The 57,671-nt window shown below is 73.7% G+C and carries 25 protein-coding genes and 2 pseudogenes (2 of these 27 cut by a window edge); 15 read left to right on the plus strand and 12 right to left on the minus strand.

The genetic code is table 11. The features are described 5' to 3' along the window. From ACFVQ0_RS34680 to ACFVQ0_RS34740, 13 genes are all read left to right on the plus strand, one after another. Positions 1-207, plus strand: the 3' portion of a protein-coding gene (locus ACFVQ0_RS34680; RefSeq protein WP_390093156.1) for a hypothetical protein. 1,062 nt of this gene lie to the left of the window's left edge; the window shows 207 of its 1,269 coding nt (coding positions 1,063-1,269); its start codon lies beyond the left edge, outside the window; it ends in the stop codon at positions 205-207. Between the two features lie 59 nt (positions 208-266). Next, positions 267-1,337: an SAM-dependent methyltransferase gene (locus ACFVQ0_RS34685; RefSeq protein ID WP_390093157.1), complete on the plus strand. Its 1,071-nt coding sequence runs from the start codon at positions 267-269 to the stop codon at positions 1,335-1,337. Continuing rightward, on the plus strand, positions 1,337-2,692 hold the full coding sequence (locus ACFVQ0_RS34690; RefSeq protein ID WP_390093158.1) for an MFS transporter: 1,356 nt from the start codon (positions 1,337-1,339) through the stop codon (positions 2,690-2,692). The genes ACFVQ0_RS34685 and ACFVQ0_RS34690 overlap by 1 nt, the downstream gene beginning before the upstream one ends. Positions 2,693-2,744: 52 nt before the next feature. Further along, entirely contained in the window at positions 2,745-3,485 is a 741-nt protein-coding gene (locus ACFVQ0_RS34695; RefSeq protein WP_390093159.1) for a GNAT family N-acetyltransferase, read from the plus strand. Between the two features lie 28 nt (positions 3,486-3,513). Beyond that, positions 3,514-4,803, plus strand: coding sequence for a hypothetical protein (locus ACFVQ0_RS34700; RefSeq protein ID WP_390093160.1), 1,290 nt, complete (start codon positions 3,514-3,516; stop codon positions 4,801-4,803). A gap of 103 nt (positions 4,804-4,906) precedes the next feature. After that, positions 4,907-5,278, plus strand: a complete 372-nt coding sequence (locus tag ACFVQ0_RS34705; protein ID WP_390093161.1) for a cupin domain-containing protein — start codon at positions 4,907-4,909, stop codon at positions 5,276-5,278. Then, complete coding sequence (locus ACFVQ0_RS34710; RefSeq protein ID WP_390093162.1) at positions 5,275-6,303, plus strand: pyridoxal phosphate-dependent aminotransferase; 1,029 nt, start codon at positions 5,275-5,277, stop codon at positions 6,301-6,303. The genes ACFVQ0_RS34705 and ACFVQ0_RS34710 overlap by 4 nt, the downstream gene beginning before the upstream one ends. Positions 6,304-6,331: 28 nt before the next feature. Then, positions 6,332-7,021, plus strand: a complete 690-nt coding sequence (locus tag ACFVQ0_RS34715; protein ID WP_390093164.1) for a GNAT family N-acetyltransferase — start codon at positions 6,332-6,334, stop codon at positions 7,019-7,021. Between the two features lie 39 nt (positions 7,022-7,060). Further along, positions 7,061-8,473 carry a KamA family radical SAM protein gene (locus ACFVQ0_RS34720; RefSeq protein ID WP_390093165.1) on the plus strand — a complete coding sequence of 471 codons (1,413 nt, stop codon included), beginning with the start codon at positions 7,061-7,063 and terminating at the stop codon, positions 8,471-8,473. Further along, on the plus strand, positions 8,470-9,549 hold the full coding sequence (locus ACFVQ0_RS34725; protein WP_390093166.1) for an L-erythro-3,5-diaminohexanoate dehydrogenase: 1,080 nt from the start codon (positions 8,470-8,472) through the stop codon (positions 9,547-9,549). The genes ACFVQ0_RS34720 and ACFVQ0_RS34725 overlap by 4 nt, the downstream gene beginning before the upstream one ends. Beyond that, positions 9,546-11,129, plus strand: coding sequence for a lysine 5,6-aminomutase subunit alpha (locus tag ACFVQ0_RS34730; protein WP_390093167.1), 1,584 nt, complete (start codon positions 9,546-9,548; stop codon positions 11,127-11,129). Before ACFVQ0_RS34725 ends, ACFVQ0_RS34730 begins: the two co-directional genes overlap by 4 nt. Then, positions 11,126-11,944 carry an OAM dimerization domain-containing protein gene (locus ACFVQ0_RS34735; RefSeq protein ID WP_390093168.1) on the plus strand — a complete coding sequence of 273 codons (819 nt, stop codon included), beginning with the start codon at positions 11,126-11,128 and terminating at the stop codon, positions 11,942-11,944. The genes ACFVQ0_RS34730 and ACFVQ0_RS34735 overlap by 4 nt, the downstream gene beginning before the upstream one ends. Then, positions 11,941-13,458, plus strand: a complete 1,518-nt coding sequence (locus tag ACFVQ0_RS34740) for an amino acid adenylation domain-containing protein (RefSeq protein ID WP_390093169.1) — start codon at positions 11,941-11,943, stop codon at positions 13,456-13,458. Before ACFVQ0_RS34735 ends, ACFVQ0_RS34740 begins: the two co-directional genes overlap by 4 nt. 173 nt (positions 13,459-13,631) lie before the next feature. Here ACFVQ0_RS34740 and ACFVQ0_RS34745 read toward each other — a convergent pair whose 3' ends face one another. Beyond that, complete coding sequence (locus ACFVQ0_RS34745; protein ID WP_390093170.1) at positions 13,632-13,889, minus strand: DUF5302 domain-containing protein; 258 nt, start codon at positions 13,887-13,889, stop codon at positions 13,632-13,634. Positions 13,890-14,100: 211 nt separating this feature from the next. On the opposite strand from ACFVQ0_RS34745, the gene rfbH reads away from it, so the two are divergent. Then, complete coding sequence (rfbH, locus tag ACFVQ0_RS34750; RefSeq protein ID WP_390093171.1) at positions 14,101-15,402, plus strand: lipopolysaccharide biosynthesis protein RfbH; 1,302 nt, start codon at positions 14,101-14,103, stop codon at positions 15,400-15,402. A 72-nt stretch (positions 15,403-15,474) separates the two neighbouring features. Here the strand turns inward: rfbH and hflX are convergent, their stop codons facing one another. Beyond that, positions 15,475-16,887 carry a GTPase HflX gene (gene hflX / locus ACFVQ0_RS34755; protein WP_390093172.1) on the minus strand — a complete coding sequence of 471 codons (1,413 nt, stop codon included), beginning with the start codon at positions 16,885-16,887 and terminating at the stop codon, positions 15,475-15,477. 478 nt (positions 16,888-17,365) lie between these two features. Here hflX and ACFVQ0_RS34760 point away from each other — a divergent pair. Continuing rightward, a pseudogene (locus ACFVQ0_RS34760) lies at positions 17,366-18,067 on the plus strand (IS701 family transposase); the annotation flags it as partial. 499 nt (positions 18,068-18,566) lie between these two features. Here ACFVQ0_RS34760 and ACFVQ0_RS34765 read toward each other — a convergent pair. The 10 genes and pseudogenes from ACFVQ0_RS34765 to ACFVQ0_RS34810 all read right to left on the minus strand — a co-directional run. Continuing rightward, positions 18,567-20,513, minus strand: coding sequence for a helix-turn-helix domain-containing protein (locus ACFVQ0_RS34765; protein ID WP_390093173.1), 1,947 nt, complete (start codon positions 20,511-20,513; stop codon positions 18,567-18,569). A 276-nt stretch (positions 20,514-20,789) separates the two neighbouring features. Then, the gene (locus ACFVQ0_RS34770; protein ID WP_390093174.1) at positions 20,790-21,509 is read right to left on the minus strand and encodes a 4'-phosphopantetheinyl transferase; all 720 of its coding nucleotides are present in this window, start codon (positions 21,507-21,509) and stop codon (positions 20,790-20,792) included. Between the two features lie 7 nt (positions 21,510-21,516). Then, positions 21,517-22,263, minus strand: coding sequence for a class I SAM-dependent methyltransferase (locus ACFVQ0_RS34775; RefSeq protein WP_390093175.1), 747 nt, complete (start codon positions 22,261-22,263; stop codon positions 21,517-21,519). Beyond that, positions 22,260-23,567 carry an activator-dependent family glycosyltransferase gene (locus ACFVQ0_RS34780; protein WP_390093176.1) on the minus strand — a complete coding sequence of 436 codons (1,308 nt, stop codon included), beginning with the start codon at positions 23,565-23,567 and terminating at the stop codon, positions 22,260-22,262. The genes ACFVQ0_RS34775 and ACFVQ0_RS34780 overlap by 4 nt, the downstream gene beginning before the upstream one ends. 85 nt (positions 23,568-23,652) lie before the next feature. Next, positions 23,653-24,855, minus strand: a complete 1,203-nt coding sequence (locus ACFVQ0_RS34785; RefSeq protein WP_390093177.1) for a cytochrome P450 — start codon at positions 24,853-24,855, stop codon at positions 23,653-23,655. A gap of 13 nt (positions 24,856-24,868) precedes the next feature. Continuing rightward, positions 24,869-30,310: an SDR family NAD(P)-dependent oxidoreductase gene (locus ACFVQ0_RS34790; protein ID WP_390093178.1), complete on the minus strand. Its 5,442-nt coding sequence runs from the start codon at positions 30,308-30,310 to the stop codon at positions 24,869-24,871. Between the two features lie 101 nt (positions 30,311-30,411). After that, the gene (locus ACFVQ0_RS34795) at positions 30,412-35,127 is read right to left on the minus strand and encodes an SDR family NAD(P)-dependent oxidoreductase (protein ID WP_390093192.1); all 4,716 of its coding nucleotides are present in this window, start codon (positions 35,125-35,127) and stop codon (positions 30,412-30,414) included. Positions 35,128-35,186: 59 nt separating this feature from the next. Continuing rightward, positions 35,187-46,331 carry an SDR family NAD(P)-dependent oxidoreductase gene (locus tag ACFVQ0_RS34800; RefSeq protein ID WP_390093179.1) on the minus strand — a complete coding sequence of 3,715 codons (11,145 nt, stop codon included), beginning with the start codon at positions 46,329-46,331 and terminating at the stop codon, positions 35,187-35,189. Beyond that, a pseudogene (locus ACFVQ0_RS34805) lies at positions 46,312-52,047 on the minus strand (SDR family NAD(P)-dependent oxidoreductase); the annotation flags it as partial. The gene ACFVQ0_RS34800 and the pseudogene ACFVQ0_RS34805, both read right to left, overlap by 20 nt. 92 nt (positions 52,048-52,139) lie before the next feature. Beyond that, on the minus strand, positions 52,140-57,671 hold the final stretch of the coding sequence (locus tag ACFVQ0_RS34810) for an SDR family NAD(P)-dependent oxidoreductase (RefSeq protein ID WP_390093180.1). 7,434 nt of this gene lie beyond the right edge of the window; the window shows 5,532 of its 12,966 coding nt (coding positions 7,435-12,966); its start codon lies off the right edge, out of view — the gene reads right to left on this strand; the stop codon is at positions 52,140-52,142.

Genomic DNA, 57,671 nt, shown 5'->3' on the forward strand with positions numbered 1-57,671 from the left:
CGGGTGCGGGCCGCCACCGCGGAGAGCACGTTCGCCGCGGCGGACGTTCCGCTGATCCGCTGTGCCCTGGCCCCGGCGGGTGACGGCTGGGCGGTGGCGCTGGCCGTCTACGCGCCGGTCGCCGGTTCCTCGACCGCCGAAGAACTGCTCACCGAATGGTGCGAGCTCGCCGGAACACCGCTCCGGCCGGCCGCCGCGCACGCCTGACCCCTGATCGCTGAACCCCCGTCCCCTTTCCCGTACTCGTACTTCCGAAAGGAACCGCTATGACCACCGCCCAGGACCTCACCGCCGCGGTGCCCGTTCCAGCCGACTGGGCCGGGGCCGCGCCCGCGCCGATCGGCGTGGACCAGGCCTTCAACGGCTATGTCGCCGGCACCGTCATCAACGCCCTCGACCGGCTCGGGATCTGGGAGCGGCTGGCCGCCGATCCGCTGCTCGACCTGCGCGTCCTCGCCGCCGAGATCGGCCCCGCCGTCCGTGAGCGGGAGCTGCGCGAGATCGTAAGGGCCGCGGCGACCTGTGGCTGGGTCCGGCTCCAGAACGACGGCCACACCGCGCTGCTGACCACCGCCGGCCAGGAGGTCATCCGCATGCGCGGGTACTTCACCTGGGGCGTCGGCGGTTACAACGAGGTGCTCGCGCAGGCCCACCGCATCGTGGCCGGCGAGGCCGAGTTCGGCACGGACGTGCTGCGCGACGAGGCGATGGTGGCGCTCGGCTCCGGTCAGAACGACCGCTCCTTCATGGCCGGCACCCTCGACTCGGTCCTGGCCGATGTGGACTTCTCCGTCCTCGCCGACCTCGGCAGCGGCATCTCCGCGCGGGTCTCGCGGGTGGTCGGCGAGCGCCCCGGCACCCGGGGGCTGGGGCTGGACATCAGCGGTCCGGCCACGGAGCTCGGCCACCGCACGATCGCGGAGGCGGGCCTGGCCGACCGGGTCCGGGCGATCCGGACAGACGTGCTGGACGTGTGCCACCGGGCCGCGCACCGCGAGACCCTCGCCGAGGTCGACACGGTGATGAGCTTCTTCCTGCTGCACGACCTGCTGGCGGATCCCGAGACCCGGCCGCACACCTTCACCCGGTTGCGTGAGGCGTTCCCGGCGGCCCGCACGTTCGTCTTCGCGGACACGATGCTGCGGCCGGACTCCGAGAACTCGTCGGCACTGCCCGTCTTCTCCCTCGGCTTCGAACTGGCCCACGCGCTCATGGGTGTTCCGCTGCACACCAAGGAGACGTACGAGGAGCTGTTCGCCGGAGCCGGTCTGGTGCCGCGCCGCGTCGTGCCGTTCGGCACCCCGCACTCGTGGCTGTACGTGCTGGAGGCCCAGTGATGGCCAGTCCCCTCGCGACCCTGCGGGAGTTCTCCCCGCGCACCCGTGTCGTCCTCTCCGTCAACGCCCTCAACTCGTTCGGCGGCGGCCTGGTCCTGCCGTTCCTGTGGATCTACCTCAGCGAGGTGCGCGGTCTGCCCGCCTGGGTGCCCGCCGTGACGCTCGCGGTGCAGGCGGCCACGGCCGTCGTCGGTGGGCTGTTGTGGGGCTCGCTGCTCGACCGGTTCCCGCCGCGCACCACGGTGCCCGTGGTGATGGCCGTCGCGGGCGTCGGCACGGCGCTGTACGCGCAGGCGACCGGTGTGTACACCGCGCTGGCCGCGGCCCTGGTGTACGGCTTCGGGATCAGCGGCGTCGGCACGGTGCTGCGCTACCTGTACGCGGGGGCCGCCTCCGCGCGGGAGCGGGGCCTGGCCTACTCCGCCGACTACGCGGTGTTCAACGCCATGACCGGGCTCGGGGTGCTCGTCGGCGGGCTGGTGGCGTCCATGGACGTCGGCTCGCGCGCGGTCCGGTTCACCGTGCTCTACCTGGCGGACGGGGCGACGTTCCTGCTGGCCGGCACGGCGCTGTTCTGGCTGCTGCCGAAGGTGGTCGAGGCGGCCGGGAAGAGGGCCGCGGAGAGCGCCGCCGGCAAGCGCCGGGCCGGCTACCGCGAGGTGCTGACCCAGCGTCATATCGGCTTGCTGCTGGCCGCGCTGGCGGTCTGCTCGCTGGTCTCGTACGGACAGTTCCGCTCGGGTCTGCCGGGCTATCTGACGCAGGGCGGGGCGCTCGGTCCCGAAGGCATCTCCGGTGCCTTCGCGGTCAACATCCTGGTCGCGGTGGGTGCCCAGGTGCTGCTGGCCGACCGGATTCAGCGGATCCGCCGCAGCACGGTGTTCGCCGTCTCCGGCGCGGTGTGGGCCGTGGCCTGGGCGCTGGTCCTGGCCGCCGGGCTGCGGGACGGCGGCAGCGCGCTGGTCCTGGCCATGGCCGGGGTGGTGCTGCTCTCGGTGGGCGAGGCGCTGGTCTTCCCGGTAGTGACGTCGCTGCTGAACGACCTGGCGGCCGAACACATCAGGGGCCGGGTCAACGCCCTGCTCTCGGTCGCCGTCTCGACCGGCTCCGTGGCCGGACCTGCGCTCGCCGGTGCCCTGCTGCCCTGGGCGGACGGCCTCGGCCTGATGGCGGCACTGCTGGCCGGCTGCCTGGCGGTCGTCGCCGTGGCCGTACGGCTGCGCACGGTGCTGGGCCTGCGGGTGGACCTGCCGGCGCCGGAGGAGAAGGCGGCCGAAGAGGCGGACGTTCCCGCGGCCGCCGCGCCGTCCGCGCCGGATCCCGTCGCCGCCGGATCGGCCACGGCGTCCGTATGACGGTCCGGGCCGCCCGGACCCCCGATACGAAGCAAACGAGGTACTGCCCATCATGAACAACTGGCCGCTTACCGGGATCAGTGTGCGCACATCGCGCGTCGAGCTGCGCTGGCCCACGCCCGAGGATCTCGACGCGCTCGCGGACCGGGCGACCGAGGGCGTCCACGCCCCCGGCTTCATGCCGTTCTTCTCGCAGTGGACGGACGGCACCCCCGAGGTGGTCGCCCGCCGCGTCCTCCAGCGCCACTGGCACGCCATGGCCACCTGGACCCCCGAGGACTGGACGCTCTTCCTGGTCGTGGTCGCCGACGGTGAGGTCGTCGGTTCGCAGAGCCTGGGTGCCCGGGACTTCGGCGTCACCCGGGAAGTCCTGCTGACGTCGTGGCTGACGCTCGGCCGGCAGGGCGAGGGCCTCGGCGGACACGCCAGGGCGGCCGCACTGGAGCTGGCCTTCACCGGGCTCGGCGCCGACCAGGCGTTCTCCGTCGTGCGGCGCGGCAACGACGCCTCCCAGGGCGTGTGCGCCAAATTCGGCTTCGAGCCCGACGGCAGCCAGATCAACGCGGTCCGTGGCGAACAGGTGGTCAGTGACCGCTTCCGGCTCTCCCGGCAGCGCTGGTCGGCCCACCGTTCCATCGAGGCGGAGGTGGGCGGAACCGCCGCCGCGCTGCCGCTGTTCGGGGTGGCGGGCCCGGTCACCGTCCGGAGTGCGGCCACCGTCCCCGGTGCCCCCGTGGCGAGCGTGCTCTCCGGAGTGCGGTACGCCGAAGAGTCCGACCAGTCCGCCGCCTGACCGCACCCCGCCCCCAAGGACGTGACCCATGTCTGAGCATCCCGTCATCGCCGTCGTCTACGACCGGGGCTCCGCCTTCCTCCTCGACATCGTGGAGGGCCTGGCCGCCCTGGGCGATCCCGTCCTGGCCCTGTGGCCCGGCGACCACGCCGACGAGGTGGCGCCGCTGGCCGAGGAGCTGGCCCCGGTCGTCCGGCTGGACGCCACGGATCACGACGTGTCGGCCCGGCGGCTCGCCGCCCATGCCCCGGACGCCATCCTGACCTTCAGCGAGTCCAGGCTGTCGGTCACCGCCGAGATCGCCGAACGCCTCGGCCTTCCGTACCACTCACCGGCCACGGTGGAGCTGCTGCGCGACAAGTACGCGCAGCGCCGCCGGCTGCGGGAGCGGGGCGCCGACTCCGTACGCTCGTTCGCGGTGCGCCGTCCGGGCGACTGGGCGGAGGCGCTGGCGGCCGTCGGGCTGCCCGCCGTGCTCAAGCCGATGTGCGGTGAGAGCAGCCGCAGCACCCATCTGGTCGAGGACGCGGACCGGGGCGCCGCCCTGGTCGCGGAGCTCCTGTCCGGGGCGGGCGGGGAGGACGCGCTGGTGCTGGAGGAGTATCTGCGGGGCCGGGACTGCGGGCCGCTGGGTGACCACATCTCCGTGGAGTCGGCGGTGACCGGGGGCCGGGTCTCGCACTGGGCGGTGACCGGGAAGTTCCCGCTGGAGCCGCCGTTCCGCGAGGTGGGGCATCTGCGCCCGGCGCCGCTGGCGGCGGCGGAGCGTGCGGCGGCGCTGGATGTGGTGACCGCGGCCCTGCACGCGCTGGACATCACCACCGGCATCACCCACACCGAGCTGAAGCTGACCGCCGAGGGCCCGAGGATCATCGAGGTCAACGGAAGGCTCGGCGGATTCCAGCCCCAACTCGCCCATCTTGCAGGCGACTTCGACGCGGTCACGCTCGCCGGACGGGTGGCACTGGGCGAGGACGTCTCAGCGGTGCGGGCCGATGAGCGGCGGGTGGTGTTCGCCCGGGTGGTGCCCGTACCGCCCGGCGGCGGCACCTATGTCGGCGTGCACGGGATGCGCGACGCGCTCGCCGTGGACGGTGTGGAGAAGATCGTCATCCCTCGCCTGCCGGGGGCCCGGCTGCCCGTCGGCGTACAGACCGGCGAACTCGCCTGGGTGGAGGGCACGGCCACGGACCACGAGACCATGCAGCAGGTGATCCAGCGCGCGTTCTCGCTCCTCTCGTTCACGATCGCGGGCCCGGACGGCGAACACCGCACCGTGACCCCGGAAGGTCTCGCCGCTCCGGTGCCCGTGGGGTGAGCCTCCCGGGGGCTGCCGTACGTGGTGCTCCAGCACCGCTCAAGCGGCGTCGTCCACTCTGGTCACCGTCCACGGACCGGAGCCGGAAGAGGGAGTGGCCTGCGTGGCAACCGCTGAGATCCGCACTGACATCCCACAGTTCCTGCCGGTGGCCGGCCACCACCAGCCGGCCCCCTTCTACCTCACCGCGGACATGTTCGGCGGTGTGCCGGTCCAGGTCGCGGGCGGGCCCGTCGACCATCTGGTGGGCAAGCCCGTCGCCGATCCGCACCGGCACGAGGTGGCCGAGATCTACTTCCTCGTCTCACCCAACCCGGGCGGCGCCCGCATCGAGGTGACCGTCGAGGACGAGACACACGAGTTGTCCTCCCCGGCGCTGCTGCGTGTGCCGGCCGGCGCCGAGCACCGCTTCGTCACGCTGGAGGCGGAGCCCGGAAGTTACTGCTTCGGCATCCTGCTGGGAGACGCGGCATGACGGTCGCCGCCGTGCGTACCGGTCCGGCCCGGCTGCATCTGAGCGAGAACGCCCACGGCGCCAGCCCGCTGGCGCTGCTGGCCGCGCACGACGCCCTCGACCCGACCGCCGTCTACCCCGATCCGGCCCGCTCGGCGCCCGTACGGGCCATCGCGGAGCGGCTCGGCGTCGGGGAGCACCAGGTGGCCGTCGCCAACGGCAGCGACGAACTGGTGCTGCTGTCCGCGCTGGCGCTCGGCGACCGGAGCCGTCCCGGGGTCACCACGGCGGGGACCTTCCCCGGCTACCGCGTCTGTCTGGAGGCAGTGGGGCGCGGCTGCGAGGAGATCCCGCTCGACGGTGTCCACGTGGACGCCGGAGCCGTCGCCGCCGCGATGGAGCGGGCGGGCATCGTCTACATCTGTCACCCGCACAACCCGACCGGTGCCGTGCTGGACCGCGACCGCATGGAGCTGCTGGTCGAGCGGGCCGCCGTCACCGGCACTCCGCTGGTGGTCGACGAGGCGTACCTGGAGTTCGCCCCGGCGGGCACTCCCCGGCTGCGCGACTACCTGGGCAGCGGTGCCCCGCTGCTGTCGCTGCGGACGTTCTCCAAGGCGTACGGGCTGGCCGCCCTGCGGATCGGTTACGCCGTGGGCAGCCCGGAGCTCGTCGCCCGGCTGCGCGAGGTCCAGGGCACGATGCCGTTCAGCGCGAACGCCGTCGCCCAGGCCGCCGCCGTGGCCGCGCTCGCGGACCGCGACCACCTGGACGAGGTGCGACGGCAGAACGCCCTGCAACGGGCCTGGTTCCGCGGCGAACTGGAGCGCAGGGGGCGGCGGTCGCTGCCCTCCGCGACGAACTTCGTGGCCATTTCGGTCTCCGACTCGGCCGAGGCCGAACGGCTGCTGGAGCGGGACCATGACATTCTCGTCCGCGACGCCGGGCGTTTCGGATGTGCCGGATATCTGCGGGTCTCCCTCGGATCCGCCAAGGATCTGGTGCGGCTGATGGACGCCCTCGACCTGATCGACCCTGTCGGCTGACGGGCCGTACACCCCCATGGAGAACTCTGTGACGCACGCAGTCATCGTCAACGACCGGCAGCAGTACGCCCTGTGGCCGACCGGTACCGGTCTGCCCGACGGCTGGCTCGCCACCGGCTGGACCGGCGGCGAGCAGGCCTGTCTCGACCGGATCTCCGAGCTGTGGAAGGACGGCCGCCCCGCCGCGGTGCGCCGCGCGGTCGCAGAGGACGCCGCGCGCCCCGCCGTGCAGCTGCTGGTGACCCCGCGGCTGTGGCTGCGCGAGGTGCTGCCGGAGGAGGCCGGGCAGCTCACCGAGGGCGGCACGGCCGGGCTCGAATGGCTGGGCGGCACGCCCAGCGCGGAGACCCGGATCGCGGCGAAGATGCTCACCCGTGCCGCCGCCGCCGGGGCGCATGTGCCCGGCTGGGGCATGTATCTGCTGCTCCGGGCGGAGGACGTCGTGGTGGTCGGCGCGATGGGCTTCCACGGTCCGCCCACCGACGGCTCCGCTGAGATCGGCTTCGACCTCACCGAGCAGGCCAGGGGCCAGGGTTACGCCACCGAGGCGCTGGGCGAGCTCGCCGCCTGGACGCTGCGGCAGAGCGGGCTCAGCACGGTCGTCGCCACGACCACGGAGGACAACGTCACATCGCAGCGCGTCATGGAACGCGCGGGCTTCGAACTTCAGCCCGAGCGCGACCAAGAAGGGCTGCTCGTCTACCGGCTCACCCGCTGACCGGTTGTCCGCCAGTCCGCCCGAGGAATTCCGAGGAGCATGGTGTCCCGTTCACTCCGTGCCGAGGCCGCCCTTGCGGACAGCCCCGCCGAGACTCTCCCGCAGCCCTACGCCTATCGCCGTCATGAGGCGGTGGAACCCGACTGGCGCCGCTTCCCCGGCTGGCGCGATGTCACCGAGCAGGAATGGCGCGACCCCCAGTGGCAGCGCTCGCACTGCGTCAAGGGGGTCCGCCAGCTGCGTACGGTGGCGGGCCCCGGTCTCGACGACGCGTTCTACGACGACGTCGAGGCGGACCAGCGCCACCACGCGACGATGTCGATCCTGCTGCCGCCGCATGTCCTGAACACCATCGCCCCGCACACCGAGGTGGAGACCGCCGCCTGGTACGAGGACCCGGTGCGCCGCTACATGCTGCCGGTCGCCTCCGACCGCCATCCGCTGTGGCCGAGCCACCCGCTCGCCTCCCGCGACTCCCTGCACGAGGCGGAGATGTGGGCGGTGGAGGGGCTGACCCACCGGTATCCGACGAAGGTGCTCGCCGAACTGGTGAGCACGTGCCCGCAGTACTGCGGGCACTGCACCCGGATGGATCTCGTCGGCACCTCCACGCCGCAGATCACCAAGTACCGCTTCGTGATGCGCCCCGCCGACCGACTGGACCGCATGATCGACTACCTGCGGGCCACCCCGACGGTGCGGGACGTCGTCGTCTCCGGCGGCGACGTGGCCAACGTGCCCTGGCCCAGGCTCGCGTCGTTCGTCGGCCGGCTCCTGGAGATCGATTCGATCCGGGACATCCGGCTGGCCAGCAAGGGCCTGATCGGGCTGCCGCAGCACTGGCTCGCCCCGCAGGTCCTCGACGGGGTCGCGAAACTGTCCGCCGACGCCCGCGCGCGGGGGGTGTCGCTGGCCCTGCACACCCATGCCAACGCCGCCCAGCAGGTCACCCCGCTGGTCGCGGAGGCGTCCCGGTCCCTGCTCGACGCGGGCCTGCGCGACATACGCAACCAGGGCGTACTGCTCGACGGGGTCAACGGCACGACGGAGGGGCTGCTCGACCTCTGCTTCGCCCTGCTGGACTCCGCCGGGGTCATGCCCTACTACTTCTACCTCTGCGACATGATCCCCGGCGCCGAGCACTGGCGGCTGCCGCTGGCGCGCGCCCAGGAACTGCAGCGCTCGCTGATGGGCTACCTGCCCGGGTTCGCGACCCCGCGGCTGGTCTGCGACGTGCCGTACGTCGGGAAGCGCTGGGTGGACCAGGTGGACGGCTACGACCGGGAGCGCGGCATATCGTCCTGGACGAAGAACTACCGCACGACCGTCGACCACGACGACCCGGCGGCGCTCGACCGGGTGCACCACTACTACGATCCGGTGCACACGCTGCCCCAGCAGGGCCGGGAGTGGTGGACGAGCGCACAGGCACTGATCGGCGGGGCGTCGTGACGACCGCGCCGGCCGACACCGCGTCCGCGCTGGGGCTGCACCGGGTGCGCGAGCCCGAGGGGGTGCTGCCGCAGGCCGCCCACCGGCTCGACACCGATCCGCGGCTCGCCCCGGACGAGGTCCGTATCGACGTCAGCTGCCTGAACCTGGACGCCGCGTCCTTCCGGCAACTGCGCGAGGAGCACGGCGGGGACGGCGACGCCGTGCGGGCGGCGGTGTGCGCGCTGGTGCGCGACCGGGGCAAGATGCACAACCCGGTGACCGGCTCCGGCGGCATGCTGATCGGTACCGTCGCCGAGGTGGGGCCCGCCTCACCGCTGGGTCTGCGCCCCGGCGACCGGGTGGCGACCCTGGTGTCGCTGACCCTGACCCCGCTGGAGATCACGGACGGCCTGCGCGACTGGGACGGGCTGAGCGAACGGGTCCCGGCGCGCGGTCACGCCATCCTGTTCGGCCGCTCCGTCGCCGCCCGGCTGCCGGACGACCTCCCCGACGAACTGGCCCTGTCGGTACTGGACGTGTGCGGCGCCCCGGCGCTGACCGGGCGCCTCGTCACCTCGTACGCGCACCGTGGAACCGCTCCCTCGGTGCTGGTGCTCGGCGCCGGCGGCAAGTCGGGTTCCCTGTCGCTCGCCGCCGCCCGCCGCGCCGGGGCCGGCCGGATCACCGGCGTGGTGCCCGGCTCGGCGGAGGCGGCGGCCCTGACCGCCGCCGGTCTCGCCGACGAGGTGGTACGGGCGGACGCCCGGGACGCCGTCGCCCTGCACGCGCTGATCGAGAGCCGCGGCGGCCCCGCCGATGTGACGATCGTCTGCACCGACGTGGCGGGGTGCGAGCACGCCGCGATCCTGGCCACCCGGGACGGCGGCACCGTGGCGTTCTTCTCGATGGCGACGTCCTTCAGCACCGCCGCGCTCGGCGCCGAGGGGCTGGCCCGCGATGTCACTCTGCTGATCGGCAACGGCTACCAGCCCGGCCACAGCGCCCTGGCCCTCGACCTCGTGCGCGAGGAACCGGGCGTGCGCGCCCTGTTCGACCGGGTGCTGGTCCCCACGGGCGACGGAGCCGTGCGGTGACCGCCCCCGTTAGGACCGCAGAAGGCAAACTCAGCCTCGATCCGGGCACCGTGGCCCGCGCCCGTGCGCTGGCCGCCCGGGCCGGCCGCCCCGTCGTCGAGCTCGCCCGCTCCCACACCACCGTCTCCGTCGAGCGCGCCACCCTGCGCCTGGCCGGACTCAACGGCGCCGACTCCGAGGGCATCCCCTGGGTGAACCGGCTCGTCGACACCGTGGCCGACTCCGTCGGTCTGGAACACGGCGTCTGCCTGCCGGTCTGGGACGCGCTGCGCACCGGGCCGTACCACGACCTGACCGGCCTGGCGGCCCACGCCACCGCCCGTACCGTGCGGTTCCGCGTTCCCGAGGGCGAGGACGCCGAACTGGCCGCCCGAGCGGCACGCGACGCGGTCGCCCGGGGCCTGGCCGCCATCGACGCCCGACGCGCCGAGCGGGAGCGGCTGGTCGGCGATCTGAGCGATCCACCCTCTCCCTGGCTCTATCTGATCGTGGCGACCGGCGACATCTACGAGGACATCCGGCAGGCGCAGGCGGCGGCGCGCGGCGGCGCCGATGTGATCGCGGTGATCCGCTCGACGGGCCAGTCGCTGCTGGACTACGTGCCGCAGGGCGCGACCCGCGAGGGCTACGCCGGCACGTACGCCACCCAGGAGAACTTCCGGCTGATGCGGGCCGCGCTCGACGAGGTGTCGGCCGAGCTCGGCCGCTACGTACGGCTCACGAACTACGCCTCCGGCCTGTGCATGCCGGAGATCGCCGCGCTGGCCGGTCTCGAACGCCTCGACATGATGCTCAACGACTCGATGTACGGAATCCTCTTCCGCGACATCAACCCGGTGCGCACCTTCGTCGACCAGCGCTTCTCCCGGCAGCTGCACGCCCGTGCCGGGATCGTCATCAACACCGGCGAGGACAACTACCTCACGACCGCGGACGCCGTGGACGCCGCCCACACGGTGACGGCGAGCCAGCTCCTGAACGAGTACTTCGCCAAGGAGGCGGGGCTGCCGGACGGGCAGCTCGGGCTCGGTCACGCCTTCGAGATCGACCCGGACCGCCCGGATTCGTTCCGGCTGGAGCTGGCGCACGCGATGCTGGCCAGGGAGCTGTTCCCCGACGCACCGCTGAAGTGGATGCCGCCGACCCGGCACATGACCGGTGACGTCTTCCGCGGCTATCTCCTCAACGGCTTCTTCAACCTCGCGGGCGCGCTGACCGGGCAGAACATCCTGCTGGTCGGGATGATGACCGAGGCCGTCGTCACACCGTTCCTGTCCGACCGCGACCTGGCGCTGCGCAACGTCCGCTACGTCCTGGGCTCCGCGGGTTCGCTGGCCGAGGACTTCCGCCCCGCGCCGGGCGGGTTCATCGCGGCACGCGCCCACCAGGTGCTCGACGAGGCCGTGGACCTGCTGGAGAACATCTGCGACCGGGGGCTGCTGCACGCCATCGGTCAGGGCACGTTCGGCGGAATGCGGCGCCCCTCGGACGGCGGCCGGGGCTCCGACGGCGTCGTGGCGCGCGCACCCGGCTACCGCAATCCGGCCGCCGATCTCCTGGAAGGAAACAAGGGCGGATGAGCATCGATCCCAGCAGCACCGCTCCCCCGTACGGCGACACCCGGCGCGGCGGCGAGGTCCGCCCGTACGGCGACACCACCGACGACGGCATGGTGCAGCTGTCCTACACCCTGCCGCTGCCGCACGGCCCGCTCGCCGAGGGGGCCGCGCTGCAACTGGCCCGGCGCATGGGCATGGAGCGCCCGATGGTCGTGCACAGCAAGGCGGTCGGCGGCACCGACTTCAGCTTCTTCGTCGTGTACGGGGCCGTGACCCACGCCGTGGACCTCGACCAGATCGTGATCACCGAGCGCGGCTACCCCCTGCTGGCGGCCAAGGACGCCGACGCGGCGGTACGGGACCGGCTCGGCCGCAGGCTCGTGGTCCTCGGCGCCTGCATCGGCACGGACGCGCACACCGTGGGGATCGACGCCATCCTCAACATCAAGGGCTACGCCGGTGAGAAGGGCCTGGAGTACTACAAGCAGATGCGGGTCCTGAACCTGGGCGCGCAGGTCCCGGTCGGTGACCTGGTGCGCCGGGCCCGCGCCGAGCATGCCGACGCCGTCCTGGTCTCGCAGGCCGTCACCCAGCGGGACGCCCACCTCACCAACGTACGGGAACTCAGCGCCGAGCTGCGCGCCGAATTCGCCGAGCACGAACGGCCGCTGCTGGTGGTCGGCGGTCCCCGCTTCGATCCGGACGCGGCGGCGACGCTGGGCGCGGACCGGGTCTTCGGCCGCGGCACCACGCCGGGTGATGTCGCCAGCTACCTGGTGCACGCCCTGGCACCGGCTCCCGCCGTCTCCGCGGCCGTGCTTCAGGACGTCCGATGACCGCCCCCGCCGCCGACCGCATCGACACCCGGTTCGCCGCGGTGGCCGCCCGCAACGCCGCCCGCACCGCCGTGTCCGACGCCGGGGGCGAGGTGAGCTACCTCGAACTGGACTGGCTGGCCGACGCGGTCGCGCAACGCCTGGCGGGCCGCACCGGGCCCGGCCGGCTGGTCGCGCTGCGTGTCGCCCGGACCCGTTACGCCCCCGGCGCCGTCCTCGGCATTCTGCGTTCCGGCGCCGCCTACGTGCCCATCGACCCCGGCTACCCGGCGGCCCGCCAGGAGTACCTCCTGGAGGATTCGGGGTGCGAACTGGTGCTCTCCGACAGCGGGTTGCTGGACGGGGAGATCCCGGTCGCCAAGGCGGGCCCGTTCGTCCTGGCGGCCCGGACCGGGTCCGGGTCCGGCGGAGTACCGGCCGGCCGGCGGGTTCCCGACGACACCGCGTACGTCATCCACACGTCCGGGTCCACCGGTGCCCCCAAGGGCTGCGTCATCGGGCACGGTCAGGTGCTGGCCCTGCTGGACGCGGCCGTGCCCCTGCTGGGCACGGGCCCGGACGACGTGTGGACGCTGTTCCACTCGCTCAGCTTCGACTTCAGCGTCTGGGAGCTGTGGGGGCCGCTGCTGTACGGCGGCCACGCGGTCGTCGTCGACCGTGAGACCGCCACGGAACCCCTGGAGTTCGCACGTCTGCTCGCGCGCCGGGGCGTCACCGTCCTCAACCAGGTGCCCTCCGCCTTCCACAACCTGACCGCGGAGGCCATCGCGGAGAAGGTCCAACTGCCCGCGCTGCGCCGGGTCGTCTTCGGCGGCGAAGCACTGGTCCCCGCCGATGTGAGGCGCTGGTGGGCGGCCGGGATCGCCCCGGACGCCGAACTGATCAACATGTACGGGATCACCGAGACCACGGTCCATGTCACGTACTGCCCGCTCACCCCCGCCGTCCTGGAGGGCGCGGCGCCCGGTCGTACACCGCTCGGGCGTCCGCTGCCGCATCTGTCGGTCTCGCTGCGCGACGCCGGGGGCCGGCCCGTTCCGGCCGGGGAGCACGGCGAGATGTGGGTCGGCGGGAGCGGCGTCGGCAACGGCTACATGGGGCGCCCGGAACTGACCGGGCAGCGCTTCGTCGACCCGGGCGACGGTTCCGGCCGGCACTACCGCAGCGGTGACTGGGCCATGGCCGACGAGAACGGGCTGCTGTACTACGCGGGCCGTCAGGACGGCCAGGTCAAACTGCGGGGCTTCCGCATCGAGCTGGGCGAGATCGAGTCGGCGCTGTGCGCGGTGCCGGGTGTCTCGGGCGCGGCCTGCCTGGTGACGGAGAGCCCCCACGGGGACCCGTCCCTCACCGCGTACGTCGTGGCGGACCGGGAGGCAGTCCCGGCGAGCGCCGTCCGCGGGGCGCTCGCGGCGCGGCTGCCGGCCCATATGATGCCGCAGCGGATCCGCTATCTGGACCGGCTCCCGGTGACACACAACGGAAAGCTGGACCGGGCCGCACTGGCCGCATAACGCGATCCCACACCCCCCGGCGGAACATATTTCGGCTGAATGCAGAGCCCATTCCCTTAAATAGTCGAGTGATTCTCTAGCGAAACTCCAGGGAAAAACAACCGAGCGCACGAAACAGGGTCGCCGCGATCCCCCTCGGGAATCGCGGCGACCCTTGTGAATCCCGCCCGGAGTCAGCCGGCCTTGCGCCGGAAATTCCGGTGCTGGCGGTTGAGGCCACTGGCTCCATTGATCTTCAGCCGCGCCTCGTGGTGCGCCTGCTGGGACCTGGCGTTACGGGACTTGCGCTCCAGAGCCTCCTGGAACTTGCGCTTGGCGTCGGTCTCGGCGGCGTTGGTTTCAACGGCGTTCGCTTCGACGGCATTGGTTTCAACGACATCGTTTTCAGCCGCACTGTTTTCGGCCGCGTTGGTTTCCGGCGTATCAGTCATGCATTACCTCCTGAGCATGTTCCAGAGCACTTTTAGTGTGCCATTGGAGCGGCCCGCCCGCGAGCCCCCTGCTCTCTCGATGGAATATTTTTCGCCACTCGCCTGGTATTCCTCCCCGACCTGATGAAGTCGACCGGAGCTCTGCCGATTCGAAGGGCTTTTCCGCCTAGGCTCACGGTTCCGTCAGCGGTGCCATAGGAAGGGAACGACCATGGGCGAGACCAAGGACCGGATCGCGGAGCTCGTCCGTGAATACCATCAGGAGCAGGCTCCCGGTCCCTTCGAACCCGGCGTCTCCCCGGTACAGGTCTCCGGCGCCGTGCTCAGCGCGGAGGACCGGCTGGCGCTGGTCTCCGCGGCGCTCGACATGCGGATCGCCGCCGGCGTCAGCTCCCGGCGCTTCGAGCGGGACTTCGCCCGCTTCCTCGGCACCCGCAAGGCCCATCTGACGAACTCCGGCTCCTCCGCGAACCTGCTGGCGCTGAGCTCCCTGACCTCCCCGCAGCTGGAGGAGCAGCGCCTGAAGCCGGGCGACGAGGTCATCACCGTCGCGGCGGGCTTCCCGACCACGGTCAGCCCGATCCTGCACAACGGCCTGGTGCCGGTCTTCGTGGACGTCGAGCTGGGCACGTACAACACGACCCCGGAGCGGATCGCCGCAGCGATCGGGCCGAAGACCCGCGCGATCATGATCGCGCACTCCCTGGGCAACCCGTTCCAGGTCGAGGAGGTCGCCCAGCTCGCGGAGGAGCGGGGCCTGTTCTTCGTCGAGGACAACTGCGACGCGGTCGACTCCACGTACCGGGGCAAGCGCACCGGCTCCTTCGGCGACCTGTCGACCACCAGCTTCTACCCGGCCCACCACATCGCGATGGGCGAGGGCGGCTGCGTCCTGACGAGCAATCTGGCGCTGGCGCGGATCGTGGAGTCCTTCCGCGACTGGGGCCGGGACTGCTGGTGCGAGCCGGGCGAGGACAACCGCTGCATGAAGCGCTTCGACCAGCAGATGGGGAAGCTGCCGCAGGGCTACGACCACAAGTACATCTTCTCCCACGTGGGGTACAACCTGAAGGCGACCGACCTGCAGGCGTCCCTCGGCCTGAGCCAGCTGGGCCGCATCGAGGAGTTCAGCGCCGCGCGCCGCCGCAACTGGGCCCTGCTGCGCGCCGGGCTCGACGGGCTGCCGGGCCTGCTGCTCCCGGAGCCGACCCCGGACAGCGACCCGAGCTGGTTCGGCTTCCTGATCACCGTGGACCCGGACGCGGCCTACACCCGGGCCGCGCTGGTCGACTTCCTGGAGTCGCGGCGCATCCACACGCGCCGCTTCTTCGCGGGCAACCTGACCCGCCACCCCGCGTACGCCGAGAGGCCGCACCGGATCGCGGAGCCGCTGACCAACAGCGATCTGATCACGGACCAGACCTTCTGGATCGGCGTCTACCCGGGCATCACCGAGGAGATGGTCGAGTACGTGCTCTCCTCCGTCCGCGAATTCACCACCCGCGCCCACTGACCCACCGGGTCGCGCAGAAGGGCCGGCCCCCTCCCCCGACAACTCGGGGAGGGGGCCGGCCCTTCTGACGTGTCAGGCGGTGTAGGCCTCCAGGTCGGCGGCGAGGGGGGCGTCGACATTCGCCTTCAGGCGGGTGCCGTTCTCCTCGTGCGACTCCTCCAGCACCTCGCCCGAGTCATGGACGCGGGCCACCAGCTGCCCCTCCGTGTAGGGGACGAGCACCTCCACCTCGATGTCGGGGTGCGGGAGTTCCTCCGTGATGCGGGACAGGAGGTCCTCGATGCCCTCGCCGGTGCGGGCCGACACCGCGATCGCCGTCGGCTCCGCGAGCTTGAGCCGCGCGAGCGCCTCGGCCGATGCCGCGTCCGCCTTGTTGATGACGACGAGCTCCGGCACGCCCTCGCCGCCGATCTCGCCGATGACCGTGCGCACGGCCTCGATCTGGGACTCCGGGTCGGGGTGCGAGCCGTCGACCACGTGCAGGATGAGGTCCGCCTCCGCGACCTCCTCCAGGGTGGAGCGGAACGCGTCGACGAGCTGGTGCGGCAGGTGCCGCACGAAGCCGACGGTGTCTGCCAGGGTGTAGGCCCGCCCGCCGGGCGTCTCACTGCGGCGCACGGTCGGGTCGAGGGTGGCGAACAGGGCGTTCTGGACGTGGACGTCGGCGCCGGTGAGGCGGTTCAGGAGCGAGGACTTGCCCGCGTTGGTGTAACCCGCGAGGGCGACCGACGGGACCTGGTTGCGGCGTCGTTCCTGCCGCTTGAGGTCGCGGGAGGTCTTCATCTCCTCGATGTCCCGGCGCATCTTGGCCATCTTGTCGCGCAGCCGCCGCCGGTCCGTCTCGATCTTCGTCTCGCCGGGTCCGCGGGTGGCCATGCCGCCGCCCGCGCCACCGCCGCCGCCCATCTGCCGGGACAGCGAGGCACCCCAGCCGCGCAGCCGCGGCAGCATGTACTGCATCTGCGCGAGCGCGACCTGCGCCTTGCCCTCGCGGGAGCTGGCGCGCTGGGCGAAGATGTCGAGAATCAGAGCGGTCCGGTCGACCACCTTGACCTTGACGAACTCCTCCAGGCGGACGAGCTGGGCGGGGCTCAGCTCGCCGTCGCAGACCACGGTGTCCGCACCGGTGGATTCGACGAGAGCGCGCAGCTCCCCGGCCTTCCCGGAGCCGATGTAGGTGGCCGGGTCCGGCTTGTCGCGGCGCTGGATGACGCCGTCGAGGACCAGGGCACCCGCGGTCTCGGCGAGGGCGGCGAGCTCGGCGAGGGAGCTCTCGGCCTCCGCGACCGTGCCGGAGGTCCACACGCCGACGAGCACCACGCGCTCCAGGCGGACCTGGCGCTGCTCGACCTCGACGACGTCCCGGAGTTCGGTGGACAGGGCCGCGACATGGCGCATGCCGGTGTCCTGGGTGGTGTCGATGGCGTCGGCGGCGGCGATGCGGCCGCCGGCCGCGGAGTTGGACTCGTGATCTGTCGCGGTCATGCGTTTCCTCTCACTGGGGTGGGGGTCAGGGGGCGAGGAAGGCCGGTGAGGCGGATGTCCGCCGAGGGGCGGCCCCGGCGCCACTCATGGCAGGGGTGCGCGCGCGTGGTGCGCGTGCCTCCACGCTCACGGAACGGGCCGCGGGAGACGAGGTCGGCCCGTCACACTCTACGGAGTTCGGGCTTTTTTCTCCGTGCCACAAGGGTCCTGGCGCTCAAGGATCGCTTGAGCCCGGCGGGGCCGGGGAGCTGACGGGGCGATAGCGGGGCCCGCGCGCCGGAGCGTGGTGACGAGCCCACCACCCGCCGCCGGTGCCGGGCGCACGCCCCGGCGCGGGAGGGACCGGGGCGGTGCGGGCCGGAAAGTGTGTTTCCGACCGACCTGGGCCGGAGCAGGGCCGCCGGGGACGGTGGAGGGGTCCCAGCGATTGCAGCCCCGGGCCCGGCGGATTCCGGGCGCCGAGACCTTGAGGAGCGTCATGAGTGCCACTCTCCAAACGGTGGAAGCCCCGAGCCTGCCGCCCGGTCCGGCGGCGGCCGCGTCACGGGCCCTGGTCGCGTCGGTCCTGTCCTCGCTGCGCCGCCGCGACCAGCGGCACAAGGGCGAGCTGTATGTGAACGGGCTCCTGCACGCCCCGGGCCGCAAGACCATGCGCAATCTGGCCGCGAGCACGGACGAACGCTCGGCGGAGCAGAGCCTGCACCACTTCATCAGCTGCTCGACATGGGACTGGTCCCCGCTGCGGGCCGAGCTGGCGGCCCGGATGGACCAGCTGCTCGCGCCGAAGGCATGGGTGGTGCGCCCGCTCGTCATTCCGAAGACGGGCCGTCACTCGGTGGGTGTGGGGCGCCGGTTCGTGCCGCAGCTCGGTCAGGTCGTCAACAGCCAGCACGGGTACGGCCTGTGGCTGGCCTCCGGGGCCGCCGCGGCCCCGGTGAACTGGCGGCTGTCGCTGTCCGGCGACTGGCTGGAGGACACCGAGATGCGTCAACGGGCCGCGATACCCGACTCGGTGGACGCCGGTTCCGCGGGGGGCCTCGCCCTGGACATGGTGCTGGAGACGGCCGGCTGGGGCGTCACCCGGCTGCCCGTGGTGACGGATGCCCGCGAGGAGACGGTGCCGTCGATGGTGCGGGCCTTCTCCCGGGCCGGGCTGCCCTTCCTGCTGCGGATCGGCGGCAGTACGGGCCTGCTGGCCCCGGCGCTGTCCGGCGGGGGGAGCCGTTCCGTGTCGGCCTCCGCGGGGCATCTCGCGGAGCTGGCGCGCTCCCAGCGCAGGCCGGTGGAGTGGTTCGATCCGGCGGGTACCGGGCTGCCGAAGACCTCGCTGGTGTCGCTGCTGCCCGTCCGGCTGCCGGGGCCGCGTCAGGGGTTCGGCGGGGTGCCGTCGGCGGACGCGCCGCTGACGCTGGTGGGGGTGTGGTCGCCGAACAGCCGCGTGGCATCGGAGTTGTGGCTGACGAACCTCGCCGGTGCGAGCCGCAGCACGCTGCTGGGGCTGGGCCGGCTGATCGGGCGGGCCGACGCCGATTTCACGGGCACGAGCCTGCCGGTGGGGGCGCTGGACTTCGAGGGCCGCTCGTACCACGGCTGGCACCGGCACGTGACTCTGGTGTCGCTGGCGCACGCGGTGCGGCTGCTGGGCCCGGGGGCGCGGCAGCGCCGCGGCCGCGTCGCGCTCACGCCGGTTCCCATGACCGGGGGCCGTCGGGTCCGGGACCCTGGAAGATACGCGCCCGCTGCAGGCGCAGGGCGAGCTGAAGTTCCAGCGAACGTTCCGGTTGCTGCCAGTCCGGACCGAGCAGCTGGGTGATGCGCTCCAGGCGGCGGGAGACCGTGTTGGGGTGTACGTAGAGGATCTCGCCGGCCCTGGTGGGGCTGCCGGCGGCGGTGAACCAGCCGTCGAGGGTCTCGACGAGGTTGCCGAACCGCTCGGCGTCGTGGTCGAGGAGCGGGCCGAGGGTGCGTTCCACGAAGCCGGGGGCGTCGTGCTCCTCGCCGAGCAGCATCCCGATGAACCCGAGGTCGCGGGCCGCGGCCGAGCGCCCGGCGCCGCCGAGCGCGGTGAGGGCGTCCAGGCAGCGGGCGGCCTCCTGATGGGCACGGCGGACCGCGTCCGCGCCCCGCCCGACCTTCGCCGCCCCGGCCGTGACGGGAGCACCGGTGGCCTCGGCAAGTTCGGCGCGGACCTGGGCGGCGCAGGCGGCCGCGTCGTCCCCGGGCAGCAGCAGGGCGAGCCGGTCGCCCTGGACGGTCTTCATGCCCCGGTGGCGGCGGGCGTGGCCGGCGGCCCAGCTCTCGACGAGGTCGGCGGCCGCGTTACGGGGGCGGGCGACGACCATGACGTGGGGGCGTTCCAGACGGGCGGCCAGGCGGCGGGAGCGCCGCTCCAGGCCCTCGGCGGGCCCGTCCCAGGTGACCAGGTCCTCCAGGAGGTCGTCGTCGGCCCGTCCCCCGACATCCGTGGAACGCTGCATGACCAGCAGCAGGGACACGGTGCGCGCGTAGGAGAGGACCTGTTCGCCGGGCCACGCGTCGGTGCCGGCGGCCGGCTCCGCGGGGTGGAAGAGGAGCGAGCCGACGTCCTCGGCACGGACGGAGAGCGGCACGACCAGAGTGCCGCCGGTCAGCGGGCAGGCGATGCCGGTGGCCGCGGCGTTGAGCCGTACGCGCTCCAGTTCGGCGCTGTCGGGGCGGGGGGTGTGGCCGTGCCCGGCGAGGCGTTCGCCGCCCGGGCCCCAGACGGAGAGGCCGCCGCCGAGCTCGGCGGCGGCGCGGGCCAGGAGTTCGTCCATGCTGATGCCATCCAGCACGAGCCGGACCAGGTCGTCCTGGATGTTCTTGGCCTGCAGGGCGTCGCTGAGTCCGGCGCGGGCCCTGGTCCCGGCGTCCTCCAGGACGGTGTTGGCGGCCTGCACGGTCTCCAGCAGACGGGCGGTCTCGATGGCGACGGCGGAGAGGTCGGCGAGGGAGCACATGAGCGACACGTCGTCGGGGGTGAAGTGCCGTGTCCTGCGCTCCGCGACGTAGAGGAAGCCCAGGCAGCGGTCGCCGGCCCGCAGCGGGACGCCGAGCACGGCGTGGAGGGACTCCGCCTGCAGGAGGTCTTCGAGGGCGTCCGTGTGGCCGGCCCGGTCGTCGGCCAGGTGGTCCGCGGTCCAGAAGGGGCCGGGCAGTTCGCCCAGGGTGCCTTCGGCGAGCGCGGCCGCGGGTATGCGGTGGCCGGCGGTGCGGGCGCTGACGGCACCGTCGGCGGTACCGACGATCAGGTCCCCGGTGGTCTCTTCGGCCAGGGCGGTGCAGGCGAGGTCCGTGTTGAGCAGCAGCCGGGCGCGGCGGGTGATCAGGCGGAGGGTGGCGTCGAGCCGGGAGGGCGCGGTGAGGTCGAGGGCGGTGCCGACGAGCGCGGCGAGTTCGGCCTCGCGCTGGCGGCGCCGGTCGAAGAGTGCGTTGACTTCCAGGGCGAGGCCCTTGGCGCGGGTCAGCTGGTCGATCCGCTGGGGCGTGGCGCCCGAGCGGCGGGCCCGTGCGACGAGTTGCTCGTACGCGTGGGCCGGTGCCTCCTCCGCGAGCAGTTCGAGGATGTTCAGGACCTCGGTCCCGGTCTGCGAGTCCTCCCCTGTCATCCCAGCCCCCCAGCGGATGAATCGGCCTGATCCTGACGACCCGGGGAACGTAACCGGCGTGCCGATGGAGCGTCAACCGGCTTCCGGCGGGCCGGACGGCGGCGGGCACGGTGACCGGGCCACCGCGGGAGGGCCGCGACGGGGCGCCGGGGTGTGCTCCGCGCACCTTGAGCAGCGGCATGCCCCCTCCTACGCTGGCAGGTTCGCCGCGCAGCGGGGGTCGCGGGAGGGGTGGGCGGGACCGGTGGGAGGGGCGTTCCGGGAGCGGGTGGGGTGTTACTCCGCCGGATCACGAGCCGTTCTGCCTCGCGGCGCGAACGGATCACGAGTGGTGCCGGGCGGGGCCGGGACGGCCACGGCGGTCAGGAGGATTCCGTCCACCACGGTCCACCGGCCGGTCAGTTCGGTCAGGGCCCGGCCGTCGAGCACCGGTCCGGGTATCCGCATCCGTGCGGTGAACGTCCGTGTGGCCGGGGCGATTTCGAGCTCCGCGGAGTCGAAGTCCAGGGTCCGGTGGGTGAGCGGGGACCACGCCTTGAACAGGGACTCCTTGGCGCTGAACAGCAACCGGCCCCAGTGGGTGCCGGGGTGGCGGCGGGCGAGTTCGCGCAGCTGCTCGCGCTCGGCGGCCGAGGCGACCACCCGGGTCGTGCCCGGCTCCAGCGCGAGGTGCGGCTCCGCGTCGATGCCCAGCGCCCGCCAGCGGTCTGCGGGCGCCGCTGCAGCGCCCCGGTAGCCCTCGCAGTGGGTGAGGGAGCCGGCCGTGCCGGCGGGCCACAGGGGTTCGCCGCGGCGGCCGGTGAGCACCGGTCCGGGGGCCCGCCCGAGGGCGGCCAGCGCCCGGTGGGCGCACACCCGGGCCGTGGCGAACTCACGGCGCCGCTCCTCGATGGCGTCGCGGATCAGGGCCCGCTCCCCCGCGAAGAGGAGTTCCGGCGGGAACTCCCCTTGGGTGTCGGCCGAGACCGTGCCGGGCGGGAGGATCTCCTCGATCACGCGGTCGTCATGTCCGGCCGCCGATGAAGAGGCCCCGCCCGGACGGGCCGCCCTCCTGGAACTCGACGGTGAGGCCGGCGCGGACGAAGGCCAGCTCGTAGGCCTCGCGCGTGAAGAGGGTGATGAGGTGGGTCTCGGAGAGGTGCGCGATGTCCCGGCCGGGCTCGGCGATCAGGTAGTGCACGTCGATGCGGGTGGCGTCGCCCTCCAGCCGGGAGTGCGAGACGCGGGAGACGGTCTTGCCCTCGGCCTCTGTGATGGACGCGCCGACGAAGCCCGGGGTGAACGTGGCGGGGGTCCACCAGGGTTCGACCAGGACGACGCCGCCCGGTTCGAGGTGGGCCGCGAACCGGGCCAGGGCCGCGTCGAGTTCGGCCTGGTCGCGCATGTGGCCGATGGAGCTGAACATGCAGGTGACGGCGGAGAAGGTGGTGCCGAGCGCGAAGTCGCGCATGTCGCCGAGGTGGACGGGAACGCCCGGGTTGCGGCGTACGGCGATGTCCCGCATGTCCGCGGAGATCTCCACGCCCTCGACGGTGCCGAAGGCCCGGGTGAGGTGTTCCAGGTGGAGGCCGGTGCCGCAGGCCACGTCCAGGAGGCTGCGGGCGCCGGGTGCGCGGGAGGTGATCAGGGCGGCCAGGTCGGCCGCCTCGCCGGCGTAGTCCTTGCCCTTGCCCTGGTGGACCAGGTCGTAGAGGCGGGCTATGCCGTCCGCGTAGCCGCTGTCCGCGGGGGCTTCTGTGGTGGTGGTCACGTCGTCTCTCCTTGGCTGGGGTGTGCGGTGCTCGGCCGGCCGCGTCGGGCCGCGAGGCGTTCGAGGGCCGGGACGAGTTCCGCCGGCGCGGGGTCGGCGAGGGCCTCGTCGCGCAGCCGGTGCGCGGCCGCTGTGATCGAGGGGTCGGTGAGGGCCCGTACGACCGCTTCGCGCAGGGACGCGGCGTCGAGCTTCTCCGGCGGCAGATCGATGCCGGCCCCCTGCCGCTCGTGCAGCCGGGCCTTGAGCGGGGCGTCCCACAGGGAGGCCACGATGATCTGGGGCACGCCGTGCAGGGTGGCGGTGTAGCCGGTCCCGGCACCGCCGTGGTGGACGATCGCGGCGCAGGTCGGCAGCAGGGCGTCCATCGGGACGAAGTCGACGACGCGGATGTTGGCGGGGAGCGCGTCGCGGTCCTGGAGCTGGGTCGCGTCGAAGGTCGCGACGATCTCCGCGTCGATGTCGCCGAGGGCGTGCAGCAGGTCCTCGAAGGGCACCGCGTCGCGGCCGAAGGTCTCGCGGGCGGAGACGCCGAGGGTGACGCAGACACGCGGCCTGGCGGGCCTGGCGTGCAGCCAGTCCGGTACGACGGCGGGCCCGTTGTAGGGGACGTAGCGCATCGGCAGGAGTTCGCCGGGCACGGGTATGCGCAGGCTCGCGGGGGCCGGGTCGACGGTGGCCTGTCCTCGGACGACCTCCTCGACGGCGGCGGCGTCGGGGGTGACACCGAACCGTTCGAGGGTCCACGTCAGCCATTCGCCCATCGGGTCCTCGCGCCGCTCCTCGGGCTGCGCGGCGAGCAGTTCGAGGAACTGACGGCGCGCGTTGAGGACCACGTCGGGGCCCCACAGGAGGCGGGCGTGGGCGGCGCCCGTGACGTGCGCGGCGACGGGTCCGGCGTAGGTGAAGGGCTCCCAGAGCACCAGATCGGGCTGCCAGGCGCGGGCGAACTCCACGATGGCGTCGATGGTCGTGTCGCCGTTGAGCGGCGCGAACGACATGGCCGTCATCATGGTCTGCTGGCCGAGGGCGTGCTCCCAGCCGATCGGCTCCGTGACCGTATCGGCGAAGTCGAAGCCCGTCTGGTACGGAGTGGGGTCGCCGCCGATCTGCGTCATCAGCTCGACGATCGAGTCGAGGTCGCCGACGGGTACGGCGGTCAGTCCGGAGCCGTTGATCACCTCGGTGAGCGCCGGCTGGCTGGCCACCCGGACGTCGTGCCCGGCGGCGCGCAGCGCCCAGGCCAGCGGCACCAGGTTGTAGTAGTGCGTGTTGTGCGCGAAGCACGTGATCAGTACGCGCATGGCATCGTCCGCCCTTGTCTGGCTCTTCGCGGTCGGGGTCGTGGTTCTCGGTGGTGGGGGCCGCCGCCGCGGCCGGGCCCGGCCATCAGGCGGCCTTGGCGACGGGGAAGCGCGCGGGGGCGCCCAGGACCGGTGAGCGCAGCCGCACGACCTCCTCGCCTGCGGTGCGCAGGCCGGGCAGGGCCTCCGCGAGCGCGCCGAGCGCCGCGCGGGCGATCACCGTGACCAGCCGGCCGGAGAGCGCGAAGTGCAGGTCGGTGGGGAGGCCGAAGGGTGCGGCGTCGGCGGGGGCCTTCGGATCGCGGTTGATGGCGGCGACGAGCAGGGTGACGCGGCTGCCGGCGGGCAGTTCGGTGCCCGCCAGGACGGTGTCGGTGCGGACGGTGCGGGTCTCCAGCCGGACGGGCGGGGCCGTGCGCAGGGTGTCCGCGACGGCTTCGGCGGCCAGGGCGGGGTCTGCGGCCAGTCGCTGCCAGGCACCGGGTTCGGTGAGCAGCCCGCGCACGGCGTTGACGACGAGCACGGTGGTGGTCTCCGCGGCGCCGACGGCGAGCGTCCGGGCGGCTTGGACGCGGTCGGCCCCGGCCTCGTGGAGTCCGTCGGCGAGCAGCGCGGAGAGGGCGGTCTCGGCCCGTTCGGCGGCGTGGACGACGGCGTGGGGCTGGGGGGAGAGCAGTCCGTCGAGGGCGTGCCGGCAGTCGGGCAGGATCCGGACGAACCGGGTGTGGGCGGCCTCCGGCAGGCCGAGCTGTTCGGCGATCACCTGGCCGACGAGGCGGCGGGCGAAGTCCTCCGCGAGGTCGAAGCGGTCGCCGAGCCCGGCGAGGACGGCGCGGGCGAACTTCACCGTCCGCTTCTCCACGCACTCCTCCTCCGGGGCCCACAGCATGGGGCCGCCGAGGGCGGTGAGCGGGGCCAGCCGGGCGGCGGTCCCGCGGTCCACGGCGAGCGCGGCGCTGCGGTACGGGAGCCCGTCCGCGACGGCGGCCTCCGGGCCGGGGCCCGGACCGTCGAAGGCGGAGTCGGCGACGACCGTCTCGGCGACGGCGCGGTCGGCCGTCACCCAGGTGTCGAGCGGCGCGCTGTGGAACAGCGGCCCCTCGGCGCGGACGCGCTCCTCGTAGGGGCGGGGGTCCTCGGTGCCGGAGCGCAGGATCAGGCCGTAGGGATCGTTCCGGGTGCCCGCGAACCACTGGGCGGCGCGGGCGAGCTGGTTCACTCGGGCCCGGCGGGCGTCGGCCAGGGCAGTCTCGCGGCCCGGGGTGTCGGTCAGCAGCTCCGCTGTCATGTGCGACTCCTCGTCATCGGTCACCGCCGGGCAGCGCGTCGAGCCAGGCGTCGACGGTGCGGGCCATGGTCGGGGCGTGCTCGGTCATCATCGTGAAGTGGTTGCCGGGTACGTCGGCGACGGTGTGGGCGCCGTCCCAGACGGACCGCCAGTCCGTCAGCGGGTCGGTCCACGCGGCCATGGGTTCGCCGGCCCGCAGGTGCAGGACGGGGGCGCGGGTGGGCCGGGGGGCCCAGTCCAGGAGCAGCCGGTGGAACGCGCCCATGGCGGTGAGCCTGGTGTCGTCGAGCGGTACGACCGTGCGGTCGGCGGCCCAGCGGAGCATGACGTCCCGCCAGGTGCCCATGGCCCCGGGGGCGCTGGGGGTGTAGATGTCGGCCAGCACCAGGGCGGTGGGGCCGGTGCCGCGGGCCTCCAGGTGCCGGGTGAGCGCGTGGGCGACGTTGGCCCCGGCGGAGTGGCCGATCAGGGCGAACGGCCGCCCTGCGGCGTACCGGGCGATGGCCTCCGCGTGGGCCCCGCACAGCGCTTCGAGGGTGCCGGGCAGCAGTTCGCCGGGCCGGAAACCGGGTTGGGGCAACGCGGCCACGGTGCGGTGGCCGGCCAGGGCGGCGGCGAGGGCGGCGAACTCGGCCGGACCGGAGACGGCCGCGGTGCCGGTGACCGCGATGAGCAGCGGTCCCCGGTCCTCTGCGGGTCCGTCGGCCAGCCGGACGGGGGTGACGGGCTGCTGTCCGGGATCGGTGAAGTCCGGGCGCAGGGCGGAGACGGCGCCGAGGGCCTCGACGGCCTCCGCGACCCGGCCTTCGGCGATCGCGGAGCGGTAGACCGCGACCAGGGTGGTGTCGCCGTTGCCGTGGCCCCCGGCCGGGGGGCCCGCCGCTCCGGTCGGTTCCCGCAGGAGGTCCAGCAGGTGGGCGGCGAGCGAGTCCGGGGTGTTGTGGTCGTAGAGGGCCTCTGGCGTCAGCTCTGTGGCGGTCGCGGTGGTGAGCCGGCGCCGGAACTCCGCTATGGCCAGGGAGTCGAACCCGGCCAGGGTGAAGGGTTCGTCGGCGGCGATCTCGTCGGGGCTCTCGTACCCGAGGACGGCGGCGGCCTCCGTGCGGACCAGGGTCCGGACGGCCGCGGCGCGTTCGGCGGGGCCGAGGGCGGCGAGTTCGGCGCGCGGATCGCGCGGCGGGGGGCCGGCCGGGTTCCCGTCACCGGGGGCGGGGGCGGAGGGGGGAACGACGAGGGCGGAGATGAGCGGGCTGGGCCGGTGGGAGGTGAACCCGAGGGCGAACCGCTCCCAGTCGGTGTCGGTGACAGTGATCTGGGCCTCGCCGGCGGCGACGGCACGGAAGAGCTCGGTGAGGGCGGCCTGCGGGTCCATCGGGCGCACTCCCCTGCGGCGCAGGTACGCGGCGCCCTCGCCGTCGCCCATACCGCCGCCGCCCCACAGGCCCCAGGCCACGGAGGTGGCGGGCAGCCCTTCGGCGCGGCGCCGTTCGGCGAGTGCGTCGAGCGCGGCGTTCGCGGCGGCGTAGGCGCACTGCCCGGCGCTGCCCCACACGCCCGCACCGGAGGAGTAGAGGACGAAGGCGTCGAGGCCGAGGCCCCGGGTGAGCTCGTCGAGGTGCAGGGCCCCGGCGACCTTCCCGGCGTAGACGTCGGAGACGAGTTCGGGGCCGGTCTCGGTCAGCGGGCTGACCTGGGGCACGCCCGCGGCGTGGAAGACGGCGGTGAGCGGGGTGTCGGAGGGGATGCGTCGGAGGAGCTCGGCGAGGGCGTCCCGGTCGGCGACGTCGCAGGCCGCGAAGGTGGCCTTGGCGCCGAGGGCGAGGAGGTCGGCCTCCAGCTCCGCCGCGCCTGGGGCCCCGGCCCCGCGCCGGGTGACGAGCAGCAGGTGCTCGGCGCCCTCACGGGCGAGGCGGCGGGCGAGGTGGCCGCCGAGGGCGCCGGTGCCGCCGGTGACCAGGACGGTGCCTCGGGGGCGGTACGGGGCGGGGACACGGGGCGCGGGGGCGGCGGTGAGCCTGCGGCCGAGGGTGCCGGAGCCCCGGACGGCCACCTGGTCCTCGGAGCCGCCGAGGGCCCCGGCCAACAGCCGCCAGGCCTCGCTCTCGCTCTCGTTCTCTTCGGTTTCGGATTCCGGGAGGTCGATCAACCCGCCCCACAGCGTGGGGAGTTCGAGCGCGGCGACGCGTCCGAGTCCCCAGAGCTGGGCCCCCGCAGAGCACGGCCGCTCACCGGAGGCCGTGGCCACGGCTCCTCGGGTGGCGCACCAGAGGCGGGCCGTCATGGATGTGTCCGCCATCGCCTGGGCAAGGGACAGCGTGGCCCGGACAGCGGCCGGGACGAGTCCGGTGCCGGGCCCCTCCCGGTCCTCCGCGCCCAGCAGGGAGAGGACCCCCTCGACGGGTGCGGCCGGGTCGCTCCGGGCGTCGGCGAGCAGCGCGGCGAGGGTGCCCCGGTCGGCCCGATCGGGGTCGACGGGGAGCCGCCGGACGTGGGCGCCCCGGGCGCGCAGGGCCCGCTCGGCGTGATCGGTGGCGGTCCCGGAGGACTCGACCAGCAGCCAGGTGCCGGTCAGGGGCGTGCCGCTGGAGGCGGGCAACGGGCTCCAGGTGACGTGGTGGCGGCGGGGTCCGCCGGCCGGGACGCGTCCGCCGCCACGGGGGGTGGGGGCGATCCAGTACCGGCGGTGCTGCCAGGCGTACACGGGCAGCGGGACCGGCCGGGCCGGGGCGGTGGGGAAGAGGCGGCCCCGGTCGAGAGCGGCGCCCCGGCTCGCGGCGGTGGCCACCGCCCGCAGCAGGGTCGCGGCCCCTGGGCGGCCTCGGCGCAGTACGGGGACCACGGCGGCCGGTTCCGTACCGGGGTCGTCCACGGACAGCACCTCCTGGACCATGCCGCAGAGAACGCCGTCGGGGCCGAGTTCGACGAAGGTGGCCGCGCCCAGTTCGCGGGCGGTGCGCACGCCGTCGGCGAAGCGGACCGCCGCGCGGACGTGTCGGGCCCAGTAGGCGCCGGTGCGCAGGTCGTCGCCGGTGGCCCGGCGGCCGGTGACGTTGGAGACGACGGGGATCCGGGGTGCCCGGTACGAGAGCCCGTCGGCCAGGGCGCGGAACTCCTCCAGCATGGGGTCCATGAGCGGGGAGTGGAAAGCATGGCTGACCGTCAGGCGCTTGGTCTTGCGGCCCCGTTCTGCGAGCAGGTCCGCCGCCTGTGAGACGGCCTCCTCCGCGCCGGAGAGAACCACGGACCGGGGGCCGTTGACGGCGGCGACGGCGAGGACGTCCTCGCGGCCGGCCAGGAGCTCGCGGACCTCGTCCTCACCGGCCCGTACGGACAGCATCGCGCCGCCGGCCGGGAGGTCCCGCATCAGCCGGCCACGTGCGGCGACGAGGGCGCAGGCGTCGTCGAGGTCGAGGACGCCTGCCGCGTGGGCGGCGGCGATCTCGCCCACGGAGTGGCCGAGGAGGACGTCGGGGCGCATACCCCAGTGCTCCAGCAGCCGGAACAGGGCCGTTTCGACGGCGAAGAGGGCGGCCTGGGCGTACTGGGTCCGGTGCAGCAGGGCTTCGTCGGGGGTGCCGGGCGCGGCGTCGAGCACGGTGGCCAGCGGGCGGTCGAGGTGCGGGTCGAGCCGTTCGGTCACGGCGTCCAGGGCCTCTGCGAACACCGGGTGCGCGGCGCGCAGTTCGCGGGCCATGCCGGGGCGCTGGCTGCCCTGCCCGGTGAAGAGGAAGGCGGTCCTGGCCTCGCGGCGGCGCACTCCCGTGACGACGGCGGGCGAGGGGTCGCCGGCCGCGAGGGTGCCGAGGGCGCGGATGAGTTCCTCGTACGAGCCGCCGAGAACGACGGCCCGGTGCTCGAAGGCGGTGCGGGTGGTGGCCAGGGCGTGGCCGACGGCCTCCGCCGTGGCACCGGCGGCGGCCGGTCCGGCGAGGTGGGAGCGGAGCCGGCCGGCCTGGGCGCGGAGGGCTTCGGCGGAGCGGCCGGAGAGGAACCAGGCGACCGGGTGCTCCGGTCCCGGACCGGTCCCGGGGGCGGTGTCCGGGGCTTCGGTACCGGCCGCGTCCTCGGCGTCCTTCGCCGCTTCCTCCACGATCACGTGGGCGTTCGTACCGCCCACGCCGAAGGCGGAGATCCCGGCGCGGCGCGGGCGCGGGCCCGCCGGCCAGTCCACCGGTTCGGTCAGCAGCCGTACCCTGCCGGAGGCCCAGTCGGCGTGCGGGGTGGGGGTGTCCGCGTGCAGGGTCTTGGGCAGCAGCCCGTGGCGCATGGCCTGGATGGTCTTGATGACGCCGCCGACACCGGCGGCGGCCTGCGAGTGGCCGATGTTGGACTTGAGGGAGCCGAGCCACAGGGGCCGGTCGGCCTCGCGGCCCTGTCCGTAGACGTCGAGCAGGGCCTGGGCCTCGATGGGGTCGCCGAGTTGCGTTCCGGTGCCGTGCGCCTCGACGGCGTCGACGTCCTCGGGGCGCAGCCCGGCGTCGGCGAGGGCCTGGCGGATGACACGTTGCTGGGAGGGGCCGTTGGGGGCGGTGAGGCCGTTGCTGGCACCGTCCTGGTTGACGGCGGAGCCCCGGATGACGGCGAGCACCGGGTGCCCGTTGCGCTCGGCGTCGGAGAGCCGTTCCAGTACGAGCACACCGGCGCCCTCGGCCCAGCCGGTGCCGTCCGCGTCTGCGGAGAAGGCCTTGCAACGACCGTCCGCGGCAAGGCCCTTCTGCCGGGAGAACTCGACGAACGCGGCGGCGTCGGGCATGACGGCCGCGCCGCCCGCCAGGGCCAGGCCGCACTCCCCCCGGCGCAGGGCGGCGACGGCCAGGTGCAGGGCGACCAGCGAGGAGGAGCAGGCCGTCTCCACCGTCAGGGCCGGGCCCTCAAGACCGAGGGCGTAGCTGATCCGACCGGAGAGCACCGCGTCGGCGCTGCCGGTCAGGAGGTAGCCCTCGGAGCCCGAGGGAACCCGGTCCAGGTCGGTGGCGTACTCGGCGTGGGCGGCGCCGATGTAGACGCCCGTGCCGGTTCCGCGCAGGGTGCGCGGGTCGAGGCCGGTGCGCTCCAGGGCCTCCCAGGACACCTCCAGGAGCAGCCGCTGCTGCGGGTCCATGACGACGGCCTCGCGCGGCGAGATCCCGAAGAACGCGGCGTCGAAGTCGCCGGCCCCGGCGAGGAATCCGCCCTGGTTGCAGTAGGTCGTTCCCTGCGACTCGGGGTCCGGATCGTAGAGCCCGTCGAGGTCCCAGCCCCGGTCCTCCGGGAAGGGCGCGACGGCGTCCGTCCCGGAGGCGACCAGCTCCCAGAGGGCCTCTGCGGAGTCGACTCCGCCCGGATACCGGCAGGCCATGGAGACGACCGCGACGGGCTCGTGGGCGGCCTCGGTCAGCTCCCGGTTGCGCCGGCGCAGCCGCTCGGTCTCCTTGAGCGAGGTCCGGAGCGCCTCCATGAGCTTTTCGGAGGACATGGCCATCGGTGGTGCCCCTCTCTGAGTCGGGCGGAGCAACGGTCGGGCGGTGCGGCGTTCACGCGGTGCGGCGTTCGCGCGGCTGCCGACTGGGGCGCGGCTCAGGCCGCGTCGCGCAGCGCCAGCTCGATCAGCGCGGCCTCGTCGAGTTCATCGAGTTCGTCGAGGTCGTCGAGGTCGCCGATCGCGCGGGCGGCGCCGAACCGGTCCGCCCCATCGAACCCGCCACCGCCTGAGAACCGCTCGGGCGCCGCCGTACCGGGCTCCGCGGAGGCCAGGGCGAGCAGGGTGTCCAGCAGCTCTGCCTCGCGCAGCACGCCCAGCGGGATCGTGGCCAGGGCGGCCCTGATCCGCTGCTCCTCCGGGGTACCGGTGGTGTCCGCCGGGGCGGCCGGGGCGAGGAGTCCGGCCAGATGGGCGGCCATGGCGGCGGCCGTGGGGTGGTCGAAGACCAGAGTGGGGGGCAGCTTGCGGCCACAGGCGCGGCTGAGCCGGGCCGCCAGCTCGCCTGCGGTGAGGGAGCTGAACCCGAGGTCCTTGAAGGCCTCTTCGGGGTCGACGTCCTCCGGTCCGGTGTGGCCGAGCACGGCCGCGACGCTGCCGCGGACCTCGTCGAGCACGATCTCGTACCGCTCGGCGGGGCCGGCGGCGGCGAGCCGGGCGGGCAGCCCGTCCGCCTCCGCTCCGGCGGACTGCCCGTCCGACGCCCCGGCGGTTGTGCCGTCGCCGGATCCGCCCACGCCGGGCAGTCCGCCGATCAGCGGGCTGGGCCGGAACGTCGTGAACCCCTTGGCGAAGAGCGGCCAGTCCATGTCTGTGAGCGCGACGCAGGTGTCCTCGCGGTCCAGGGCCCGCGACAGGGCCTGGACAGCCCGTACGGGGTCCATGGCGCGCAGACCCCGGCTGCTGAGGAACTCCTCACCGGCGCCCTCGCCCATGCCGCCGCCGCCCCACAGGCCCCAGGCCACGGAGGTGGCGGGCAGGCCCTCGGCGCGGCGCCGTTCGGCGAGCGCGTCGAGCGCGGCGTTCGCCGCGCCGTAGGCGCTCTGGCCGCCGCTGCCCCAGACCCCGGCTCCGGAGGCGTACAGGACGAACGCGTCGAGTTCCCGGGTACGCGTCAGCTCGTGCAGGTGCAGGGCACCGGCGACCTTGCCCGCGTACACCTCGGCGAGGGAACCGGCATCGGTGTCGAGGAAGGCGGCCGAGTGCGGGACGCCGGCGGTGTGGAAGACGGCGGTGGGCGGGTGGGCGTCGAGGAGAGCGGCCAGCGCCTCCCGGTCGGAGACATCACAGGCGGCCAGGGTGACTTCGGCACCCAGGGCACGCAGTTCCTCGGCCAGCCCCGCAGCCCCCGGAGCATCCGGACCACGACGCCCGGTCAACACCAGATGCCCCGCCCCCGCCCCGGCAAGCCAACGAGCGACATGAGCACCGAGCGCACCCGTGCCACCCGTCACCAGAACAGTGCCACGGGGGGTGTAGCTGCGGCGGGCGGGGACGCCCCCGGCGGGAACGAGCCGGCGGCCGTAGCTGCCGGAGGCGCGGACGGCGATCTGGTCCTCGTCGCCGATCCCCGCGAGGGCGGCGGCCAGCCGCTGCCAGTCGCGCTCGTCGGGGGTCTCGGGCAGGTCCACCAGGCCACCCCAGAGGAGGGGGTGCTCCAGCGCGATGCCTCGGCCGAGCCCCCAGACCTGCGCGCCTTCGGAGCCGGGCCGCTCTGCGGGCGAGACGGCGACGGCGCCACGGGTCACGGCCCACAGCTTCGCGGTGAGACCGGCGTCGGCCGCCGCCTGCGCGAGGAGGGTGGTGCCGAGCACGGCGAGGGCCAGTTCGGGGCGCTCGGGGTCCGGTCGCCCGTCGGTCCCGAGGAGGGAGAGGACGCCGTCGAAGGTCTCGCCCTCGGTCCGGTACGAGCCCAGCCGGTCGGCCAGGGCCTCGCGGGTGGCGGTGCGCGCGTCGAGGATCAGGCGTTCGGTGCGGGCGCCATTCCGGACGAGGGCGGATTCGGCCTCGTCGGCCAGGTCGGTGATGCCTTCGGGGAGGACGAGGAGCCAGCGCCCGGAGAGGCTGGTGCCAGAGCCCTTGGTGGCGCTCAGGCCCTTCCAAGTGGTGCGGTAGCGCCAGGAGTCCGTGCCGGTGGGGTCGGTGGCGGGGGCGGACCGGACAGAGGGCTCCAGCCAGTAGTCCTTGTGCTGGAAGGCGTAGGTGGGCAGGTCGACAACCTTGGCGCCGGTCCCGTCGAAGAGGACACTCCAGTCGATATCGATGCCACGGACGAACAGCTCGGCGGCCGAGGTCAGGAACCGCTCCCAACCGCCTTCCTCACGCCGCAACGAACCACTGGTCAGGACATCCAGGCCGGCCGCATCAGCACACTCCTGGACACCGATACCGAGCACCGGGTGAGCGCTGGACTCGACGAACGTGCCGAAGCCCCGGTCCAGGAGCAGCCGGACGGTCTCCTCGAAGCGGACGGTCTGACGGAGATTGCGGTACCAGTAGGAGGCGTCCAGCTGCGTCGTGTCAGTCAGCTCGCCGGTCACCGTCGAGTAGAACGGAATCTCCGAGCGGCGCGGTGTGACCGGAGCGAGCACGTCCAGGAGTTCGGCTTCGATCCGCTCGACGTGCGCGGAGTGCGAGGCGTAGTCGACCGGAACCTGACGCGCCCTAACCTCCTCACCCTGATACGCGGCAACGATCTCCGTAATCGCGTCGGCATCACCCGACACCACCGTGCTCGACGGACCATTCACAGCGGCCACACTCAACCGACCCGCCCACCCGGCACCGGCAAGACGTTCCTCAACCTGCACCAACGGCAACGCAATCGACGCCATACCCCCCAGACCGGCCAGCTCACGACCGATCACACCCGCCCGCAACGCCACCACACGAGCCGCGTCCTCCAGAGACAACGCCCCCGAAACAGCAGCGGCCGCAATCTCCCCCTGGGAGTGCCCCACCACCGCATCCGGCACAACCCCGAACGAACGCCACAGCTCAGCGAGCGAGACCATCACAGCCCACGTGACCGGCTGCACCACACCCACATCGTCCAGCGAACCCCCAGCACGCACCACCTCGACCACATCAAAGTCAACGAACGGCGCCAACGCATCAGCACACTCACGCAACCGAGCAGCGAACACCGGCGAGGACTCCAACAGGCCCGCGCCCATCCCCACCCACTGCGTCCCCTGACCCGGGAACACCAACACCCGACGACCCACCGGGCCCACCGAGTCCTCGACGACCCGGGAACCGAGCGTGACCTGACGGTGCTCGAACACCGACCGCGACGTCACCAGCGAATACCCGACATCCAGCAGACGCGGCGCACCCTCCACCTCAAGACGGGCCCGCAACCGCTCCGCCTGGACCTTCAGCGCCGGCCCCGACTTCCCCGACACCACCAACGGAACCACCGGCAACTCACGAACCGCAGACTCCTGCGCCACATCCGTAACAGGAGCCTGTTCCAGGATGACGTGGGCGTTGGTCCCGCTCACACCGAAGGAGGAGACGCCCGCACGGCGCGAACGTCCGGTCTCCGGCCATGGACGCGATTCGGTGAGGAGGGAGACCACGCCGTCCTCCCAGTCGACCTGCGAGGACGGGGCGTCCACGTGCAACGTCCGGGGCAGCAGGCCCTCCTGGAGCGCCATCACCATCTTGATGACACCGCCGACACCGGCGGCGGCCTGGGTGTGGCCGATGTTCGACTTCAACGAGCCGAGCCACAGCGGTCGTTCGGGGGTGTGCGCGCTGCCGTACGTGTCGATCAGGGCGTGCACCTCGATGGGGTCGCCGAGCTTGGTGCCCGTACCGTGCGCCTCGACCACGTCCACGTCGCCGGCGGTGACCTGGGCGTCGGCGAGGGCCTGGCGGATGACGCGCTGCTGGGCGGCGCCGCTGGGGGCGGTGAGGCCGTTGCTCGCGCCGTCCTGGTTGACGGCCGAGCCTCGCAGTACCGCGAGGACGCGGTGTCCCTTGCGCACGGCGTCGGAGAGCCGTTCCACGAGGACGATGCCGGCGCCTTCTCCGGGGCCGAACCCGTCGGCGGCCTCGGCGAAGGCCTTGCAGCGTCCGTCGGCGGCCACGCCGCGCTGGCGGGAGAACTGCACGAAGACGGCGGGTGTGGACATGACGGTGACGCCGCCGGTGAGAGCGAGGTCGCACTCGCCCGAGCGCAGCGACTGGGCGGCCTGGTGGAGGGCCACCAGGGAGGAGGAGCAGGCGGTGTCCACGGAGACGGACGGGCCTTCGAGGCCGAGCGTGTACGAGATGCGGCCGGAGGTGAAGCTGACCACCCCGCCGGTGAGCAGGTCGCCCTCCAGCTGTGCGGAGGGCTCGTGCACCCCGGAGGTGTAGCCGCCGTCCCAGGCGCCGACGAACACGCCGGTGCGGGATCCGGCCAGGGACCGGGGGTCGATCCCGGCGCGCTCCAGGGCCTCCCAGGAGGTTTCGAGCAGGAGCCGCTGCTGCGGGTCCATCGCCACCGCCTCGCGCGGCGAGATCCCGAAGAACGCCGGGTCGAAGGCCCCGGCGGAACCGAGGAAGCCGCCTTCGCGGCAGTACGAGCGGCCGGCCTTGTCCGGGTCGGGGTCGTAGAGCCCCTCGACGTCCCAGCCCCGGTCGCCCGGGAAGGGCGAGACCGCGTCGGTGCCGCCGGACACCAGGTCCCACAGGTCCTCGGGGGAGCCGGCGCCGGGGAAGCGGCAGGCCATGCCGACGATCGCGATCGGCTCGTGGGCCCGTGCCTCCAGTTCCTTGAGGCGCTCGCTGGTGCGGTGCAGTTCGGTCGTGGTCCGCTTCAGGTACTCGCGGAGCTTCTCTTCATTCGCCATGTCTCGTCACCCGTCACGTGCTGTGCGGTTCAGAACCGCTCGTCGATGAATGCGAAGATCTCGTCGTCGTCGGCGTCCTCGATGGACTCGGCCACTGATTCGGCCTTCGGGTCCGCGGGATGCGTGGTGCCGGGTCCGCCGCCGATGCCGCCCCACAGGCCGGTGAGGGCCGTGAGCCGGTTGGCGATCTCCTTGTGCGCCGTTTCGTCGGGGGTGGCGGTGCCGTCGGCGTTCTGTCCGGCGAGGGCGCCGAACAGGACTTCCAGGCGGTCGAGTTCCGCCATGACGGAGGTGCCGCGCGCGTCCGCCGGGGCGGCACCGGGCGCGGTCCCTTCCGGTGCCAGTTCGCGGCACAGGTGCGTAGCGAGGGCCGCCGGGGTCGGGTGGTCGAAGACCAGGGTGGCCGCCAGGCGCAGACCGGTGGCCTCGGCCAGCCTGTTGCGCATCTCGACGGCGGTGAGGGAGTCGAACCCGAGCACCTTGAACGCCCGGTCGACGACGATGCCTTCCGGTCCGCCGTGGCCGAGCACGGCCGCGGCGTGCACCCGTACGGTCTCCAGGACCAGTTCCTGCTGGTCCTGGGGGGCCAGTCCGGCGAGCCGCTCGGCGAGGGTCTCCTCCGGCCCGTCCTGGTTGCGCCGGTCGGTCCGGTTCTCCGTGCCGCCGACGAGCGAGCCGAGGAAGGCGGGGACGGGTCCGGCGGCGCGCAGGGCCGCGTGGTTGAGGCGGATCGGGACCTGGAGGGGGCTGTCGACGGCCTGTGCGGCGTCGAAGAGCGCGAGTCCTTCCGCGTCGGTGAGGGGCATGACGCCGCCTCGGGCGAGCCGGCGGTGCATTCCGCTCTGGTCGAGGTGTCCGGCCATGCGGCTGCTGCTGGACCACAGGCCCCAGGCGAGGGACACGGCCGGCAGGCCGAGGGAGCGGCGGTAGCCGGCGAAGGCGTCGAGGAAGGCGTTGGCCGCCGCGTAGCCGCCCTGGCCGGGGCTGCCGAAGAGTGCGGAGGAGGAGGAGTAGAGGACGAAGGCGGACAGGTCGAGGTCGCGGGTCAGTTCGTGCAGGTTGAGCACGGCGTCGACCTTGGGGCGCAGGACGGTGTCCAGGCCCTCGGGGGTGAGGGTGGGCAGGGTGCCGTCCGCGAGGACGCCGGCGGTGTGGACCACGGCGGTCAGCGGCTGGTCCCGCGGGATGTCCGCGAGGAGCGCGGCGAGCTGTTCGCGGTCGGCCGCGTCGCAGGCCCGTACGGCGACCTCGGCGCCCAGGGCGGTCAGTTCGGCGGCGAGGTCGCGGGCGCCCTCGGCCTCGATGCCCTGACGGCCGGCGAGTACGAGGTGGCGGACGCCGTGCTCGGTGACCAGGTGGCGGGCGACGATGCTGCCGAGGGTGCCGGTGCCTCCGGTGACCAGGACGGTGCCGTACGGCCCGAAGGACGGCGGCAGGGTCAGGACGAGCTTTCCGGTGTGGCGGGCCTGGCTGAGGGTGCGGAACGCCTCGCGGGCGTGCCGGATCTCGTAGGCCGTCAGCGGCAGGGGTTCCAGGACCCCCGCCTCGAACAGGGCGAGCAGTTCGTGAAGCATCTCGCCGACGGTCTCCGGACCGGCCTGCACCAGGTCGAAGGCCTGGTAGACGGTGCCGGGGTGGTCGGCGGCGATCTGCCGGGGGTCGCGGACGTCGGCCTTGCCGAGCTCCAGGAAGTGGCCGCCACCGGGGAGCAGCCGCAGGCCGGCGTCGACGAACTCGCCGGCGAGGGAGTTGAGGACGATGTCCACGCCCTTGCCGCCGGTCTCGGCGAGGAACTCGTCGGCGAAATTCAGGGTGCGGGAGTTGGAAATCGCCTCGTCGCCGAGGCCGAGTCGGCGCAGGGTGTCCCACTTGCCGGTGCCGGCCGTGGCGTAGACGGTCAGTCCGTGGTGGCGGGCCAGTTGGAGGGCGGCCATGCCGACGCCGCCGGCGGCCGCGTGGATCAGGACGCTCTGGCCGGGTTCGGCCTTGGCGAGTCGGGTCAGGGCGTACTGGGCGGTGAGGAACACGGCGGGCACGGACGCGGCCTCCGCGTAGGTCCAACCGGAGGGGATCGGGGCGACCATGCGGTGGTCGGCGATCGCGTACGGGCCGAAGCCGCCGGTCCACATGCCGAGGACGCGGTCGCCGGGGGCGAGTCCGGTCACGCCGGGCCCGACCTCGGTGACGACGCCCGCGCCCTCGGCTCCCATGACGCCTTCGCCCGGGTACATGCCGAGGGCGATGAGGGTGTCGCGGAAGTTGAGGCCCGCAGCGCGTACGGAGACGCGTACCTGTCCGTCCCGGAGTTCGCCCAGGGTGTCGGGCGCCTCGGCGAGGCGCAGGCCCTCCATGGTTCCGGTGCCGCTGGTGGTGAGCCGCCAGGCGGTGGTGTCGACGGGCGGTACGAGGTTGTCGCCGCGGGCGGCTTCGGTGTCGGGCCTGGCGAGCCTGGGGACGCGGAGGGTGGTGCCACGGACGGCGGCCTGGGGTTCGCCGCAGGCGAGGGCGGCGGCCAGGGCGGTCCCGTTGACGGAGTCGGTGTCCACGTCGAGCAGGGCGAAGCGGCCGGGCTCCTCGGACTGGGCGGAGCGCATCAGGCCCCAGACGGTGGCTGCGGCGGGGTCGTCGAGTTCGTCGTCGGCGCCCGCCGCGACGGCGCCTCGGGTCACCAGGACGAGGGTGGTGCCGGTGAGGGCGCTGCCGTGCTCCAGCCAGGTCTGGGCGAGGTCCAGGGCCCGGTGGGCGGTGGTGTGCGCGGACAGCGCGTCGGGGCGGGGCAGGTGCGGGAAGGAGACGACGACGGTGTCCGGCGCCTGTCCCGCGGCGGCGGCTTCGAACAGTTCGGCCAGGCCGGGGTACCAGTCGCAGGAGGTGCCGGTGGTCTCCAGCGCGGAGGCGACCTTGGCGTGGTCGTCGCCGACGACGGCGATCCGGCGTACCGGCAGGGTCAGGGCGGCGGGCAGTGGCTGCCAGTCGACCTCGTACAGGCCGCCGTTGCGCTTGGCGCGGCCCTCGGGGCCGACGGCGAACTGGTCGTCGGAGACGGTCCGTACGACGAGTTCGTCGACGGAGAGGACGGGGCGCCCGGAGTCGTCGGTGCACAGCAGGCGAACCGCCTCGGCGCCTGCCGGGGAGATGCTGACGCGCAGCCGGGCGGCGCCCTCGGTGAACAGGCGGACGCCTCGGACGGCGAACGGCATGCGGGCCTTCCCGTCCTCGGGGAAGAACGATCCGAGGTTCATGGCCTGCAGGGCGGCGTCGAGGAGCGCGGGGTGGAGTCCGAAGCCGGTGGTGGCGTCGCCGGCCTGCGGCGGGAGGGCGACCTCTGCGTGGACGGTGGTGCCCTCGGCCCAGCCGGTGCGGAAGCCCCGGAAGAGCGGGCCGTAGTCGTAGCCCCGGTCGGTGAACCGTTCGTAGAAGGCGTCGGGGTCGGTGTCGGCGGGCCGGGCGGCCGCCGGGGGCCATACGGCCGGGCCGGCGGGGGCGGGCCCGTCCGCTGCGGGGGCCACGACGGCCTCGGCGTGGCGGCGCCACGGGGAGCCCGGGTCGGCACCGGCCTCGCGGGAGTGGACGGTGAGGGTGCGCCTGCCGTCGTCGTCTGCTGCGGTGACGAGCAGGTTCAGCTCGACGGCGCCGTTGTCGGGGAGGACCACGGGCGCCTGCAGGATCAGCTCGTCGAGGCGGTGGCAGCCGTGCTGGCGGCCCGCCCACAGGGCGAGGTCCACCAGGGCGGCGCCGGGCAGCAGGGCCGTACCCATGAGGGCGTGGTCGGCCAGCCACGGCTGGGTGTCGGAGCCGAGCCGGGCGGTGTAGGCGACCGAGCCCGACTCGGGGAGTTCGACGCCCGCGCCGAGCAGCGGGTGGCCTGCCTCGCGGATGCCGATACCGGCGGCGTCGCCCCGGCGGGCGGGCGCGTGGTACCAGTACCGCTGGCGCTGGAAGGGGTAGGTGGGCAGGTCGACGCGGCGGGAGTCGGTGCCGAAGAGGGCGTCGGCGTCGATCTCGGCCCCGTTGATGTGGGCCATGCCGAGCGCGGCGCCGAACCAGCGGGCGCCGCCCTTCTCCCGGCGCAGGGTGCCGAGCACAGCGGCCCGGCCGCCGACGTCGGCGACGGTCTCCTGCAGGGAGGTGGCGAGCATCGGGTGCGGGCTGGGCTCCAGGAAGACCTCGTAGCCGTCCGCGATCAGGGCGCGGGTGGCCTGCTCGAACTCGACGGGCTCGCGCATGTTGCGGTACCAGTACGCGCTGTCGAGGGCGGCGGTGTCGAGGAGTCCGCCGGTGACGGTGGAGTAGAAGGGGATCTGCCCGGTGCGCGGGGACACCGGTGCCAGGACCTCCATGAGGTGGTCCTTGAGGGCGTCGACCTGGGCGGAGTGTCCGGCGGTGTCGACGCCGGGGATGGCGCGGGCGTGGACCCCCTCTGCGGTGAGCTCCTCCAGGAGTTCGCGGAGGGCGTCGGGGTCGCCCGCGACGGCGGCGGTGCCGGGGCTGTTGACGGCGGCGACGGACAGCCGGTCGCCGAACCGCGCCAGGCGGACCCGGATCTGCTCGGCGGGCAGGGACACGGCGACCATGCCGCCCTTGCCGGCCAGGGTCAGCCAGGCCTGACTGCGCAGGGCCACGATCCGGGCGGCGTCGTCGAGGGAGAGGCCTCCGGAGACGTACGCGGCGGCGATCTCGCCCTGGGAGTGGCCGACGACGGCGTCGGGGTGCACCCCGATGGCCCGCCAGGCCTCGGCCAGGGACACCATCATCGTGAACAGCACGGGCTGGACCACGTCGACGCGGCTGAGCGCGGGGGCGCCGGGCACCTGCCGCAGCACGTCCATGACGGACCAGTCGAGGTACGAACGCAGGGCGGCGTCACAGGCCTGCGCGGACTCCAGGAAGGCCGGCGAGCGGTCGAGCAGCCCCTCGGCCATGGCGGGCCACTGGGAGCCCTGGCCGGGGAAGACGAACGCGATGCGGTCGCCGGGACCGGCGGTGCCTCGCAGCACGGCCAGGTGCGGCCGGTCCTGGGCGAGGGAGTTGAGGGCGTCGAGGAGTTCCTCACGGCTCTCGCCGATGACGGCGGCCCGGTGCTCGAAGCGGGAGCGGGCCGCGACCAGGGTGTAGCCGGCGTCGGCGGGGTGCATGCCGGGGTGCTCGACGAGCCCGGCGCGCAGCCGGGCGGCCTGGGCGCGCAGGGCCGAGTCGGAGCGGGCCGAGAACAGCAGTGGGACGGTGACCTCGTCCCACCAGTCCGTGGCCCGGCCGTCGTCCTGGGCACTGTCGTCGGCGGGGCCGGGCGCGGTCTCGGAGCGCGGTGCCTCCTCGACTATGACGTGGGCGTTGGTGCCGCTGATACCGAAGGCGGACACGGCGGCGCGGCGCGCGGTGGCGCGCTCGGGCCAGGGCACGTCGTCGGTGAGCAGGGAGACCGCGCCCGTGGTCCAGTCGACCCTCTGGGTCGGCTCGTCCACGTGGAGGGTGCGGGGCAGGGTGCTGCCGCGCAGGGCGAGGACCATCTTGATGACGCCTGCCACACCGGCGGCGGCCTGGGTGTGGCCGATGTTGGACTTGACCGAGCCGAGCCACAGCGGGTCGTCGGCGGGCCGGGCCTCGCCGTAGGTGGCCAGTAGGGCCTGGGCCTCGATGGGGTCGCCGAGTTCGGTTCCGGTGCCGTGCGCCTCGACGGCGTCGACGTCCTCGGGGCGCAGTCCGGCGTCGGCGAGGGCCTGGCGGATGACGCGCTGCTGGGAGGGGCCGTTGGGGGCGGTGAGGCCGTTGCTGGCACCGTCCTGGTTGACGGCGGAGCCCCGGATGACGGCGAGCACCGGGTGCCCGTTGCGCTCTGCGTCGGAGAGCCGTTCGACGAGGAGCATGCCGGCGCCCTCGCCGAGGGCGACGCCGTCGGCGCCGGCCGCGAAGGCGCGGGAGCGCCCGGAGGGGGACATGACGCGCTGGCGGGAGAACTCGACCAGCATCTCCGGGGTGGACATGACGGTGGCGCCGCCGACCAGGGCCATGCCGCACTCGCCGCGGCGCAGCGACTGGACGGCCAGGTGCAGGGCGACCAGCGAGGCCGAGCAGGCGGTGTCGACGGTGACGGCGGGGCCTTCGAGGCCGAAGACGTACGAGAGTCGGCCGGACATGACACTGGCGGAGTTGCCGGTGCCGAGGTAGCCGTCGAAGTCCTCCTCGCTGTTCTGCAGCAGCGGCATGTAGTGCTGGCCGTTGGTGCCGACGAACACGCCGGTGCGGCTGCCGCGCAGAACGTTCGGGTCGAATCCGGCGCGCTCGCAGGCCTCCCAGGAGGTTTCGAGCAGGAGCCGCTGCTGCGGGTCCATGGCGAGGGCCTCGCGCGGGGAGATCCCGAAGAACTCCGGGTCGAAGTCGGGAGCCTCGTGGAGGAACCCGCCCTCGCGGACGTAGGTGCGGCCCTGGGCCTCCGGGTCCGGGTCGTACAGCCCGTCGAGGTCCCAGCCCCGGTTGGTGGGGAAGGTGGTGATGGCGTCGCCGCCGTGGGTCACGAGCTGCCACAGTTCGTCGGGCGTGTTGATGCCGCCGGGGAAGCGGCAGGCCATGGAGACGATGGCGATGGGCTCGCTGTCGCCGCCGGCGGGCGGGGTGGCGAACGGGGCCGCGGTGTCGGTTTCCCGTACCCCGCTGGCCAGCTCGCCGAGGTGGCGGGCGACGGCCGCGGTGGTGGGGTGGTCGAAGACGAGGGAGGGGGCCAGGCTCAGGCCGGTGGCTTCCCGGAGCCGGTTGCGGAGTTCGACGGCGGTGACCGAATTGAAGCCCAGTTCCTTGAAGGGCCGTTCGGAGGCGATGCCGTCGCCGGTGGCGTGGCCGAGCACGGCGGCGACGTGGGTGCGCACGAGGCGTACCAGCTCGCGCTGCCGTTCCTGGTCGGTCTTGTCGCGCAGGACGGCCGCGAGGCCGGTGCCGGTGGTGTCCCGCTCGTCCGCGGCGGCCCGCTCCGCGGCCCGGATCCGCTGGACGGCGGGGAGTTCGTCGAGGAGGGCCGAGGGCCGGGCGGCGGTGTACGCGGGCTCGAAGCGCTCCCAGTCGATGTCGGCGACGGCGATGCCGGTCTCGCCGCGTCCGACGATCCCGTCGAGCACGTCGAGGGCGCGCTCCGGGTCGAGGAAGGACAGGCCGGTACGGAACAGCTGCTCGGCGGCGGGCCCGGCGGCGACGCTCTGCCAGGGGGTCCAGGCCACGGAGGCGGCGGGCAGTCCGCGGTTGCGGCGGCCCTCTGCGAGGGCGTCGAGGTACGCCGTTCCGGCCGCGTAGCCGCCCTGGCCCGCGCCGCCCCAGACACCGGCGACGGAGGAGAAGACGACGAACGCGTCGAGTTCCGCGTCCGCCAGCAGGGCGTCGAGGCGGGTGGCGAGGTCGGTCTTGGCCGCGACGGAGGCGGCGAAGCCTTCCATCGTGGTCTCGGTGAGAAGGGTGAGGGGGGTCGTCGGCGGGGCGACGTAGACGGCGGTGGGGGTGTGCGCGGCCAGGAGTGCGCGCAGCCCGTCCTGGTCGTCGAGCGCGCAGGGAACGACGGTGGTGCGGTCGGCCAGTCCGGCGAGCGGCCCTTCGGCCCCGGCGATCTCGTCCGCGAGGGTGCCGGTGAGCCCGGCGAGGACGATCCGCTCGGCGCCGCCGGTCAGCAGGCGGCGGGCGAGGGGACCGGCCACGGCGGCGATGTCGCCGACGACGAGGACGGTGCCGCGCGGGCGGGTCACGGTGGTGGCCGGTGCGGCGGGCGCCTGGATCAGGCGGCGGCCGTACGTGCCGGAGCCGCGGACGGCGACCTGTTCGTCGGTGCCCGGTGCGGCGAGGATGCCGGCCAGCTGCTGGAAGGAGCGGGCGTCGGCGGCCGGCAGGTCCGCGAGTCCGCCCCAGCAGACGGGGAGTTCGAGTGCGGCGACCCGCCCGAGGCCCCAGACCTGGGCCTGTACGGGGGACGGGGTCTCGGCGGGGGACACAGCCGCGGCGCCGAAGGTGACGGCCCACAGCCGGGCCTCGGTGCCGGCGTCGGCGGCGGCCTGGGCGAGGGCGAGGGTGCTGGCCAGTCCGAGTGGGACGGCCGGGTGGTCGGGGTGCGTGCCCTCCGCGAGAGCGAGGAGGGACAGAATGCCGGTGAGCGGCTCGGTCCCGGCCCGGTCGGCGGACTCGGCGAACCGGGCCCGCAGCAGGGACCGGTCGGCGGTGGCCGGGTTCACGGCGAACGGCTCGACGGTGGCGCCCCGGTCGGCCAGGGCCTGCCGGGCGGCCTCGGCGACCGCGGAACCGGTCAGCGCCTCGGGGAGGACGAGGAGCCAGCGCCCGGAGAGGCGGGCGGCGGGGTCCTTGGGGCTCAGGCCCTTCCAGGTGGTCCGGTAGCGCCAGGCTTCGGGACCGGAGACCTCGGCGGCGGTGACGGCGGGAGCGGCCGTCTTCTCCAGCCAGTAGTGCTCGTGCTGGAAGGCGTAGGTGGGCAGGTCGACGATCCGGGCCCCGGTGCCGTCGAAGAGAGCGGTCCAGTCGATGTCTATGCCACGGACGAACAGTTCGGCGGCCGAGGTCAGGAACCGCTCCCAGCCACCCTCTTCACGCCGCAACGAACCACTGGTCAGGACATCAAGCCCGGCCGCATCAGCACACTCCTGAACACCGATGCCAAGCACCGGGTGAGCGCTGGACTCGACGAAGGTGCCGAAGCCCCGGTCCAGGAGCAGCCGGACGGTCTCCTCGAAGCGGACGGTCTGACGGAGATTGCGGTACCAGTAGGAGGCGTCCAGCTGCGTCGTGTCAGTCAGCTCGCCGGTCACCGTCGAGTAGAACGGAATCTCCGAACGACGTGGTACGACCGGAGCCAGCACGTCCAGGAGTTCGGCTTCGATCCGCTCCACGTGCGCGGAGTGCGAGGCGTAGTCGACCGGGACCTGACGAGCCCTAACGTCCTCACCCTGATACGCGGCCACAATCTCCGTGATCGCGTCGGCGTCACCCGACACCACCGTGCTGGACGGACCATTCACGGCAGCCACACTCAACCGACCGGTCCACCCGGCACCGGCAAGACGTTCCTCGACCTGCGCCAGTGGCAGCGGAATCGACGCCATGCCGCCCAGACCGGCCAGCTCACGGCCGATCACACCGGCTCTCAGTGCCACCACGCGGGCCGCGTCCTCAAGGGACAACGCCCCCGAAACGGCAGCGGCCGCGATCTCTCCCTGGGAGTGCCCCACCACCGCATCCGGAACGACCCCGAACGAACGCCACAACTCAGCAAGCGAGACCATCACAGCCCACGTCACCGGCTGCACCACACCCACATCGTCCAGCGAACCCCCCGCACGCACCACCTCGACCACATCAAAGTCAACGAACGGCGCCAACGCATCAGCACACTCACGCAACCGGGCAGCGAACACCGGCGAGGACTCCAACAGTCCCGCACCCATCCCGACCCACTGCGTCCCCTGACCAGGGAACACCAGCACCCGACGACCCGGCGCCCCGGCCACACCCTCGACCTTCAGGTCCCCGAAGGTGACGGAGCGGTGCTCCAGATGCGAGCGCCCGGCAGCAAGACTCAGCGCCGCATCGAGCGGACGCAGCGCGGGATCCGCCTCCAACCGGGCCCGCAGCCGGGAAGACTGCGCCTCCAAAGCGGCCCCCGACTTCGCGGACACCACCAACGGAACCACCGGCAGTTCACGGATCGGGGTGTCGTCGTCGGGTTCCGTAACAGGAGCCTGCTCCAGGATGACGTGGGCGTTGGTCCCGCTCACGCCGAACGCGGACACCCCAGCGCGGCGCGAACGCCCGGTCTCCGGCCACGGACGCGACTCGGTCAGCAGCTCAACCGCACCCGCGTCCCAATCGACCTGCGAGGACGGGGCATCCACATGCAACGTCCTCGGCAGCACACCCTCCTGGAGCGCCATCACCATCTTGATGACACCGCCGACACCGGCAGCGGCCTGCGCGTGACCGATGTTCGACTTCAACGAACCGAGCCACAGCGGCTGCTCCGCCGGGCGCCGCCCGTACGTAGCCAGCAAGGCCTGCGCCTCGATCGGGTCACCCAACCGGGTCCCCGTCCCGTGCGCCTCGACCGCGTCCACGTCCGCAGTCCCCAGACCGGCGTTGGCCAGGGCTGCCCGGATCACCCGCTGCTGCGAGGGACCGTTCGGCGCCGTCAGACCGTTGCTCGCACCGTCCTGGTTCACCGCCGAGCCCCGCACCACCGCCAGCACACGATGCCCCGCGGCCACCGCGTCCGACAGCCGCTCCACCAGCAGCACACCCACACCCTCGGCCCAGCCCGTGCCGTCCGCACCCTCCGCGAACGCCTTGCACCGACCGTCCGAAGCCAGCCCCCGCTGCTGCGAGAACTCCACGAAGGTGCTGGGTGTGGCCATGACGGTGACCCCGCCGGCGAGAGCGAGGTCGCACTCGCCCGAACGCAGCGACTGCGCGGCGAGGTGAAGAGCCACCAGGGAGGAGGAGCAAGCCGTGTCGACCGTGACCGCCGGGCCTTCCAGACCAAGCGCATAGGAGATGCGTCCGGAGACCACGCTGCCGGAACTGCCGGTGCCGCCGAAGCCGCCCGCGTCCTCGCTGGAGGCGGCCCGGTCGGTGCCGTAGTCGTGGTACATCGATCCGACGAAGACGCCGGTGCGGGAGCCCTTCAGCGAGTCGGCAGGGACACCCGCCCGCTCCAACGCCTCCCACGACGTCTCCAGCAACAACCGCTGCTGCGGATCCATCGCCACCGCCTCACGCGGCGAAATACCGAAGAACCCCGCATCAAACCCACCCGCACCGTGAAGGAAACCCCCCTCACGCACATACGAACGCCCCGCAACACCCGGCTCAGGATCGAACAGCGACTCCACATCCCAACCACGGTCACCCGGGAACGGCGACACCGCATCCACCCCCGACGACACCAACTCCCACAACCCCTCCGGCGAACCCACCCCACCCGGGAAACGGCACGCCATCCCCACAATCGCGATGGGTTCGCTGCCGCGCTCCTCGACCGCGCGCAGCTTCTCTCGGGTCTCGTGCAGCTCGGTCATGGCACGGCGCAGGTAGTCGCGGAGCCTGCCCTCGCTGCCGGTGGCGTCGTTGTGGGTGTCGTTAGCAGACACAGCTCTCCCCTGGAGGTGTCGGTGCCGGACTTCAGGCAGTGCGGAAGTCATTGTCGAGCAGCTGGAACAGCTCGTCGTCTGAGGCGGAATGGAGTAGTTCGGTGACGTCGCCGGTGTCCGGGGCGTCCGGATCCGGGGTGTGTCCGGCCGGGTCCGCGGCGGTGGTGCCGAGGTCGGCGAGCAGTGCCGCGAGGCGGTCGGCCATGGTCTGCCGGGCCTCTTCTCCGAGGTCCGGCAGACTGACGGCCCGGCTCGCGGCCTCGGTGAGCTGGTCGAGCAGGGCGAGTACGGACGCCTCGGCGCCGGGCAGTTCCCCGTCGAGGTGTTCGGCGAGGGCCAGGGGCGTCGGGTGGTCGAAGACCAGGGTCGCGGTCAGCCGCAGTCCGGTGGCCTCCGTGAGCCGGTTGCGCAGCTCCACGGCGGTGAGCGAGTCGAAGCCGGCTTCGTTGAAGCTGCGGTTCGGAGCGATTCCGGCCGGGCCCGCGTGGCCGAGCACGGCCGCCACCTCGGTGCGTACGAGATCGAGGAGGAACGCGGCGCGTTCGGCCCGGGGCAGTGCCGCGACCCGGTCCGCGAACCCGGCGGGCCGCTCCGCGTCCATGGTCCCGGCGGCCGGCCGCGCGGTGCGGGCGGCCGGGCGGCGAGTGGCGGGTCCGGTGAGGGTGCGCAGGACCTCGGGCAGTGCGCTGCCGGCGTCGCGGGCCGCGGCGGGGTCGATGCGCAGGGGCATCAGAACCGGTTCCTCGCGGGTGCGGGCCGCGTCGAAGAGGGCGAGCGCCTCCGGGTGCGAGAGGGGGACGAGCCCGCTGCGGCGGAGCCGGGCGGCGTCGGCCCCGGAGAGTTCGCCGGCCATGCCCTCACCGGCCCAGGGGCCCCAGGCGAGGGAGAGGGCGGGCAGGCCCTGGGCGCGTCGCCAGGAGGCGAAGGCGTCCAGGTAGGCGTTGGCGGCGGCGTAGGTGGCCTGCCCGGCGCTGCCGAGGAACCCGGCCGCGGAGGAGAAGAGCACGAACGCGTCGAGGTCGCGGTCGCGGGTGAGTTCGTGCAGGACCCGGACGGCGTCGGCCTTGGGCCGTAGTACGGCGGCGAGGCGGTCGGCGTTCTGGCCGGTGACCAGGCCGTCGTCGAGTACGCCCGCGGTGTGGACCACGCCGGTCAGGGGGTGGGCGTTGGGCAGTTCGGCGAGGAGCGCGCCGAGGGCCTCGCGGTCGGCGGCGTCGCAGGCGGCGACGCGGACCGAGGCGCCGGCCCCGGTGAGTTCGGCGGTGAGCCGGGCCGCCTCGGGGGCGTCCGGGCCGCGCCTGCTGGTCAGCAGCAGCCGGCGTACGCCGTGCCGGTGGACCAGGTGGCGGGCGACAACGGAGCCGAGGCCGCCGGTCCCGCCGGTGATCAGGACGGTGCCCTCGGGGTTCCAGCCGGTGCTGGTGTCTGTGCCTGTGCCGGTACTGGATCCGCTGCCTGTACCGGCACCGGCACCGGATCCGGTGCCGGGTGCGGCGCGGACGGCGGCCGGGGCGTGCGGGGTGCCGTCGCGCAGGGCGAGCTGGCCGGGTGCGTCGTCGCGGGTGAGGGCGGCGGGCAGGGCGGCGTACGAGGCCGGGGCCGTGTCGAGGTCGACCAGGGCGAAGCGGCCGGGGTGTTCGGTACGCGCGGAGCGCAGCAGGCCCCAGGCCGCGGCGGCCGCGGGGTCGGTGACGGGACCGGCGCAGTCGACGGCGCCGTGGGTGAGCAGGGTCAGGCGGGCCCCTGCGAGGTGTGCGGCCAGGAGCCAGGACCGGGCGAGTCCGAGGGCGCGGGCCCCTGCCTCGTGCGCGTCCTGTGCTCCGCGCAGGTCGGCGAGCACCTGGACGGGTGTGCCGTCCCCGGCGGATACGCCGTCCAGGTCCTGAAGACCGGCGCAGTGCCGTGGGCGGGCCCCGGCGGCGGTCAGGGCCTCGGCCACGGCCGGGTCGTGGTCGCCCAGGAGGTACCAGTCGGTGCCCTGGACGGTGGCCGCCCCGGCGGCGGGCGCGGCGGGCAGCGGGTTCCAGGCGGGGCGCAGCAGCAGCTCGGCGGAGGCACGGTCGGCGGAGAGCCGGTCGGCGGTGACGCGGCGCATGGCGAGGGAGCGGGCGGCGAAGACGGCCCGGCCCTCGGGGTCGGCGGCAGTGACCGCGACGGAGTCGGGGCCGGCCGGGGAGATCCGGATCCGCAGGGCGTCGGCGCCCGCCGCGTACAGGGTGACGCCGTTCCAGGCGAAGGGGACGAGCCCGTGGGCGTCCTCGCGGGTGGCGGTGACGGCGTGCAGGGCGGAGTCGAGGAGGGCGGGGTGGATCCCGTATCCGGGTGCTTCGGCGGCCTCGGGCTCGGACAGGGCGGCGTACGCGTAGACGTCGTCGTCGAGCCGCCAGGCGGCGCGCAGGCCCTGGAAGGCGGGGCCGTAGCCGATACCGGCCTCGGCGAACCGCTCGTACTCCCCGTCGAGCACGACGGGTTCGGCGCCCTCGGGCGGCCAGGTGCCGGTCAGGCCCGTGAGGTCGGGGCCGTCGGCGGGCGGGGCGGCGGGCTCGGTGCGGCCGGTGGCGTGCAGGGTCCAGGCGTCGTCGGCGGCGTCGTCGGCCCGGTCACCGGCCGGGGCGGAGTGGACGGCGACCGGCCGGGTGCCGTCGGCGGCGGCCGGGCCGTGCCAGAGGCGCAGCCGTACGGGCGCGTCCTCCGGCAGTACGAGCGGGCTCTCGAAGGCGAGTTCCGCGACGGTGTCCTCGCCCGCGGCGGTCAGGGCGAGTTCGAGGAGGGCGGTGCCGGGGAGCACAGGCCGGCCCGCGAGGGTGTGCTCGGCGGTCCACGGGTGGGTGCGGGTGGACAGGGTGGCCGTCCACACGGTGCCCCGGGCGTCGGGGAGCTCGACGACGGCTGCCAGCAGGGGGTGGTCGGCCGGGGAGAGGCCGGCGGCGGCCAGCGGGGCCTGCGGGGCAGGGGCGTCGAGCCAGTAGCGGCTGCGTTGGAAGGCGTACGTGGGCAGTTGGGCGGCCAGGGCGGTACCGGTACCGGGGCTCGGCGCGGGGGCGGTGGCCACGGGCAGACCGTGCACGTGGGCGGTGGCCATGGCCTGCTCGAAGGCGGTGGCCTCGGGGCGGCCCCGGCGCAGTACGGAGAAGGTGACGGGCGCCGGGCCCGCCTGCCGCTGGTCCGGCTCGTCGGCATCGAGGACGGCGCGGCCCATCGCGGTGAGGACGGCCTCCGGACCGAGTTCGACGAAGGTGTCGATGCCTTCGGCGCGCAGGGCGCGCAGACCGTCGAGGAACCGCACCGGGCGGCGCGCGTGGCGGACCCAGTGGTCCGCGCCCAGCACGTCGCCTTCCGCGATCGCTCCGGTCAGGTTCGACATGACAGAAATCTTGGGCAGTCCGTATTCGAGACCGCGAGCGATCGTTTCGAACTGTGTCAACATGCCGTCCATGTGCGGCGAGTGGAAGGCGTGACTGACCTTCAGGAGCTTGGCGGCTCGACCGCGGCTCTTCCAGTGCTCGACCAGTTCGCCGACGGCGTCCCCGTCCCCGGCGATGACAACGGCGTTGGGTCCGTTGACGGCGGCGAGGTCGAGTTCGGCCTCGCGGCCCGCGAGTTGGGGCGCGATCTCCTCCTCGCTCGCGGCGATGGCGCCCATGGCGCCGCCCTCCGGCAGCTCACCCATGAGGCGGCCCCGGGCGGCGACCAGACGGGCCGCGTCGGCGAGGGTGAGCACGCCGGCGACGTGCGCGGCGGTGATCTCGCCGACGGAGTGCCCGGCCACAGCCTCCGGGTGCAGGCCCCGGGAGGTGACGAGGGCGTAGAGGGCGGCCTCCAGCGCGAACAGCGCGGGCTGGGTGTACTCGGTGCGGTCGAGCAGCGCGGCGTCGGCGGAGCCGGGCCCGGCGAACATCACCTCGCGCAGCGGACACCGCAGGTGTGGGTCGAACGCGGCACAGATCTCGTCGAGGCTGCGGGCGAACACCGGCTGGGACTCGTACAGTTCGCGGCCCATGCCGGGGCGCTGGCTGCCCTGGCCGGTGAAGAGGAAGGCGGTACGACGGTCACCGGCCGCGCGGCCGGTGACCACGCGGGCCGGGTCGATGCCCTCGCCTGCGGCCAGGGCCTCCACCCCGCGCAGCAGTTCACCGGCGTCCGCTCCGAGCACCACGGCGCGCTGGGGGAACGCGGTACGGGAATGGGCGAGTACGGAGGCCACGGCGGCCGGGTCGGCCGGGTCCCCGGCGCGGTCGGCGGCGGCGAGGTGGTCGACGAGCCGTCGGGCCTGGGCGCGCAGGGCGATCCCGTCACGAGCGGAAAGGGCCCAGGCGAGGCTGCCGGAGGCCGGGAGGGTCGCCCGGTCCTCCCTCTCTTCAGGGGCGGGTGCGGAGTCGGTCGGCGCGGGCTCGGCCGGGGGCCGGTCCTCCTCCAGGACGATGTGGGCGTTGGTGCCGCTGGCGCCGAACGCGGAGACGCCGGCCCGGCGGGGCTCGCCCGGTCGCTCGGGCCATGGGGTGTGCTCGGCGAGGAGCGAGACCGCGCCGGCCGACCAGTCGATCCGGGTGGACGGCGCGTCGGCGTGGAGGGTCCGGGGCAGGGCGCTGTGCCGCAGGGCCAGCACGGTCTTGATGACGCCCGCGACGCCCGCGGCGGCCTGCGTGTGCCCGATGTTGGACTTGAGGGAGCCGAGCAGCAGCGGCGACGAGGCCGGGCGGCCCTGGCCGTACGTGGCGAGCAGGGCCTGCGCCTCGATCGGGTCACCGAGCCTGGTGCCGGTGCCGTGTGCCTCGACGGCGTCGACCTGGTCGGCGGTGAGCCGGCCATTGGCGAGGGCGGCGCGGATGACGCGCTGCTGGGCGGGGCCGTTGGGGGCGGTGAGACCCGCTCCGGTGCCGTCCTGGTTGACGGCGGAACCCCGGATGACGGCCAGGACGGTACGGCCTTCGCGCCGGGCGTCGGAGAGCCGCTGGAGCAGCAGCATGCCGGCGCCCTCGCCGAATCCGGTGCCGTCGGCGCCTTCGGCGAACGCCTTGCAGCGGCCGTCCGCGGCGAGCCCGCGCTGCCGGGAGAAGTCGATGAACATCGTCGGCGTGGACAGGACGGTCGCGCCGCCCGCGAGCGCGAGGTCGCACTCCCCGGCGCGCAGGGCCTGCGCGGCCAGGTGGACGGCGACGAGCGAGGAGGAGCAGGCGGTGTCGACGGTGACGGCGGGGCCGCGCAGTCCGAAGGTGTAGGAGATGCGGCCGGAGGCGACGCTGCCGGCGCTGCCGTTGACGAGGTAGCCCTCAAGACCCTCGGGGATACGGCCGCCGGGAACGTGCGGGACCCGGGCGCCGTAGTCGTCGTACATCACGCCCGCGTACACGCCCGTACGGCTGTCGCACACGGCGTCGCGATCGAGCCCTGCCCGCTCCAGCGCCTCCCAGGAGGTTTCGAGCAGGAGCCGCTGCTGCGGGTCCATGGCGAGGGCCTCGCGCGGGGAGATCCCGAAGAACTCCGGGTCGAAGTCCGCGCAGTCGTAGAGGAATCCGCCTTCACGGGCGTAGCTGGTGCCGTGCGCGTCCGGGTCCGGGTCGTAGAGCGCCTCCAGGTCCCAGCCCCGGTCCTCGGGCAGCGCGGAGACGACATCGGTGCCGGACTCCAGGAGCTTCCAGAGCGCCTCCGGGGTGTCGGCCCCGCCGGGGAGACGGCAGCTCATCGAGACGATGGCTATCGGTTCCCGGGCGGCCTCGGCGGCCTCTTCCGCGGCGCGCAGCCGGGTTCGGGTGGTGACGAGCTCCGCGGTCACGCGCTTGAGGTAGTCGCGAATCCTGTCGGTGCTACCGGCGTCGTCGGTGCCGGAACCGGTGCTGGTGCCGTTGGCGGCGCTTCCCGTCACAACTGCTCCTCGATGAAGGCGAAAAGTTCGTCGTCGGCGAGTTCGAGCGCCGGCTCGGGGGCGGCGGCCGTGCCGGCCGGGTGCCCGCCCATGACGGTGACCAGGGCGGCCAGCCGACGGTGGACGACCTCGCGGCGGATGTCGTCCTCTGCGAGCCCGGTCACGGCGGCCTCCAGGGCCTCCAGTCCGGCGAGGGCGGCCTCGCCGGCCTCCCGGCCGCCGCTCGCGGCGGTGTCCAGCTCCTCACCGAGGTGCGCGGCGACGGCCTGGGCGGTGGGGTGGTCGAAGACCAGGGAGGCGGCCAGGCGCAGTCCGGTCACGGCGTTGAGCCGGTTGCGGAGTTCGACCGCTGTCAGGGAGTCGAAGCCGATCTCGCGGAAGGCGCGGGCCGGTTCGACTGCCTCCGGCCCGGCGAAGCCGAGTACGGCGGCCACCTCGGTCCGGACCAGGGTCAGCAGCTCCCGGCCCCGGGCGGCGGCGCCGAGCGGCGCCAGGCGCCGGGTCAGCGCCTCAGCGGCGCCCTCACCGGAACCGGAACCGGTGGCGGCTGTGGTGGCCGACGCGGCTGCCGGTGCGGCGGCCGCGCCCCTCGGGACGGCGGGGGCCGGGACCAGGTCACGCAGCAGCGCGGGAACGGCTTCGGGGCCGTGCGCGGTCCGCTCGCGGCGCAGGGCCTGAGCGTCCAGGCGCAGCGGTACGAGCAGGGCGTCACCGTCCGGGTCTCCCTGGCCCGCGAGGGCCAGGTCGAAGAGGGCCAGGCCCTGCTCGTTGGTCATGGGCGCGATGCCGGAACGCCGCATACGGCGCAGGTCGGCCTCGGAGAGGTGCCCGGTCATTCCGCTGGCCTCGCCCCACAGGCCCCAGGCCAGGGAGGCGGCGGGCAGCCCGGCCGCGCGGCGGTGTTGCGCCAGGGCGTCCAGGAAGGTGTTGGCCGCGGCGTAGTTGGCCTGGCCGGGGCGGCCGAGGAGACCGGCGGCGCCGGAGAACAGCACGAAGGCGGACAGTGGCAGGCCGCGGGTCAGCTCGTGCAGGTGCAGAGCGGCGTCCGCCTTGGGCCGCAGTACGGTGTTCAGCCGCTCGGCGTCGAGGGCGGTGAGCGCCCCGTCGTCGAGCACGCCGGCCGCGTGGATCACGGCGGTCAGCGGGTGCGCCGGATCGATACCGGCGAGCAGGTCCGCGACGGCGGTGCGGTCGGCCATGTCACGGGCGGCGATCTCGACGCGGGCGCCGAGCGTGGTCAGTTCCCCTTCCAGTTCGGCGGCCCCGGCCGCGTTCCGGCCGCTGCGGCTGACGAGGAGCAGTCTGCGGGCGCCGTGGGCGGTGACAAGATGGCGGACGAGCAGCCGGCCGAGAGTGCCGGTCGCCCCGGTGACCAGCACGGTCCCTTCGGGATCGAACGCGGCCACGGTGTTGCCGGTGCCGGTGCCGGTGTCTTCGGTGCCGGTCCCGGCGGTCGCCGCGCGGGTGAGGGCCGGGACGAGTATCTCGCCGGCCCGCAGGGCGAACTGGGTCTCGCCGGTGGCGAGCGCCGCGGCGAGCGCGTCCGCCGAGGCGGGCGTGCCGTCGGTGTCGACGAGCACGAACCGGCCCGGATGTTCGGTCTGGGCGGACCGTACGAGCCCCCAGAGGCCGGCAGCCACGAGTCCGTCCGCGGTGTCGTCCCCGGTGGCCACGAGCGCCTGCCCGGTCAGCACGGTCAGGGGGACCTCCGCGAGGGGCCCGTCCTGGTCGAGCCAGTCCTGCACCAGGGCCAGACCCCGGGCGGTGAGGGCGCGCACGTCCTCCGGCGTGGTCTCCGGGTCGGCCGGGAACTGTGCGACCACAGCGTCCGGCGGAGCGGCGCCCGCGTCGACGGCGGCGCGCAGTGCCGCCGCGTCGGTGTGTGCCCCGGCCCCGGCGAGGCCTGCGGCGGCGATACCGAAGCCGTCGGTGCCGAGTACCGCCAGGTGGGCCGGCGGCCCGGCCTCAGTACGGCCGGCGGGCCGCTGCCAGGCCACGCGGTAGAGGGGGAGCCCGCTGTCGGCGGCGGCGCCGAGCAGTGCGTCCAGGCGGTCCTGCGCCAGGGGCCGCATCACGAGGGCGTCCAGGGTGAGGACGGGGGCCGCGGTGAGGTCCGTGGCCTCAAGGCGTACCGCGCCCTCCCCGGCAGGGGTGATGCGCACGCGCAGGGAGTCCGCGCCCGCCGCGTGCAGGGTGATGCCCTTCCACGCGAACGGCAGCAGCACGGAGCCGTCCGGCACGTCGAGCAGCCCGCCGGCCAGCCAGGGCTGGAGGGCCGCGTCGAGCAGCGCGGGATGCAGGCCGTAGCCGGTCGCGTCGGCCTGGGCCCGAGCGGGCAGCCGGATCTCGGCGAACACCTCGCCGTCGCCGCGCCACAGGGCCTCGATGCCGGCGAAGACCTCGCCGTACTCGTAGCCGAGATCCGAGAACTGCCCGTACACGTCGGTGGGTTCGATCCTCTCGGTGCCTGCGGGCGGCCAGGCGGTGGCCCAGCCCGGGGCGGCCGAGGGTATGGCGGGGGCGGCGGGGGCAACGAGGCTCTCGCCGTGCCGGGTCCACGCGGCTTCCTCGGTGCCGGCGGTGTTTTCGGGGCGGGAGTGGACGGTCAGCCGTCGGCGGCCCTGCCCGTCCGGGGTCTCCACCCGCACCTGGACCTGCGCGGCGCGGTGGCCGTCGAGGACGAGCGGTGCCTCCAGGGAAAGCTCCTCCACGGTGGCGCAGCCGGTCGCAGCCGCGGCGTGCAGGACGAGCTCGACGAAGGCCGTGCCGGGCAACAGGGTCCGGCCTCGGACGGCGTGGTCGGCGATCCATGGGTGCTCGGTGAGCGAGATCCGGCCGGCGAACACCGTCTCGCCGGTCGAGGCGACCGGCAGCGCGCCGCCGAGCAGCGGGTGGGTCTCCCACACCATGCCGAAGCGGGCAGCCGCGGCGTCGCCTACGCCAGCGGGCGAGGTCGGCGCCCAGTGGCGGCTGCGTTGGAAGGCGTAGGTGGGCAGGTCGACGACCTTGGCGCCGGTCCCGTCGAAGAGAACGGTCCAGTCGATGTCGACGCCACGGACGAACAGCTCGGCGGCCGAGGTCAGGAACCGCTCCCAGCCACCCTCCTCACGCCGCAACGAACCACTGACCAGCACATCCAGCCCGGCCGCATCAGCACACTCCTGAACACCGATACCGAGCACCGGGTGAGCGCTGGACTCGACGAAGGTGCCGAAGCCCCGGTCCAGGAGCAGCCGGACCGTCTCCTCGAAGCGGACGGTCTGACGGAGATTGCGGTACCAGTAGGAGGCGTCCAGCTGCGTCGTGTCAGTCAGCTCACCGGTCACCGTCGAGTAGAACGGAATCTCCGAACTCCTCGGCGCAACCGGAGCCAGCACATCGAGAAGCTCGGCTTCGATCCGCTCCACATGCGCGGAGTGCGAGGCGTAGTCGACCGGAACCTGACGCGCCCTAACCTCCTCACCCTGATACGCGGCCACGATCTCCGTAATCGCGTCGGCATCACCCGACACCACCGTGCTGGACGGACCATTCACGGCGGCCACACTCAACCGACCCGCCCACTTGGCACCGGCAAGACGTTCCTCGACCTGCGCCAACGGCAACGGAATCGACGCCATGCCGCCCAGACCGGCCAGTTCACGGCCGATCACACCGGCCCTGAGCGCCACCACGCGGGCCGCGTCCTCAAGGGACAGCGCCCCCGATACGGCCGCGGCCGCGATCTCTCCCTGGGAGTGCCCCACGACCGCATCCGGAACAACGCCGAAGGAACGCCACAGCTCGGCGAGCGAGACCATCACAGCCCACGTGACCGGCTGCACCACGCCCACATCGTCCAGCGAACCCCCCGCGCGGACCACCTCGACCACATCAAAGTCAACGAACGGCGCCAACGCATCAGCACACTCACGCAACCGGGCAGCGAACACCGGCGAGGACTCCAACAGGCCCGCGCCCATCCCGACCCACTGTGTCCCCTGACCCGGGAACACCAACACCCGACGCCCCACCGGGCCCACCGAGTCCTCGACGAGCCGGGAACCGAGCGTGACCTGACGGTGCTCGAACACCGACCGCGACGTCACCAGCGAATACCCGACATCCAGCAGACGCGGCGCACCCTCCACCTCAAGACGGGCCCGCAACCGCTCCGCCTGGACCTTCAGCGCCGGCCCCGACTTCCCCGACACCACCAACGGAACCACCGGCAACTCACGGATCGGAGTGTTGTCGTCGGGTTCCGTAACAGGAGCCTGCTCCAGGATGACGTGGGCGTTGGTCCCGCTCACACCGAACGCGGAGACGCCCGCACGACGTGGGCGTCCGGTCTCCGGCCACGGACGCGACTCGGTCAGCAACTCGACCGCACCCGCGTCCCAGTCGACCTGCGAGGACGGGGCGTCCACGTGCAACGTCCTCGGCAGCACACCCTCCTGGAGCGCCATCACCATCTTGATGACACCACCCACACCCGCAGCGGCCTGCGGGTGGCCGATGTTCGACTTCAGGGAGCCGAGCCACAGCGGCTGCTCCGCCGGGCGCTGCCCGTAGGTGGCCAGCAGTGCCTGCGCCTCGATCGGGTCACCGAGCTTGGTCCCGGTACCGTGCGCCTCGACCACGTCCACGTCCGCTGTCCCCAGACCGGCGTTGGCCAGGGCCTGCAGGATGACCCGCTCCTGGGAGGGGCCGTTGGGGGCGGTGAGGCCGTTGCTCGCGCCGTCCTGGTTGACGGCGTCGCCTCGGATGACGGCGAGCACCCGGTGGCCCCGGCGGACGGCTTCCGACATCCGCTCGACGGCGACCATGCCGGCGCCCTCGGCCCAGCTGGTGCCGTCGGCGGCATCGGCGAAGGCCTTGCTGCGGCCGTCGACGGCGAGCCCGCGCTGCCGGGAGAACTCCACGAACAGGCCGGGGGCGGCCATGACCGTCACACCGCCGGCGAGAGCGAGGTCGCACTCCCCCGCGCGAACGGCCTGTGCGGCCATGTGCAGGGTGACCAGGGAGGAGGAGCAGGCAGTGTCCACGGAGACGGACGGGCCTTCAAGGCCAAGCACGTACGAGATGCGCCCGGAGACCACGCTCGCGGACTTGCCGGTGAGCAGGTAGCCCTCGTGCTCCTCGGACGCCTCGTGCAGCCGGGAGGCGTATTCCTGGTGGGTGAGGCCCACGTACACACCGGTACGGGTGCCGCGCAGGGACAGCGGGTCGATGCCGGCCCGCTCCAGGGCCTCCCAGGAGGTTTCGAGCAGGAGCCGCTGCTGCGGGTCCATCACCAGGGCCTCGCGCGGCGAGATCCCGAAGAACTCGGCGTCGAACTCGGCTGCCTCGTGGAGGAACCCGCCCTCGCGGACATACGTGGTGCCGCGGCGACCCGACTCCGGGTCGGGCTCGTAGACCTCGTCGAGGTTCCAGCCCCGGTCGGTGGGCGCGGCGCCGATGACGTCGCGCTCGGCCATGACCAGGTCCCACAGCGCCTCGGGGGTGTCGGCCTCGCCGGGGAAGCGGCAGGCCATGCTCACGATCAC

It is taken from the genome of Streptomyces sp. NPDC057900 (genome assembly GCF_042887885.1).
Classification (GTDB): Bacteria; Actinomycetota; Actinomycetes; order Streptomycetales; family Streptomycetaceae; genus Streptomyces.

Bases quoted from the DNA above. Each gene is read 5' to 3' on its own strand.
- ACFVQ0_RS34685 (WP_390093157.1), top strand. From the start codon at position 267: ATGACCACCGCCCAGGACCTCACCGCCGCGGTGCCCGTTCCAGCCGAC.
- ACFVQ0_RS34690 (WP_390093158.1), top strand. From the start codon at position 1,337: ATGGCCAGTCCCCTCGCGACCCTGCGGGAGTTCTCCCCGCGCACCCGT.
- ACFVQ0_RS34695 (WP_390093159.1), top strand. From the start codon at position 2,745: ATGAACAACTGGCCGCTTACCGGGATCAGTGTGCGCACATCGCGCGTC.
- ACFVQ0_RS34700 (WP_390093160.1), top strand. From the start codon at position 3,514: ATGTCTGAGCATCCCGTCATCGCCGTCGTCTACGACCGGGGCTCCGCC.
- ACFVQ0_RS34710 (WP_390093162.1), top strand. From the start codon at position 5,275: ATGACGGTCGCCGCCGTGCGTACCGGTCCGGCCCGGCTGCATCTGAGC.
- ACFVQ0_RS34720 (WP_390093165.1), top strand. From the start codon at position 7,061: ATGGTGTCCCGTTCACTCCGTGCCGAGGCCGCCCTTGCGGACAGCCCC.
- ACFVQ0_RS34735 (WP_390093168.1), top strand. From the start codon at position 11,126: ATGAGCATCGATCCCAGCAGCACCGCTCCCCCGTACGGCGACACCCGG.
- ACFVQ0_RS34740 (WP_390093169.1), top strand. From the start codon at position 11,941: ATGACCGCCCCCGCCGCCGACCGCATCGACACCCGGTTCGCCGCGGTG.
- ACFVQ0_RS34745 (WP_390093170.1), bottom strand. From the start codon at position 13,889: ATGACTGATACGCCGGAAACCAACGCGGCCGAAAACAGTGCGGCTGAA.
- rfbH (WP_390093171.1), top strand. From the start codon at position 14,101: ATGGGCGAGACCAAGGACCGGATCGCGGAGCTCGTCCGTGAATACCAT.
- hflX (WP_390093172.1), bottom strand. From the start codon at position 16,887: ATGACCGCGACAGATCACGAGTCCAACTCCGCGGCCGGCGGCCGCATC.
- ACFVQ0_RS34765 (WP_390093173.1), bottom strand. From the start codon at position 20,513: ATGACAGGGGAGGACTCGCAGACCGGGACCGAGGTCCTGAACATCCTC.
- ACFVQ0_RS34780 (WP_390093176.1), bottom strand. From the start codon at position 23,567: ATGCGCGTACTGATCACGTGCTTCGCGCACAACACGCACTACTACAAC.
- ACFVQ0_RS34785 (WP_390093177.1), bottom strand. From the start codon at position 24,855: ATGACAGCGGAGCTGCTGACCGACACCCCGGGCCGCGAGACTGCCCTG.
- ACFVQ0_RS34790 (WP_390093178.1), bottom strand. From the start codon at position 30,310: ATGTCCTCCGAAAAGCTCATGGAGGCGCTCCGGACCTCGCTCAAGGAG.
- ACFVQ0_RS34800 (WP_390093179.1), bottom strand. From the start codon at position 46,331: ATGACTTCCGCACTGCCTGAAGTCCGGCACCGACACCTCCAGGGGAGA.